The 56,157-nt window shown below is 65.4% G+C and carries 55 protein-coding genes and 3 tRNA genes (2 of these 58 cut by a window edge); 28 read left to right on the forward strand and 30 right to left on the reverse strand.

Annotated features, from left to right (window positions below):
• The 9 genes from ftsA to VO57_007790 form a co-directional block, all read left to right on the forward strand.
• Positions 1–1,211 carry the 3' portion of a cell division protein FtsA gene (gene ftsA / locus VO57_007750; protein XBL71218.1) on the forward strand. Its footprint begins 37 nt before the window's first position, so 1,211 of the gene's 1,248 nt are visible here — the last part of the coding sequence; the start codon falls outside the window, past its left edge; the stop codon is at positions 1,209–1,211.
• A gap of 140 nt (positions 1,212–1,351) precedes the next feature.
• The gene (gene ftsZ / locus VO57_007755) at positions 1,352–3,049 is read left to right on the forward strand and encodes a cell division protein FtsZ (GenBank protein XBL71219.1); all 1,698 of its coding nucleotides are present in this window, start codon (positions 1,352–1,354) and stop codon (positions 3,047–3,049) included.
• A gap of 98 nt (positions 3,050–3,147) precedes the next feature.
• Positions 3,148–4,755 carry a tetratricopeptide repeat protein gene (locus tag VO57_007760; protein ID XBL71220.1) on the forward strand — a complete coding sequence of 536 codons (1,608 nt, stop codon included), beginning with the start codon at positions 3,148–3,150 and terminating at the stop codon, positions 4,753–4,755.
• Between the two features lie 156 nt (positions 4,756–4,911).
• Complete coding sequence (locus VO57_007765) at positions 4,912–5,418, forward strand: YbjN domain-containing protein (protein XBL71221.1); 507 nt, start codon at positions 4,912–4,914, stop codon at positions 5,416–5,418.
• Between the two features lie 144 nt (positions 5,419–5,562).
• Entirely contained in the window at positions 5,563–6,303 is a 741-nt protein-coding gene (locus VO57_007770; protein ID XBL71222.1) for a Bax inhibitor-1/YccA family protein, read from the forward strand.
• Between the two features lie 172 nt (positions 6,304–6,475).
• Entirely contained in the window at positions 6,476–7,417 is a 942-nt protein-coding gene (locus VO57_007775) for a hypothetical protein (GenBank protein XBL71223.1), read from the forward strand.
• Between the two features lie 105 nt (positions 7,418–7,522).
• Positions 7,523–7,598, forward strand: a tRNA-Ala gene (locus VO57_007780).
• A gap of 159 nt (positions 7,599–7,757) precedes the next feature.
• A complete protein-coding gene (gene obgE / locus VO57_007785) occupies positions 7,758–8,852 on the forward strand; it encodes a GTPase ObgE (GenBank protein ID XBL71224.1) in 1,095 nt (364 codons plus the stop codon).
• A gap of 25 nt (positions 8,853–8,877) precedes the next feature.
• Positions 8,878–9,786, forward strand: a complete 909-nt coding sequence (locus VO57_007790) for an NAD(P)-dependent oxidoreductase (protein XBL71225.1) — start codon at positions 8,878–8,880, stop codon at positions 9,784–9,786.
• Here VO57_007790 and VO57_007795 read toward each other — a convergent pair.
• From VO57_007795 to VO57_007840, 10 genes are all read right to left on the reverse strand, one after another.
• Complete coding sequence (locus tag VO57_007795) at positions 9,783–10,388, reverse strand: hypothetical protein (protein ID XBL71226.1); 606 nt, start codon at positions 10,386–10,388, stop codon at positions 9,783–9,785. The two genes, VO57_007790 and VO57_007795, sit on opposite strands and share 4 nt — an antisense overlap.
• Positions 10,389–10,426: 38 nt before the next feature.
• A complete protein-coding gene (locus VO57_007800) occupies positions 10,427–11,197 on the reverse strand; it encodes a phosphoadenylyl-sulfate reductase (GenBank protein ID XBL71227.1) in 771 nt (256 codons plus the stop codon).
• Positions 11,194–11,640, reverse strand: coding sequence for a DUF934 domain-containing protein (locus VO57_007805; protein XBL71228.1), 447 nt, complete (start codon positions 11,638–11,640; stop codon positions 11,194–11,196). The genes VO57_007800 and VO57_007805 overlap by 4 nt, the downstream gene beginning before the upstream one ends.
• Positions 11,633–13,261, reverse strand: coding sequence for a nitrite/sulfite reductase (locus tag VO57_007810; GenBank protein XBL71229.1), 1,629 nt, complete (start codon positions 13,259–13,261; stop codon positions 11,633–11,635). The genes VO57_007805 and VO57_007810 overlap by 8 nt, the downstream gene beginning before the upstream one ends.
• The gene (locus tag VO57_007815) at positions 13,261–13,560 is read right to left on the reverse strand and encodes a DUF2849 domain-containing protein (protein XBL71230.1); all 300 of its coding nucleotides are present in this window, start codon (positions 13,558–13,560) and stop codon (positions 13,261–13,263) included. The genes VO57_007810 and VO57_007815 overlap by 1 nt, the downstream gene beginning before the upstream one ends.
• Positions 13,557–14,315: a uroporphyrinogen-III C-methyltransferase gene (cobA, locus tag VO57_007820; protein XBL71231.1), complete on the reverse strand. Its 759-nt coding sequence runs from the start codon at positions 14,313–14,315 to the stop codon at positions 13,557–13,559. The genes VO57_007815 and cobA overlap by 4 nt, the downstream gene beginning before the upstream one ends.
• A gap of 76 nt (positions 14,316–14,391) precedes the next feature.
• On the reverse strand, positions 14,392–15,561 hold the full coding sequence (locus tag VO57_007825) for a mechanosensitive ion channel domain-containing protein (protein ID XBL71310.1): 1,170 nt from the start codon (positions 15,559–15,561) through the stop codon (positions 14,392–14,394).
• On the reverse strand, positions 15,558–16,811 hold the full coding sequence (gene metC, locus VO57_007830) for a cystathionine beta-lyase (GenBank protein ID XBL71232.1): 1,254 nt from the start codon (positions 16,809–16,811) through the stop codon (positions 15,558–15,560). Before metC ends, VO57_007825 begins: the two co-directional genes overlap by 4 nt.
• A complete protein-coding gene (locus VO57_007835; protein XBL71233.1) occupies positions 16,763–17,611 on the reverse strand; it encodes a sulfurtransferase in 849 nt (282 codons plus the stop codon). The genes metC and VO57_007835 overlap by 49 nt, the downstream gene beginning before the upstream one ends.
• Before the next feature lie 42 nt (positions 17,612–17,653).
• The gene (locus tag VO57_007840; protein XBL71234.1) at positions 17,654–18,865 is read right to left on the reverse strand and encodes a hypothetical protein; all 1,212 of its coding nucleotides are present in this window, start codon (positions 18,863–18,865) and stop codon (positions 17,654–17,656) included.
• A 126-nt stretch (positions 18,866–18,991) separates the two neighbouring features.
• Here VO57_007840 and queF point away from each other — a divergent pair, with 126 nt between their 5' ends.
• From queF to VO57_007855, 3 genes are all read left to right on the forward strand, one after another.
• Positions 18,992–19,471: a preQ(1) synthase gene (gene queF / locus VO57_007845; GenBank protein ID XBL71235.1), complete on the forward strand. Its 480-nt coding sequence runs from the start codon at positions 18,992–18,994 to the stop codon at positions 19,469–19,471.
• A gap of 144 nt (positions 19,472–19,615) precedes the next feature.
• The gene (locus tag VO57_007850; protein XBL71236.1) at positions 19,616–22,498 is read left to right on the forward strand and encodes a TonB-dependent receptor; all 2,883 of its coding nucleotides are present in this window, start codon (positions 19,616–19,618) and stop codon (positions 22,496–22,498) included.
• A 5-nt stretch (positions 22,499–22,503) separates the two neighbouring features.
• Positions 22,504–23,550 carry a phytase gene (locus tag VO57_007855; GenBank protein XBL71237.1) on the forward strand — a complete coding sequence of 349 codons (1,047 nt, stop codon included), beginning with the start codon at positions 22,504–22,506 and terminating at the stop codon, positions 23,548–23,550.
• Between the two features lie 82 nt (positions 23,551–23,632).
• On the opposite strand, the gene VO57_007860 is transcribed toward VO57_007855, so the two are convergent.
• A tRNA-Thr gene (locus VO57_007860) sits at positions 23,633–23,705 on the reverse strand.
• A 168-nt stretch (positions 23,706–23,873) separates the two neighbouring features.
• Here VO57_007860 and VO57_007865 point away from each other — a divergent pair.
• Positions 23,874–24,182, forward strand: a complete 309-nt coding sequence (locus tag VO57_007865) for a TM2 domain-containing protein (protein XBL71238.1) — start codon at positions 23,874–23,876, stop codon at positions 24,180–24,182.
• A 3-nt stretch (positions 24,183–24,185) separates the two neighbouring features.
• Here VO57_007865 and VO57_007870 read toward each other — a convergent pair whose 3' ends face one another.
• On the reverse strand, positions 24,186–25,067 hold the full coding sequence (locus tag VO57_007870; GenBank protein XBL71239.1) for a hypothetical protein: 882 nt from the start codon (positions 25,065–25,067) through the stop codon (positions 24,186–24,188).
• Positions 25,064–26,386, reverse strand: a complete 1,323-nt coding sequence (locus VO57_007875; GenBank protein XBL71240.1) for a replication-associated recombination protein A — start codon at positions 26,384–26,386, stop codon at positions 25,064–25,066. The genes VO57_007870 and VO57_007875 overlap by 4 nt, the downstream gene beginning before the upstream one ends.
• 102 nt (positions 26,387–26,488) lie before the next feature.
• On the opposite strand from VO57_007875, the gene VO57_007880 reads away from it, so the two are divergent.
• Together VO57_007880 and VO57_007885 are read left to right on the forward strand one after the other, a co-directional pair.
• The gene (locus tag VO57_007880; protein ID XBL71241.1) at positions 26,489–27,319 is read left to right on the forward strand and encodes a PadR family transcriptional regulator; all 831 of its coding nucleotides are present in this window, start codon (positions 26,489–26,491) and stop codon (positions 27,317–27,319) included.
• 78 nt (positions 27,320–27,397) lie between these two features.
• Positions 27,398–27,856 (forward strand): hypothetical protein, encoded by a 459-nt coding sequence (locus VO57_007885; GenBank protein XBL71242.1) that lies wholly within the window; start codon positions 27,398–27,400, stop codon positions 27,854–27,856.
• On the opposite strand, the gene VO57_007890 is transcribed toward VO57_007885, so the two are convergent.
• The gene (locus tag VO57_007890) at positions 27,848–29,011 is read right to left on the reverse strand and encodes a glycosyltransferase family 1 protein (protein ID XBL71243.1); all 1,164 of its coding nucleotides are present in this window, start codon (positions 29,009–29,011) and stop codon (positions 27,848–27,850) included. The genes VO57_007885 and VO57_007890 overlap by 9 nt on opposite strands.
• A gap of 212 nt (positions 29,012–29,223) precedes the next feature.
• Here VO57_007890 and VO57_007895 point away from each other — a divergent pair, with 212 nt between their 5' ends.
• From VO57_007895 to VO57_007905, 3 genes are all read left to right on the forward strand, one after another.
• Positions 29,224–30,378, forward strand: a complete 1,155-nt coding sequence (locus tag VO57_007895) for a phosphoserine transaminase (GenBank protein ID XBL71244.1) — start codon at positions 29,224–29,226, stop codon at positions 30,376–30,378.
• Positions 30,379–30,511: 133 nt separating this feature from the next.
• The gene (gene serA, locus VO57_007900) at positions 30,512–32,098 is read left to right on the forward strand and encodes a phosphoglycerate dehydrogenase (protein XBL71245.1); all 1,587 of its coding nucleotides are present in this window, start codon (positions 30,512–30,514) and stop codon (positions 32,096–32,098) included.
• 58 nt (positions 32,099–32,156) lie between these two features.
• Entirely contained in the window at positions 32,157–33,263 is a 1,107-nt protein-coding gene (locus VO57_007905) for an ATP phosphoribosyltransferase regulatory subunit (protein XBL71246.1), read from the forward strand.
• Here VO57_007905 and VO57_007910 read toward each other — a convergent pair.
• Together VO57_007910 and VO57_007915 are read right to left on the reverse strand one after the other, a co-directional pair.
• Positions 33,260–34,315: a DUF5694 domain-containing protein gene (locus VO57_007910; protein XBL71247.1), complete on the reverse strand. Its 1,056-nt coding sequence runs from the start codon at positions 34,313–34,315 to the stop codon at positions 33,260–33,262. The two genes, VO57_007905 and VO57_007910, sit on opposite strands and share 4 nt — an antisense overlap.
• 59 nt (positions 34,316–34,374) lie before the next feature.
• Positions 34,375–35,196 (reverse strand): aldo/keto reductase, encoded by an 822-nt coding sequence (locus VO57_007915; protein XBL71248.1) that lies wholly within the window; start codon positions 35,194–35,196, stop codon positions 34,375–34,377.
• Positions 35,197–35,425: 229 nt separating this feature from the next.
• Between VO57_007915 and VO57_007920 the strand changes: the two genes are divergently transcribed.
• Both VO57_007920 and VO57_007925 read left to right on the forward strand, forming a co-directional pair.
• The gene (locus VO57_007920) at positions 35,426–36,715 is read left to right on the forward strand and encodes an adenylosuccinate synthase (protein XBL71249.1); all 1,290 of its coding nucleotides are present in this window, start codon (positions 35,426–35,428) and stop codon (positions 36,713–36,715) included.
• 102 nt (positions 36,716–36,817) lie between these two features.
• Positions 36,818–37,873, forward strand: coding sequence for a winged helix DNA-binding protein (locus VO57_007925; GenBank protein ID XBL71250.1), 1,056 nt, complete (start codon positions 36,818–36,820; stop codon positions 37,871–37,873).
• Here VO57_007925 and VO57_007930 read toward each other — a convergent pair.
• Genes VO57_007930 through argH form a run of 4 tightly spaced genes read right to left on the reverse strand, consistent with a single transcriptional unit; the run spans position 37,870 to position 41,618 of the window.
• Positions 37,870–38,655, reverse strand: coding sequence for an NAD(P)-dependent oxidoreductase (locus VO57_007930; protein ID XBL71251.1), 786 nt, complete (start codon positions 38,653–38,655; stop codon positions 37,870–37,872). The two genes, VO57_007925 and VO57_007930, sit on opposite strands and share 4 nt — an antisense overlap.
• The gene (gene lysA / locus VO57_007935; protein XBL71252.1) at positions 38,643–39,902 is read right to left on the reverse strand and encodes a diaminopimelate decarboxylase; all 1,260 of its coding nucleotides are present in this window, start codon (positions 39,900–39,902) and stop codon (positions 38,643–38,645) included. Before lysA ends, VO57_007930 begins: the two co-directional genes overlap by 13 nt.
• Before the next feature lie 31 nt (positions 39,903–39,933).
• A complete protein-coding gene (locus VO57_007940) occupies positions 39,934–40,182 on the reverse strand; it encodes a hypothetical protein (protein XBL71253.1) in 249 nt (82 codons plus the stop codon).
• A gap of 11 nt (positions 40,183–40,193) precedes the next feature.
• Positions 40,194–41,618 (reverse strand): argininosuccinate lyase, encoded by a 1,425-nt coding sequence (argH, locus tag VO57_007945; protein ID XBL71254.1) that lies wholly within the window; start codon positions 41,616–41,618, stop codon positions 40,194–40,196.
• Between argH and VO57_007950 the strand changes: the two genes are divergently transcribed.
• Positions 41,602–42,177, forward strand: a complete 576-nt coding sequence (locus VO57_007950; GenBank protein ID XBL71255.1) for a TlpA disulfide reductase family protein — start codon at positions 41,602–41,604, stop codon at positions 42,175–42,177. The two genes, argH and VO57_007950, sit on opposite strands and share 17 nt — an antisense overlap.
• Here VO57_007950 and VO57_007955 read toward each other — a convergent pair whose 3' ends face one another.
• Positions 42,178–43,401: an NAD(P)/FAD-dependent oxidoreductase gene (locus VO57_007955; GenBank protein XBL71256.1), complete on the reverse strand. Its 1,224-nt coding sequence runs from the start codon at positions 43,399–43,401 to the stop codon at positions 42,178–42,180.
• A 55-nt stretch (positions 43,402–43,456) separates the two neighbouring features.
• Positions 43,457–43,532: transfer RNA gene (locus VO57_007960), tRNA-Val, on the reverse strand.
• Positions 43,533–43,631: 99 nt separating this feature from the next.
• On the opposite strand from VO57_007960, the gene VO57_007965 reads away from it, so the two are divergent.
• Positions 43,632–44,609 carry an asparaginase gene (locus VO57_007965; protein ID XBL71257.1) on the forward strand — a complete coding sequence of 326 codons (978 nt, stop codon included), beginning with the start codon at positions 43,632–43,634 and terminating at the stop codon, positions 44,607–44,609.
• Between the two features lie 84 nt (positions 44,610–44,693).
• Here VO57_007965 and VO57_007970 read toward each other — a convergent pair whose 3' ends face one another.
• From VO57_007970 to fmt, 4 genes are all read right to left on the reverse strand, one after another.
• Positions 44,694–45,806: a zinc-binding dehydrogenase gene (locus VO57_007970; protein ID XBL71258.1), complete on the reverse strand. Its 1,113-nt coding sequence runs from the start codon at positions 45,804–45,806 to the stop codon at positions 44,694–44,696.
• Positions 45,807–45,869: 63 nt separating this feature from the next.
• Positions 45,870–46,646 carry a tRNA pseudouridine(38-40) synthase TruA gene (gene truA, locus VO57_007975; protein ID XBL71259.1) on the reverse strand — a complete coding sequence of 259 codons (777 nt, stop codon included), beginning with the start codon at positions 46,644–46,646 and terminating at the stop codon, positions 45,870–45,872.
• A gap of 39 nt (positions 46,647–46,685) precedes the next feature.
• A complete protein-coding gene (locus tag VO57_007980; GenBank protein ID XBL71260.1) occupies positions 46,686–47,183 on the reverse strand; it encodes a hypothetical protein in 498 nt (165 codons plus the stop codon).
• A gap of 84 nt (positions 47,184–47,267) precedes the next feature.
• Complete coding sequence (gene fmt / locus VO57_007985; GenBank protein ID XBL71261.1) at positions 47,268–48,188, reverse strand: methionyl-tRNA formyltransferase; 921 nt, start codon at positions 48,186–48,188, stop codon at positions 47,268–47,270.
• Positions 48,189–48,241: 53 nt separating this feature from the next.
• Between fmt and recR the strand changes: the two genes are divergently transcribed.
• Together recR and def are read left to right on the forward strand one after the other, a co-directional pair.
• Positions 48,242–48,835, forward strand: a complete 594-nt coding sequence (gene recR / locus VO57_007990) for a recombination mediator RecR (GenBank protein XBL71262.1) — start codon at positions 48,242–48,244, stop codon at positions 48,833–48,835.
• A gap of 39 nt (positions 48,836–48,874) precedes the next feature.
• Entirely contained in the window at positions 48,875–49,447 is a 573-nt protein-coding gene (gene def, locus VO57_007995; GenBank protein XBL71263.1) for a peptide deformylase, read from the forward strand.
• A 108-nt stretch (positions 49,448–49,555) separates the two neighbouring features.
• Here the strand turns inward: def and VO57_008000 are convergent, their stop codons facing one another.
• The gene (locus VO57_008000) at positions 49,556–49,954 is read right to left on the reverse strand and encodes a four-helix bundle copper-binding protein (GenBank protein ID XBL71264.1); all 399 of its coding nucleotides are present in this window, start codon (positions 49,952–49,954) and stop codon (positions 49,556–49,558) included.
• A 95-nt stretch (positions 49,955–50,049) separates the two neighbouring features.
• Here VO57_008000 and rmuC point away from each other — a divergent pair, with 95 nt between their 5' ends.
• Positions 50,050–51,516 (forward strand): DNA recombination protein RmuC, encoded by a 1,467-nt coding sequence (rmuC, locus tag VO57_008005; GenBank protein ID XBL71265.1) that lies wholly within the window; start codon positions 50,050–50,052, stop codon positions 51,514–51,516.
• A 148-nt stretch (positions 51,517–51,664) separates the two neighbouring features.
• Entirely contained in the window at positions 51,665–51,898 is a 234-nt protein-coding gene (locus VO57_008010; protein XBL71266.1) for a hypothetical protein, read from the forward strand.
• A 26-nt stretch (positions 51,899–51,924) separates the two neighbouring features.
• Here VO57_008010 and VO57_008015 read toward each other — a convergent pair whose 3' ends face one another.
• A complete protein-coding gene (locus VO57_008015) occupies positions 51,925–52,347 on the reverse strand; it encodes a hypothetical protein (protein XBL71267.1) in 423 nt (140 codons plus the stop codon).
• Positions 52,348–52,457: 110 nt separating this feature from the next.
• On the opposite strand from VO57_008015, the gene VO57_008020 reads away from it, so the two are divergent.
• A complete protein-coding gene (locus VO57_008020) occupies positions 52,458–52,718 on the forward strand; it encodes a helix-turn-helix transcriptional regulator (GenBank protein XBL71268.1) in 261 nt (86 codons plus the stop codon).
• A gap of 17 nt (positions 52,719–52,735) precedes the next feature.
• Here VO57_008020 and VO57_008025 read toward each other — a convergent pair whose 3' ends face one another.
• Positions 52,736–53,569 (reverse strand): IS5 family transposase, encoded by an 834-nt coding sequence (locus tag VO57_008025; protein XBL71269.1) that lies wholly within the window; start codon positions 53,567–53,569, stop codon positions 52,736–52,738.
• A gap of 266 nt (positions 53,570–53,835) precedes the next feature.
• Between VO57_008025 and VO57_008030 the strand changes: the two genes are divergently transcribed.
• Positions 53,836–54,672 carry a hypothetical protein gene (locus VO57_008030; protein XBL71270.1) on the forward strand — a complete coding sequence of 279 codons (837 nt, stop codon included), beginning with the start codon at positions 53,836–53,838 and terminating at the stop codon, positions 54,670–54,672.
• Here the strand turns inward: VO57_008030 and VO57_008035 are convergent.
• On the reverse strand, positions 54,629–56,157 hold the final stretch of the coding sequence (locus tag VO57_008035) for a DNA polymerase domain-containing protein (protein ID XBL71271.1). The gene runs 1,609 nt beyond the window's last position; 1,529 of the gene's 3,138 nt are visible here — the last part of the coding sequence; its start codon lies beyond the right edge, outside the window; its stop codon occupies positions 54,629–54,631. The two genes, VO57_008030 and VO57_008035, sit on opposite strands and share 44 nt — an antisense overlap.

A 56,157-nucleotide genomic window follows, 5' to 3' on the forward strand; every position in this document is an offset into this window, starting at 1 on the left:
TGAACCTTGGGTCGTTTCGCGTCTCCGCCATGATCATGGGCCTGACCGAGGGTGGCGAGATGATCGTGCTCGGCTCCTCCCACCGGGCCAGTGCGGGCGTGCGGCGCGGCTACGTCACCGACAGCCAGGCCGCGACCCACGCGATCCGCGAGGCGGTGGAGCGGGCGGAGAAAGACGCCGGCACCGCGATCGAGAGCGTGTGGGTCGGCTGCGCCGGCGCGGGGCTGGGCAGCCGCGTTTCGCGGGTCGAAATCCCGATCAACGGCCGCCGGATCGAGGAAGAGGACGTCGACCACCTGCTGGTCACCGCGCGCGACACGCTGGAGCCAGACGGGCGGATGGTGCTGCACGCGCAGCCCGCGCATTACTCGGTCGATGGCCCGCACGGCGTTGCCAACCCGGTTGGCCTCTATGCCGAACAGCTGGGGGTGGACGTGCACATCCTGCTCGCCGACGGGGCCCCGATCCGCAACATCATTACCGCGGTGCAGAGCGCGCATCTGACGGTCGAAGGCGTGGTCGCCGCACCGATCGCCTCGGCGCACGCTGCGCTGACGCCCGAGGAACGCGAGCTTGGCACCGCCTTGATCGAGATCGGCAGCGACGTGACCAATGTCGCAGTGCTGCGCAACGGCATGGTCCAGGCGATGCGGGCGATCCCGCTCGGCTCGGGCGACATTACCGACGCGATCGCGAGCCGGTTCGGCATTCGCCGCCAGCATGCGCAGCGGCTCAAGTGCGTGTCGGGCTCGGCGCTTGCCAGCCCCAGCGATCATCGCGAGCAGGTGCCGGTCGATCCCGACGATCCGCGCGCCGGTTCGATCAACCGCGCCGATCTGGTAGCGGTGGTCACCGAACAGCTCGGCCGGATCACCGACGAGGCGGGCAAAGCTTTGAAGGCGATGGATTTCGCGGGGGCTCGCGGCGGGCCCGCCGTGCTTACCGGGGGCGGGGCGGAACTGCCGGGCAGTGCGGAGTTCGTCCAGAACGCGCTGGGCCGCCCGGTGCGCATCGGCAAGCCGCAGACGCTGCGCGGCCTGCCGCCGGCCCATTCCTCGCCCGGGTTTTCCACGCTAGTGGGGCTGTGCATTTACGCTGCGCGGGACCCGGTGGACATCCGCACCGTTAAGGCCAAGTACCAGTCGCAGACGCGTGCGCGCGGGCTGGGCCTGGTCAATCGGGTCTGGCGCGCCGGGCGCGACTATTTCTGATCGCCCGGCCATGCAGGCCCAAATGCGCGAGTAATGTGGAAAAGACCGTGGATAACCATTAAGGTTCGCGGCGCTTTCTGCCACACGAATATATTGAGAAATCGGCAAGAGAGCCGCCGGTTTCACGGAGTGAAGACCTTATGAGCATCAATATCGGCCCCGACCCTTCCGACGATCTGCGCCCCCGGATCACGGTTATCGGCGTCGGCGGTGCCGGCGGTAACGCCATCGCCAACATGATGGAGGCCGACATCGAGGGTGTCGACTTCATCGTTGCCAACACCGATGCGCAGTCGCTCAGCACCTCCCCCGCAGAGCACCGCATCCAGCTCGGCCCGGAAAGCACCGGCGGCCTGGGCGCGGGCGCGCGGCCCGAACTGGGCAAGGCGGCTGCGGAAGAGACGGTGGACCAGATCGAGGAAGCGCTCGAAGGCGTGAACATGTGCTTCATCGCCGCCGGGATGGGCGGCGGCACGGGCACCGGCGCTGCGCCGGTGATCGCGGAGGCCGCGCGGCGCAAGAACGTGCTGACCGTCGGCGTGGTGACCAAGCCGTTCCTGTTCGAAGGCACGCGCCGGATGCGCGCCGCCGAGGCGGGGATCGAAGAGCTTCAGCGCCATGTCGACACGCTGATCGTCATTCCCAACCAGAACCTGTTCCTGATCGCCAAGCCGGAGACGACCTTCAAGGAAGCGTTCCGCATGGCGGACGAGGTGCTGCAGCAGGGCGTGCGCTCGATCACCGACCTGATGGTGATGCCGGGTCTGATCAACCTCGACTTCGCCGACGTCAAATCGGTGATGGAAGAGATGGGTAAGGCGATGATGGGCACCGGCGAGGCCGAGGGCGACAACCGCGCCCGCGAGGCTGCCGAACAGGCGATCGCCAACCCGCTGCTCGACGGCGTGTCGATGGCGGGCGCCAAGGGTGTGATCATCTCGATCATCGGCGGCGAAGACATGAAGCTGCTCGAAGTGGACGAGGCAGCGAACCACATCCGCGATCTGGTGGACGAAGACGCGAACATCATCTGGGGTTCGGCGTTCAATCCCAATCTCGAAGGCAAGATCCGCGTCTCGGTCGTCGCGACCGGGATAGACGACGGCGTGAGCAGCCACTCTGCATCGCCGCGCAGCGCGATGGCCTCCGCCCCCGAACCGCGCCCGGCCAAGCGTCCGGCGCTCGATTTTGCCGAGCGTGGCGAATCGGACGAGCGCGGTGGCGAGCCGCAGGGCACCAGCCCGGCAATGCCGCAGTCGTTCGGTGAACCGTCCTCCGGCGGTGCGCGTATGAGCAGCGATTACAGCGAAGACTATCACGAAGACGGGGCCGAGGATGTCGATGGCATCGTCGATCCGCTCGCCGGTCTGCGCAACGAAGATGAAGACGACGCGCCCGCAGCCGCGCCCGAACCTTCCGCCGACGCACCCTTCGCCCGCCCCTCCGGCGAGCGGAAGCCGTTCGACGGTAACCCGGCGGACGATTGGGGCAGCGCGTCGGACCACGACGATACGCTCGACCTGGGCGAAGCGCAGGAGGCACCCCCGCGCTCCGGCGATGACTCCGACGAGCTGGTGCTGGGCGAAGACGCTGGCGAGGAAGCGCCCGAGCCGGAGCCCGCGCCATCGCGCGGTCGCCGTCGCGGGCTCGTTTCAGGCGAGGGCGATGCGCAGCGCAAGCCTGCGCCCCCGCTGCCGCAGGGCGGTGGCGGCGGCACGCTGTTCGAACGGATGGCCAAGCTGTCCCGTGGCGGAGCACCCGAAGAGGACGATGACGAGGACGATGATGGCTCCTCGCTCAACATCCCGCGGTTTCTCGGGCGACAGAACAACCAGTAACGGCGACGAACCGCGCCGTTCCCGGCGCAAGGGGCTGTTCAGCGCGTAGCGGCATGACTAGAACCCGCAGGATGACGGGTTGCAAGCTTCTGCGCGCCATGCCGACGGCGCTTTCTCTCGTGCTGGTGGCCGGCGGTGCGCCGGCGCTGGCGCAATCTGGCGATACGGTGTCGCGCGCGGTGGTCCAGCCGCTGCCGCCTGCCGCGTCCGACGATCTCAACGCCGCGCTGCTGCGGCTTGCGGCGGATCGGCGCGATGTCGATGCGCTGATCTCCGCCGGGCTCGCCTCGCTCTCGCTAGACGATATCGATGCGGCGATTGGCTTCTTCGGACGCGCCAAGGAATTGTCGCCCGAGAATCCCCGGATCGCCGAGGGGATGGGTGCTGCCTACGTGCGATCAGGCCGCCCGGTCGAAGCGCTGAGCCTGTTCGAGCAGGCCGATCAGGCGGGGATCGGCACCGGCACGCTATGGGCGGACCGGGGGCTCGCCTATGATCTGGTTGGCCAGAACGACGCCGCGCAGACCGCTTATCAGCGGGCGCTGCAAGGCAAGAACGACCCTGCGGTGCGGCAGCGTCTGGCGCTCAGCTACGCGATCGCGGGCAACCGCGAGGCGTTCGAGGAAGAGCTGCGACCCTTGCTGGAAGAGCGCGACTACAACGCGTACCGTACCCGTGCATTTGGCCTCGCCGTGCTCGGTCAGGCGGACGAGGCGCTGGAGATCGCCCGTGCCGTTATGCCACGCGATCTGGCGGGGCGGATGGAGCCCTACCTGCGGTTCATGCCGCGCCTGACGAAGTCGCAGCAGGCAGCGGCCGCCAATCTGGGCCTTTATCCGTCGGCCACCCGGATCGGGCGCGACGATCCGCGCATTGCGAGCGCGGCGGGTGCGGCCACGCCCGGCGCAGCCGTTCCCACGCCGAACGATGCCGGGCAGGGCGCAAGCGTAGCCAGCAGCACGCCGACCGTGCGCGACCTGCGCGATCCGCTCTCGCGCACCTTCATGCGTCCTTCGCGTACGCGCGTGGCAATCCAGATCCCGCCGCCGCCTGCTCGCCAGCCCGAACCAGAGGTACAGCCCACGCCGGAACCGCAGGTCGCTTCGCAACAGGCGGGCGAACTGGCTCCCGCAGTGCAGCAACAGGCACCGGGCGCCGCAGTTCGCGTGGCCGAAACCGCCGCTCCGTCGGGGCAGGCTGCCCCTGGCCTGATCGGCCCCGAAATGGGCCAGCCCGAATCGCGGCAGGCAGCGCCTGTCTTCGCCGCAGCCCAGACCCGCCAGCCCACCAGCCCCCCGGCGACGGGGCCGGTCGATCTGGCAGACGCTTTTGCCGACTTCGCGGAGCCGACCGGCGTCGATGTGGTCGGCGGCGATGTGGTCGATATCAGCGCGATCACGCCCAAGCGGGAGAAGAAGGAGCCGCCGCCACCGCCGCCCGCGCCGCGCCGGATCTGGCTCCAGCTGGGAATCGGCCAGGATCTCGCCCTGCTGCGCAGCGACTGGCGGCTCAAATATCGCAAGATCGATGCGCTTAAGGGGGCGGAACCCTTCACCATCGCGTGGGGTCAGACCAATCGGCTGCTGGCCGGGCCGTTCGATAGCCAGGCCGATGCGCGCAAGGCGCTCAACGCGCTGTCCGGCGACAATATCGATTCCTTCATCTGGACCAGCCCGGAAGGCGCTGCGGTCGAGCCGTTGGGCTGATCCGCCCCGGCAGTTCATCCCCTGAAAAGTGCTTTTCCCACAAGGCGTGAACAGGGTTAATGCTTTTGCACCGCTGGCTTGCCCGGCGGGTTTGCGTGCGCCCCCGTGCTTCGCCCAAGAGGTGGTGAGAAAGACAGACGGGTATAGGGATCGCCAATGGAAACCGCTTTGAACGACAATATCGGCAGCGAATACGGCGCGCCGATGGATGTGCTCGCCGCGCTGTTCGACGCGCGCGGCTGGGCGCTGGACACCCATGCCGACGAAGAGCTGGGCGGCGAAATCCAGGGGGCCTGGGTCAAGTACCAGCTGCGCGCGGTGCTCCGCCCGCAGGACGGCGTGCTGCAGCTGATCTGCCTGCCCGATATCCGGGTCAGCAAGGAACAGCTGATGCCCGCCTACGAACTGCTCAGTCTGGTCAACGAGCAGGTCTGGCTCGGGCATTTCGATATCTGGAGCCAGGGCCGCGTGCTGGTCTATCGCCACGGCGCGCTGCTGGCGGATGACGGCATGCTGTCGATCAGTCAGGCGCAGGCGCTGATCGAAAACGCGGTCGATGAATGCGACCGCTTCTATCCGGCGTTCCAGTTCGTGCTGTGGGGCAACAAATCACCCGAGGACGCGCTTGAAGCGGCGATGATCGACGCGGCGGGCGAAGCGTGAGCGAAAACCGCAGAAATGCGTCATCGAATCTGAACAGGTGTTAAGCCTAAAAAGCGCAGCTCAGCCTTGAATTTCGGGCGGTTTGTCGCGATATTGAGCGATGAACCGGCGCATATCGCAGCCGGCAAATGGAGTGGCTTGAAAATGGCTAACTGGGACGACCGCACACGGCAGGGTTTCGGCTCTGTGCCGCGCGCCGGGGGCGATGTCGCCTCGCGCACGACCTTCGATGCAGGGCTGCGCAAGTACATGCTCTCGATCTACAACTACATGTGCTCGGGCGTGCTGCTGACCGGCATCGTCGCGCTGCTTACCTATCAGTCGGGCCTCGCGGTGACTTTCGCGAGCGGGCCGCTGATGTGGATCGTCGCGCTGTCGCCGCTGGCAATCGTGTTCGCGATGAGCTTTGGCGCGCAGAAATTCAGCCAAGGCACCCTGCAGCTAATGTTCTGGGGCTTTGCGACCCTGATGGGCCTTTCGCTTTCTACGGTGTTCTTCGAGTATACGCAGGGCTCGATCGCTGCGACCTTCTTCGCGACGGCCGGCGCCTTCGCCGGGCTCAGCCTGTTCGGCTACACGACCAAGAAGGACCTGTCCGGTTGGGGCAGCTTCCTGATCATGGGTGTGATCGGCATCCTGATCGCGATGGTGATCAACATCTTCCTGCAGTCGGCTGCGCTTGAACTGGCCGTCAGCATCCTCGGCGTGCTGATCTTCGCAGGGCTCACCGCGTACGACACGCAGCGGCTCAAGAGCGACTACCAGCGCCTGCGTGGCACCAGCTGGGAAGGCAAGTCGATCATCCTGGGGGCGCTGAGCCTCTACCTCGACTTCATCAACATGTTCCTGTTCCTGCTGCGCTTCATGGGTGCGGCGCGCGATTAAACGCCGGATCCGGCAGGACGAACCCGAAACGAGACGCCCGGGGCGGATTTTCCGCTTCGGGCGTTTTCACATGCCTCGTAATGGGTTATTGGTGCCGTAACGCGAATAATGGTCGCCGCAACGCTTCCACCCCGGAGCGTCCGAGCAGATCCGCGATGGGAGCTTTTCGATTATGTCCGACGACCTGAAGTCGCCGCTGCGCATCACCTTTGTCGCTGGTGCCCTGAGCCTGCTGGCCGCCTGCGCCACGCCCGCGCCGCCGCCGCCTCCTCCGCCTCCTCCGCCACCGCCGCCAATCCCCGCGCGACCGATCCCGCCGATGGGTGCGGCTGCGACCATGCTGATTCCGCAGGTGGCGCCCGATGGCGTCCGTCAGACCGTAAACGCCTATGTGACGCCTGCGCAGACGACTTGGAACGTGCGCTCCGCCTTCAACGTGGCCGCGCTCAACTGCCTTGCGCCCCAGCACGCGAACATCCTTGAGAACTACAAGGTGTTCCTGACCAACTTCGACAAGCCGCTCGACAAGGCGAACGACAAGGTCGAGGCGGAGTTTCGCGACAAGTACGGCGATCGCAAGACGGGCCGGGCGGAACTCGATAACTACATGACCAAGGTCTACAACTATTTCACCATGCCGCCCGCCAAGCAGGCATTCTGCGATGCGGCGCTGGAATTGAGCAACGAATCCGTGCTGGTCGCACCGGCCGATCTGGAGAGCTTCTCGGCCCGCGCGCTGGCTCGGTTCGAAGGCGTGTTCGAGGATTTCTTCCGCTCCTTCGAACGCTACGAAACCAATCTCGCGACGTGGGACCGTCTCTACGGTACTCCCGCCGGGCTCTACCCCAGCTACGGGCCGACCACGCAGGTGGCCGATAATGACACCGTGCCGGGCACCGAAACCAGGGTTCTGCTCAACGCGCCGATCGACAATCCAGGCGGCCAGTCGGTGACCATCCCGCAGGAGACGCAGAGCATCGACGTGATGCCCAGCACTGCGGCCACCGAAGGCACCCAGCAGCCCACCACGGGCCAAGTCGTCCTTCCCGAGACCGCCACCGCCAGCACGGCGGGCGACCTTCAGGGCCCGCCGGCCCCGGATCCGTCGCGCTGACGAACAGAAACCCGTCGAAAGGCCTTGCGTCTCTCGGCGGGTTCGTTATTGGGCGCGCTCTCGTGCAGAAACGCATCGCGTGCTCTGCGCTTACCACACCTGAACGGGGCCGTAGCTCAGTTGGGAGAGCGCGTCGTTCGCAATGACGAGGTCAGCGGTTCGATCCCGCTCGGCTCCACCAGGTGACGGTTTTTCAGGGGCTCGCACAACCCGGTGCGGGCCTTTTTCGTTGCCATGTTCGGCGCACGCTTTCCCGCAACCGGCCAGTGGCCGCGCGCATGGCCGAGCGGAGCGGGCGAAAAACTGGCAATCCCCGTCAATTCGGCTTACCTGCGACGCAATGCATTTTCTCGATCAAGCCAAAGTCTATCTGAAGTCCGGCGCGGGCGGCCCCGGGGCCGTCAGCTTTCGGCGTGAGAAGTATATCCAGTATGGCGGCCCCGACGGCGGTAACGGCGGCAAGGGCGGCGATGTGGTGTTCGTGGCGGTCGCCGGGCTGAACACGCTGATCGATTTTCGTTACGCACAGCATTTCAAAGCCAGCCGTGGCGGACACGGCATGGGCCGCGACCGCACAGGCGCGGGTGCGGACGATCTCGTGGTCGAGGTTCCCGTGGGCACGCAGGTCCTGTCCGAGGACAAGGAAGAGATTCTTGCCGACTTCACCGAGGTCGGCCAGCGTATCACCCTGCTTCATGGCGGGATGGGCGGGCGCGGCAACGCCAGCTACAAGACCAGCACCAACCGCGCGCCGCGCCAGCACCAGCCTGGCGAGCCCGGCGAGGAGATGTGGGTGTGGCTGCGGCTCAAGCTGCTTGCCGATGTGGGGCTGGTCGGGCTGCCCAACGCGGGCAAATCGACCTTCATCAACCAGGTCACCAATACCCGCGCCAAGGTCGGCGACTATGCCTTCACCACGCTGGTGCCCAAGCTGGGCGTGGTGCGCCACAAGGGTCGTGACTTCGTGCTCGCGGATATTCCCGGCCTGATCGAAGGCGCGGCGGAAGGCGCGGGCATCGGCGACCGGTTCTTGGGCCATATCGAACGCTGCCGGGTGCTGATCCACCTGATCGACATTGCGGGTGACGACCCGGCCGAAGCGATGCGCACGGTCGAGGCCGAGCTTGAAGCCTATGGTGCCGGGCTCGAGGACAAGCCGCGCATCGTCGCGCTCAACAAGCTGGACCTTGCCGATGGCGAACTGGCCGAGGCGTTCGGCGACGAGCTGAAGGCGGCGGGTGCCGATGCGGTCTATCCCGTTTCGGGCGCGACCGGTGCGGGCGTTGAGGCGCTGCTCGATGCGGTGCTCGGCTATCTGCCCGATCGCACCGCTCTCGAGCGCGAAAGCGAGGGCGGGGTGAGCCATCCGGCCGAAGAGTCCGGGTTCGACGGGGAAGAGCCCGGCGAGGGGGAAGAGACATGGTCGCCGATCTGATTTTGGGATCGGACGAGCGCGCCGGATGACTCTGGCGCTGACCGGCGGCACCGGTTTCGTTGGGCAGGCGGTACTTGACCTGCTCGAGGATTCCGGGGAGCGGGTGCGCGTGCTCGCGCGCAAGGTGCCGGAAAACCGGCGCGGATTCCGCTGGGTCGACGGCAGCCTCAACGAACCTTTCAAGCTCGCGCATTTGGTCGCCGATGCCGAATGCGTGATCCATATTGCCGGGCTGACCCGCGCGACCAACCCCGACCATTTCGAGATCGTCAACGTTACCGGCACGCTCAACGTGGTCGAGGCGGCGGTGCGTGCGGGGGCGAAGCGGCTGGTGTTCGTCTCCTCGCTCGCCGCGCGCGAGCCTGAGCTGTCGGCCTATGGCGCGTCGAAACGCCGTGCGGAGACGATCGTTGCCGCCAGCGGGCTCGACTGGACGATCGTGCGCCCGCCGGGCGTCTATGGCCCGCGCGACACTGATTATCTGGAGATGTTCCGCGCCGCGACCAAGGGCGTGCTGCCGGTGCCTGCCGGGGGCCGCAGCTCGATGATCCATGTGCAAGACCTCGCGCGCCTGCTGCTCGCGCTGCGCGAAGGTGGGGAGGGGATTACGCACGAGATCTTCGAGCCTGACGATGGGCGCGATGGTGGCTGGACCCATGCGGATATGGCGCGCGCGATCGGCGATGCGGTGGGCAAGACGGTGTTCCCGATCCCGCTGCCCGCCTTCGCGCTCCACGCCGCGGCGATGATCGACGAGCGGGTGCGCGGCCGCAATGCGCGGCTGACCCGCGACCGCGCGGGCTACCTCGCGCACAAGGACTGGACGGTCCGCCGCGATCGCGCCGTGCCGCCTGCTGTCTGGCGACCCGAGATCCTCACCCAGAACGGCCTGCGCGACACCGCGCAATGGTATCGCGAAGCGGGGATGCTCTAGCTTACTCCATCCGGTGCTCTGCACGCTGCGGCGCTATAGGCCTCCCGATAGGGCCGGTCCCAGCACCGCTCCATTGCTTCCAGTACGTTGAGGTTGGGCGGCCAGCTTATCTCGAAAACGGTCCCGTCTGCTGCGGAGACATGTCTCTGGTCGCTATCGGGAACCTGTTTGAGGCCTTCGATCGAGCGGCGCAGGCCGTCGCGATCGCGGGCCAGGAATGCGATTGTGCCCGATACGTAGTGGTTCCAGCCGAAATCGGCATCTTCCTCGGGAGGATGGTAGGTTATCCGGAACAGGGCGATTGCCTGATCGGTCTGTCCGGCATAGGCGCGCATCTGCCCTTCGTGCCAGTAGAGGATGCTTTCATGCGCGCGCTTGGCGTAGCGCCATTCGCGGATCAGCTCGGCTGCGGCGAGCTCGCATCCTTCTTTTTTCGCGAGAGCACGCCAGCCGCCATCCATATCCTGATCGAAGGCGTCGCGGTCGAGCGCGAGCATCGCATCGAGATCGTAGGAGCAGTCGGAAGCGGCGCTTGCGGTTGAGGGGCCCGTAGCTGCTCCGGGTACGGGCTGGGTAAGGGCGAGGATCAGGGACAGCAACACCGCGCGAGGCTAGCACACGTCCGGCGGCGAGCAAGCCTCTACAGGAACGGTTCCTCGCCCGGCTTGTGGATGCCGCATTCGACCTTGTCCCACCCTTTCCACCGGCCCGAGCGCGGGTCTTCGCCCGGCGCGACCTTGTGGGTGCACGGCTCGCACCCGATCGAGGGGAAGCCACGCGCGACCAGCGGGTGGCGGGGCAGGTCGTGTTCTTCGAAATAGGCCGCGATCCGCGCGGCGTCCCAATCGATCAGCGGATTGATCTTGAGCCGACCGGCGGCATCGGAATGGTCGATCTCGAACCGGGGCAGGTCCGCACGGGTCGCCGCCTGAAACGCCTTGCGGCCGGTCAGCGTTGCGTCGAACCCGGCCAGCGCGCGAGCCAGCGGGCGGACCTTGCGCAGATCGCAGCAGCCGTCGGGGTCGTAGGACCAGCGCAGGCCGGTTTCGTCACGTTCGGCCAGCTCCGCCTCGTCCGGCGTCAGGATGCGCAAATCGGTCAGGCCGAGTTCGCCGATCAACGTGTCGCGATAGGCCAGCGTCTCGGGGAAGTGCTTCAGCGTGTCGAGAAACAGCACCGGGGTCGCCTGGTCCACCTGCGCCACCTGATGCAGCAGCACCGCGCTTTCCGCGCCGAAGCTGGAGACGATCGCGACCCGCCCCGCCAGCCCGCCGGTGAGCACGGCATCGAGGAGCGACGATGTGTCCGCATCGGCGAATCGCGTGTTGAGCAGGTCCGCCTGCTCCTGCGTGAAACGGGCGGAAGAATCGATCCGGTCGACATCGCGCGCGAGGCGTTGCGGCGCGTTCACCGCGCGTCCCCGCCACCATGCCGCAGCGCCCAGATCGGGGTGCGCGGGTCTGCCGCGCTCTGATACACTTCGGGGAAACGCGCGAAGGCGGCCTCGGCATCGGCCATATCGATGGGCGCGTCGGGCGCGAAGGCATCGAACCCGCAGCGGCGCATATAGGCCAGCTGGTCGACCAGCACGTCGCCCACCGCGCGCAGCTCGCCCGCAAAGCCCGCTTCGCGCAGAATGCGCGCGGCGGAATAGCCGCGCCCGTCGGTGAAGGCGGGGAAGGCGATGTCGACGCGGGCCAGCCGGTCGAGATGGGCGAGTAGCTCGCGCGCGTCGCCGCCCGGTTCGATCCGCACCGCGACCGCGTTGGTCTGCTCGGCAAAGGCCTCCAGCGTCACCGCAGGCTCCATGCAGGGCGTATCGTCGCGCAGGCGGATGGTGGCTGCCTCAGGCATAGAGCGCCTCCTTGAACGGGGCCATGCCGATCCGGCGGTAGGTGTCGAGGAAGCGTTCGCCATCCTCGCGTTCGCGCAGGTAGACATCGGCCGCGGTCTCGACCGCGTCGACGATGCCATGCTCGTCGAAGCCGGGGCCGGTGATCTTGGCGAGGCTGGTATCCTCCGCCTCCGATCCGCCGAGCAGCAGCTGGTAGTTCTCGGTGCCTTTGCGGTCGACGCCGAGGATGCCGATGTGCCCTGCGTGGTGGTGCCCGCAGGCGTTGATGCAGCCCGAAATCTTCAGCTTCAGCTCGCCCAGCGCGGCTTCCTTGCCATTGGCGGCGAAGCGTTCGGAGATGCGCTGCGCGATCGGGATCGAGCGGGCATTGGCGAGGCTGCAGTAGTCGAGACCGGGGCAGGCGATGATGTCGCCCAGCAGGTCCGCATTGGGGGTGCCCATGCCCGCCTCGTTGAGCGCCTGCCACAATGCGTAGAGATCGGCCTTGCTGACATGCGGCAGGACGACGTTCTGCGTGTGCATGACGCGCAGCTCGTCGAAGGAGTACTTCTGCGCGAGGTCGGCCAGCACGCGCATCTGCGCATCGGTCGCGTCGCCGGGGATGCCGCCGACCGGCTTCAGGCTGACGATGGCCGAGACGTAGCCCGGCATCTTGTGCGCATGCGTGTTGTGATCGAGCCAGACCGCGAAATCGGGGTCCGAGCGGTCCACGTCTTGGCCAGCGTCGGGCATGTCGGGGTCGCGGAAATACTTCTTGATCCGCTCCAGCTCGGCCAGCGGAGGCTCGACACCCTGCTCCAGCAGGTGGGCGAATTCCTCCTCCACCTGGCGGGTATATTCCTCCGCGCCGAGTTCATGGACCAGAATCTTGATCCGCGCCTTGTATTTGTTGTCGCGCCGTCCGTAGCGGTTGTAGACGCGCAGGCACGCCTCCGAATAGGTGACCAGCTGGTCGAGCGGTACGAAATCACGGATCAGCGGCGCGATCATCGGAGTGCGGCCCATCCCGCCGCCGACATAGAACTGCGCGCCCAGCTCTCCGTCACGCTCCACGATCCGGATGCCGATATCGTGCAGCCGCATCGCTGCGCGATCCTGTTCGCTCGCGATCACACAGATCTTGAACTTCCGGGGGAGGTAGGAAAATTCCGGGTGGAAGCTCGACCACTGGCGCAGCAGCTCGGCATAGGGGCGGGGGTCCGCCACCTCGTCCGCCGCAGCGCCCGCAAAATGGTCGGAGCTGATGTTGCGGATGCAGTTCCCGCTGGTCTGGATCGCGTGCATCTCCACGCTCGCCAGATCGGCGAGGATGTCGGCCGCGTCCTCCAGCTTGATCCAGTTGTACTGGATGTTCTGGCGGGTGGTGAAATGGCCGTAGCCGCGATCGTACTTCTCGGCGATCGTCGCCAGCATCCGCATCTGACCGCCGTTGAGCGTGCCATAGGGGATTGCCACGCGCAGCATGTAGGCGTGCAATTGCAGATACAGGCCGTTCATCAGCCGCAGCGGCTTGAACTGGTCTTCGCTCAGCTTGCCTGCCAGCCGGCGTTCGCACTGGTCGCGAAACTCGGCCACGCGGGCATCGACCATGGCCTGGTCGTATTGGTCGTAGGCGTACATCAGATTACCTGCTCGATCGCTTGCGGATCATCGGGTTTGAGAGTGAGGTCGGGGCGGACCGTGGGGCCGAGCGCGCGGACGCGCTCCTTGATATGCGAAGGGCGCGGGGTGCCGTCGGGTCCGGGTGCGGCCTCGACCACGTAGGGCACGTTTACGCGGCGTGCGGCTTCCTCGCGCGAGGCGATGGCCTCTGCGTCATCGCCCGCGTCGACCGCGTTCTCGATCAAGGTGGACCAGCCATCGCCGGTCCACCAGGTGACCGCGCCGGTCTTCAGGTCGTTGCCGGTGATGAGGTTCACTGCGCTGCCTCCATGGCCCGGGCGGCGATCTGCGCGTCGGTGCGAGCGGTGACCTCGCCGATCACGATCAGCGCCGGGGAAGTGACGCATTCGTGCTCGACGAGGTCGGGCAGGCCCGCGAGGAGCCCGCGCAGGACGCGCATGTTGGGGCGCGCGCCATTCTCGATCACCGCGACTGGCATGTCGGGCGACAGGCCGTCCGCCATCAGCTTGTCTGCGATGTCGCCTGCGGTCTTCACACCCATGTAGATCACCAGCGTGCGGCCCTTGCCGGCAAGGCCGGACCAATTCTGGTCGCTCAGCCCCTTGCACTGGCCGGCAACGAAGCTGACGATGCTGGAGGCGTCGCGGTGCGTCAGTGCGATCTGTGCCGCCGCCGCCGCGCCGTTCGCGGCGCTGATGCCGGGCACGATCTCTACGGGCAGGCCAGCGGCGCGAGCCGCCTCGGCTTCTTCACCGCCGCGCCCGAAGATCAGCGGATCGCCGCCCTTGAGCCGCACCGGAGAGCGTCCGTCCTTCGCCTCGCGCACCAGCAGGGCGTTGATGTCTTCCTGCGGGAGGGTGTGCTTCGAGCGTCGCTTGGCGACCGAGATCAACGCTGCGCCTTCGCGCGCCATCGCCAGAATTGCGGGGTCGACCAGCCCGTCGTGCACGATCAGGTCCGCCCCCTCGATCAGGCGCGCTGCGCGCAGGGTGAGGAGGTCGGGGTCGCCGGGGCCTGCGCCCACGAGGTAAATTGTGCCGGTATCTGCCATGCGAGGGTACATGGCGGGAGCGGCGGATGCGCGCCAACCAGAATGGGTTCGCGTGCGGCTAGCTATTCTTTAGCGCCTATTCCTTGGCCTCAGGCTTGTCGGATTTCGCGCGAGTCTGCTGGAGCGCCGCGATCAGCTGGTCCAGCCCTTCCGCATTGCGCAGGTTGATATCGCGCTGGGGGAAGGGGATCTCGACCTCGTGTTCCTGAAACAGGTGCCACAGCTTCTTGAGCACCGCGCTCTTCACGTTGCCCGTCCCCGCTTCAGGGTCGGTGATCCATACGTGGATGATGAAATTGACGCTGCTGTCGCCATACCCGTCCAGCCAGACGGTCGGCGGGGGGGATTTCAGCACCCGGTCGCACGACAGCGCGGCCTCCAGCATCAGCTCTTCCGCCTTGTCGATATCCGCGTGGTAGCTGATCCCGACCGGCACCTGCATCCGCACGTTGCGGCTGGAATAGGACCAGTTTTCGACCTGATTGATCATCAGGTTCTCGTTCGGGATCAGGTATTCCTTCTGGTCGCGGGTGGTGATCGAGACCGCGCGAATGCCGATCTTGCGGATCTGGCCGAAGGTGGAGACGCCCGCCTGATCCGCGATCGCGATCACGTCGCCCGGCTTGATCGACTTGTCCATCAGCAGGATGATCCCGGCGATCAGGTTGCCGAAGGTCTTCTGCAGACCGAAACCGATGGCAAGGCCGAATGCGCCGGAGAACACGGTCAGCGCGGTCAGGTCTATCCCGAGCAGGTCGATCCCTATCAGGATCGCCATGCCCCACACACCGATGGTGACGATCTTCTCCGCCAGCAGGCGGCGGGTCTGGTCGAGCCGGGTGACGCGCGCCAGCCCGAGATGCGCGAGCTTGCTGCCGAAGAACGCGAACGCGAAGACGCCGATGGTCACGGCGATGAAGACGATGCCTGACCACACCGAAATCGTCATCGAGCCCACGTCGATCGACATGCCTTGAAGCGACTGGATGACGTCGCCCACGGTCTGGCTCTGTTGGCCGACCGCTTGGGCAAGTTCGTCCGCAGCCTTCACCGAATCGGTAGGCGATGCGGAGGGCGTGGGGATGGGTGTGGCGGCAGGGGTTGACCCGTCGGTGGGCACTGCTTGCAGGATCACCTGTTCGCCCGACTGCAGCGGATCGGCGCTGGCCGTAGGCGTGGGGCTGGGGCTCGCTCCGGGATTGAGAACCGCTTCGGTTGCGGAAGTGGGGCCGACGCCAGACATCAGCTATGCTTGATCGTGGCGAAGGCGCGGTCAAGGTCCGCGATCAGGTCATCCGCATCTTCCAGCCCGATGGCGAGGCGAATGCCGAGGTGATCTTCCTCGCGCCAGCCGGGCTTGGGCCAGGCGCTTGCGCTGCGGATGCGCGCGGCATCGAAGGGCAGGGCAAGGCTTTCGAACCCGCCCCAGCTATAACCGATGCCGAACAGCTCCAGCGTGTCGACGAACGCGGCGCGCTGTTCGCTGGTGTGACCGGCCAGCACGAAGCTGAACAATCCGCATCCGCCGCTGAAATCGCGCGCCCACAGATCGTGGCCGGGCGACCCTTCCACCATCGGGCAAAGCACATGCGCGACCTCGGCGCGGGCTTTGAGCCAGTGTGCGATTTTCAGCGCGCTGGCGGTGCTCTGCCTGAGGCGTAGCGGCATGGTGCGCAGGCCCCGGGCGACCAGCGCGGCATCGTCGGGCGAGACCACCTGGCCGAGGCTTTGCGCGGTATGGCGTAGCTTGGCGTAATACTTGGCCCCAGCGCTCGCCGCGCCCATCATCACGTCAGAATGGCCGCCCGCATGCTTGGTCAGCGCGGTAATGGTGATGTCGCAGCCATGCTCCAGCGCGGGAAAGCCCAGCCCGGTGGCCCAGGTATTGTCGATCAGGACGGCCGCGCCCTTATCCTTTGCGATTGCCGCAAGGCGCGGGACGTCGGGCACTTCCATCGTCAGGCTGCCGGGCGTCTCCAGCATCACCGCGGTGGTCCGGTCGTCGAAGGCGGCTGCGTAGGCGTCGTGATCGGCGGGATCGAAGAAGCGCGCTTCCACGCCCCACCGCTTGAGCAGGCCGGATGCGATCGAGCGCGTCGGTTCGTAGACATTGTCCTGCACCAGCAGGACGTCGCCAGGCTCCAGCACGCTCATCATCGCGCCTGCCAGCGCGGCGGTGCCGCTGGGATAGAGCATGGTGCCCTCGGCCCCCGGCTCCAGCTGCGTCAGCGCTTCGGCCAGCGACCACTGGGTCGGCGCGCCGCGGCGGCCATAGTGGAAATGACCGTCCTCGTTATGCGCCAGCGCGGCGATCCGGTCGGCTTCGCTTTCGTAAAGATGCGTGCTGCCGCGCCAGATCGGCGGATTGACCACCGGGCCGGTCCACTCCTCGCGCCGCCCGGCGAGGACGGCCGCAGTGCTGGCTCCGGTCGGTTTGTCGATCTTGCTCAGCGGGCTTCTCCGGTTTCCTTGGGTGTGTCGGGGTCTGCGCCCCATTCGCTCCAGCTGCCGTCATAGAGAGCGGTCTGCGGAGCGCCGAGCAGCCGCAACGCGAACAGCAGGACCGACGCGGTCACGCCGCTGCCGCAGGTGGCGACGATCGGGCGATCGAGATCGAGCCCTGCCTTGTCGAACAGCGCGCGCAGCGTCTCGGGATCGCGAAACGTGCCGTCCTCCGCCAGCACATCGCGGAAGAACAGGTGCCGTGCGCCGGGAATGTGCCCGCCGGGCAGGCCGTGCACGGCGTCTTCGACGCTGCCGGTGAAGCGGCCAGCATCGCGCGCGTCGACCACCTGCTCGCGGTGATCGTCAAGATTGGCGAGCATCGCGGCCTTGTCGCGAAGGTCCGTGATCCGCACCGTGGTCGCCGGGCGATCCATCGCGGCTATCTCGGGCGTCCCGCTTTCCAGCGGCCGACCCTCGGCCTTCCACTTGGCCAGCCCGCCGTCGAGCACCGCGATATTGCCGAGGCCTGCGAGGTCGAGCAGCACCCACGCCCGGCACGCGCTGCGTAGATCGGAATCGTCGTACAGCACGATCCGCGTCTGCGGGCCGATACCGCGTTCGCCCAGCCAGCGCGCGACCCGTTCACCGTCGGGCACCTTGCCGGGCAGGGCGGAGGCGGGATCGTGCAGCCCGGCGAGGTCGAGGAAGCGGGCGCCGGGGATATGCGCGGTTTCGAATTCGGCGCGCGCATCGCGCTCGGCCATCGGCAGGTGCAGCGAGGCATCGAGCACCGCGAGGTCGGGCGCGGCCAGCTCTTCGGCCAGCCGCTCGGTCGAAACGAGCATGTCCATTGCCAGCGCGGATAGCCGGTCGGCCCCCGGCTTGTCGAGCGCTCAGGCGAGTGCGCGGGTGGTCAGCTGCGAATAGGTGCGCGGGCCTTCGTCGAGCCGGAACGGGGCAGGGCGCGCGGCGGTGCCTGCCGGTTTGGTGCCGATGACGAAGGTATGCGCGGAGGGCTTCTGCTCCGCAATGTGCACGGTCAGCCGCATCAGCGGGACGAACACGGGCACCTGGCCCTGCTGCAGCGCGCGCACCTCGCTCAAGGGAAGCCGCAATTCCCCGCGAATGACCGCCCGCTCGCCCGGATCGAGATGGTCGATCGTGTGCAGTTCGGGGTAGGAGTGGTGGGGATCGGCGACCTGCTGCGAGGTCGGCACGCGCCCGTGGGCGGTGGTCAGATCGCCCGCGACGCGGACCTGCGAGATCGGCGCGCGCCCGCGATTGACGATCGTCAGGCGGTACGCGACCGTCGCGTTGACCACGCTGCGGCTGAGCGTGGTGGCATGCGCTTCAATGCCCAGCGAAGCCGCTTCGAGGCGCGGGAGCGCGCTATGCTTGTGGATTTCGCGCAGCGGCGGGCCGGAAAGGTCGGCCGGAGCGGCTTGCACCTCGGCCCGGGCACGCCTGCGCCGACGGGCCGCGAACAGGATGATCGCGCCGAGCAGCAGCGCGAGCCCCGCCATCAGCGCACCCCACAGCCAGCCCGGCGTTCCTTCGTTGTCGGACGATGCGCCAAACGCGTCGACAGGCTGCGCCGTGTCATCGGGCACGGTCTCGGGCAGAACATTGGCAGGCAGAGCGGCGTCGGGTTCGGGAGCGGTTTCCTGCGCACCGGTATCGACTACGCCAGTATCGCCCGGCGCAGAGCCGGCCCCGGAATCCTGGCTGTCAGCGCTCGCGCGGGAAGGCGCGCTGGCTCTCGGCGCGGGTTCGGCCAGAACTTCGCGGGTGGAAACGGGCGCATCGCTGGTCGGCAGGTTCGGGCGGGCCGAACGGGTGGCGCTCGGCTGGGGGCGCGGAGTCTCGGACGCGCGCGGAGATGCGCTGGGGCGCGGCGTGACGGCTGGCGTCGGCGTGGCCGTCGGCGGCAGGATCACGCGCGGCGCGCTGCGGTTTTCTCCCTCCAGATCGATCGGCCCCTGCGCCTGCGGGCGCGCGGTGGGCGTCGCGTCGGGATCGGGCGGCAGCTGAAAGTCGCTGGCGGACTGCGCATGGGCAGCCGTGGCGGCGAAGAACAGCAGGCAGGGGAAAAGGGCGCGTCTCATCAATTCGGACTTCGGAGCAGGAGAAAGATGCCGGTACACCGGGCAGGGCGGCGCTGAATAGGCGGTGAATCGCCGCTACGCAAAGGCTTGCTTGTGCCGCGCGCACGATGAAGGCAAGGACGCGGCATGAGCGACACATCCAACGACCCGCAGACCGGCACCACTCCGCGCTTTCTCGGCCAATCGACCGGCCTGCCTGCAAGCCCCGAAGAAGCCGAGCTGGATTACGTGCCCAATCCGCGCGAGGGTTCGCTGTACATGGTGCGCTTCTCCGCGCCCGAATTCACCTCGCTATGCCCGGTCACCGGCCAGCCCGACTTTGCGCATCTGGTGATCGACTATGCCCCGCAGGCGACCATCGTCGAATCCAAGAGCCTCAAGCTGTTCCTCGGTTCTTTCCGCAACCATTGCGGCTTTCACGAGGATGTGACCGTGGGCATCGGCCAGCGGCTGTTCGACGAGATGGCCCCGCGCTGGCTGCGGATCGGCGGCTACTGGTATCCGCGCGGGGGCATCCCGATCGACGTGTTCTGGCAGAGCGGGCCAGTGCCCGAAGGCCTGTGGGTGCCCGAACAGGGCGTCCAGAACTATCGCGGTCGCGGCTGACGGCTCCGGCCCGGCTACGTGACGATTATGACACAGCCGACCGGCTGGTTCGCGGATTCTCCGAACTGACGCAAATGCGTCAAGCAGGCGTAAAACTCCCCTCCTAACGGCGCCCCACAGGGATCAAGCCTAGGGGTTTTACTGATGAAGAAGATGCGTTTCGCCACGCGGGTTGGCATAATTTCGCTCGCCACCGCTCTTGCCGCACCGGCAATCGCGGGTGAGGTCGGCGGCTATGTCGTCGACGGGAGCGATACGGTCGCACTGCGTTCCGCCCAGGTGCGGATCGTCGAACTCAACCGTTCCGCCACGACCGATCGCGACGGCTCGTTCCTCTTCACCGACGTTCCCGAAGGCGAATACACGATCGAGGCGAGCTATGTCGGCGCGCAGACCGTCAGCGAGACGGTCAGCGTGCCCGCGACCGGAGAGATCGACGTCACGCTGCAGCTGTCGCCGGTCGATGGCGGCCACGAGATGATCCTGGTGGTCGGGCAGCGCGCCAACCAGGCAAGCGCGCTCAACATGAAGCGCGAGGCCGACGGTGTCAGCGACGTGATCACCCGCGATGCGATCGGTCAGTTTCCCGACCAGAACGTGGCCGAATCGCTGCGCCGCGTCCCCGGCGTCAACGTGCTCGACGATCAGGGCGAAGGCCGCTTCGTGAGCGTGCGCGGGCTCGACCCCGATCTCGTCTCGACCTCGCTCAATGGCGTGCGCGTGCCGTCGCCCGAAAGCGACGTGCGCTCGGTCGCGCTCGACGTGATTTCCAGCGACATCATCGAATCGATCGAAGTGAAGAAGTCGCTGACCCCCGACATGGACGGCGACACGATCGGCGCCTCGGTCGAGATCGAGACGACCAGCGCGTTCGACCGCCGCAAGAGCCTGCTGACAGCCAAGATCGAGGGCAGCTACAACGACTACGCCGACCATATCAGCCCCAAGGGCAGCGTCGATTTCGCCACCCGGCTGGGCGACAATGTCGGCGTTTCGGGCGGCCTTTCCTATTACAAGCGCAAGTTCGAAACCGACAATATCGAGGCGGACGACTATTCGGACGCGGGGATGATCTTTCCCACCGAAGTTCAGTATCGCGACTATGACGTGGAGCGCGAGCGGATCAGCGCCTCGCTCAACTTCGATTTCCGCGCCGGCGACAGCACGAAGCTGTACGTACGCGGCATCTACAGCCAGTTCGACGACCAGGAATATCGCCGCCGCACGACCTTCGATCTCGGCGACTTCGAGGATTTCGGTCCCACCACCATCACGGCCAACGGCGCGACCTTCAGCGACGCAACCATCGACGATCCGTCCGAACCGGGCGAGGATCTGCGCCAGCGGATCGGGGTCGAGCGTGACATCAAGGATCGCCTCGAATCGCAGAAGATCCGCTCGATCGTGGTTGGCGGTGAAAGCGACTGGGGCGACTGGTTCGCGGAATATTCGGGCAGCTGGGCCAAGTCGTCCGAAACCGAGGAAGGCAACGTCGACCCGGCCGAATTCCGTCAGCGGTTCTCCGACGACGGGCTGACCCTGGGCTTCGACTATTCGGACCAGCGCCGCCCGATCTATTCGGTCATCGCCGATCCGGGCAGCTTCTACGATCCGTCCGAATATGAGCTCAACGATATCGAGCTGACCGCGCTGTCCGACGCGCAAGACGAGGAATACGCCGCCAAGTTCGACCTAGGCCGCCGCTTCGCGATGGATCGCGGGGAGTTCACGGTGCAGGCGGGCTTCAAAGGCCGCTGGCGCGACAAGACCTATAACAAGGAGGTCGAGTTCTACGAATACGACGGCCCGGGCACGTTCTCGCTGGCCGACGTTCTCGGCACCCAGACCTACCGCATCACCGACATCTCGCCGGTCGCCAGCTACACCGGGGCGAGCGACTATTTCCGCGCCAATTTCGACGATTTCGAGCTCCAGCCGGTTGATAGCGATTTCGACAGCGCGGTGGAGGATTATTCGGTCTCCGAAGACATCCTCGCCGGGTATCTGCTCGGCCGATACGACAGTTCCACCCTGCGCGTGATCGGCGGGGTGCGGTTCGAGAACACGCGCAACTCCATCCTCGGCAACACGGTGACGCTGATCGAGGAAGACGGCACGCTGCCCGGCGGCGGCACGGCGAGCGAAGACACCGTCATCGTCAGCCCGGTCGCGTTCGAGAAGGACTACGACAGCTGGCTGCCCAGCCTCAACATCCGCTGGGAAGCGCAGCCCAACCTGATCCTGCGTCTGGCCGGGTACAAGAGCTTGGTCCGCCCCAAGCTCAGCAAGCTCGCCCCGCGCTTCGCGGTCGAGCAGAACGACGATGACGAGCGTGAAGGCGAATTCGGGAACCCCGCGCTCGATCCCTATCGTGCGTGGAACTTCGACGCCTCGCTGGAATACTACATGAACAGCAATGGCGCGCTGACGGGTGCGGTATTCTACAAGGATATCAAGGACTACATCGTCGACACCGTGCAGCGGGACGGGGTCTTCAACGGCATCGCCTACGACGAGGCGGTGATCCCGATCAACGGCGACGAAGCCAAGGTCTTCGGGTTCGAAGCCAGCTTCGCCCAGTCGCTCAGCTTCCTGCCGAGCCCGCTGGATGGGCTGCTGGTCCAGGCCAACTACACCTATACCGATGCGACGGGCACGGTGTTCACCGATGGCGACCAGACCGACCCGCGCGAAATCCCGCTGCCTGCGACCGCGCGCCACACGTTCAACGTGGTGCTCGGCTACGACAAGGGGCCGCTCGATATCCGCCTGGCGGGCACCTATCGCGACCGCTATCTCGACGAGATCGCCGACGAGGCCGCGCTCGACCGGTATGTCGACAACCGCTTCCAGCTCGATCTGAGCGCGAAGTACAAGCTGACCAAGAACATCAAGCTGTTCTACGAATGGGTCAACATCAACAACGCCAAGTACTACGCCTACAACAATTTCGGCGGCCAGCGGAATCCCTACCAGTTCGAGGAATATAGCTGGACGATGAAGGGCGGCGTAAGGGTGACCTTCTGATGCGGATGCGTTCTAAATTTCTCTCCACCGCTGGCCTTGCGCTGGCGGTGGCAGGTTGCGCCACCCTGCCCGTGACGGGCGATCCTGCGGTGTCGGTCTACGCCACGGCGGAGACCGCGCCGGTGGGCACCGGAAACGAGGATGCGGCGGACGATCCGGCGATCTGGCGCAACCAGGCCGACCCGTCGAAAAGCCTGATTATCGGCACCGACAAGAAAGCCGGGCTGCACGTCTACAATCTCAAGGGCGAAGACCTGTTCTTCCTCGATGCGGGCCTGCTCAACAATGTCGATCTGGTCACGCTGGCGGACGGCACGGTGCTGGTCGCGGCGAGCGACCGCACCGATCCCGACAATTCCGCGATCGCGCTGTTCCGGCTCGACACCCAGAGCGCGCGGCTCGAACCGCTGGGTTCGGTGGCAAGCGGCGCTGGGGAGGCTTACGGCCTGTGCCTGTGGACCCCGCCATTTACGAGCGCGGGCGACGCCGTGGTCGCCTTTGCCGTGCTGAAGGACGGGACGATCAATCAGGTCCGGATTCGCGACGACTGGACCGGCAGGATCGAACACACGATGAGCGTGCCCAGTCAGGCCGAAGGCTGCGTGGTCGATGCGCGTAATTTCGGACTTTATGTGGGCGAAGAAAACGGCGGCATCTGGCGCTTCCGCGTGGGCGGATCCGACCCGGTGGGCGAACTGGTCGCCCCGATCGACAACCGAATGCTGGTCGCCGATGTCGAAGGCCTCGCGCTGCTGCCCGAGGGGCACAGAGGCGGATACCTGATCGCATCCTCGCAGGGCGACAATGCTTACGCGGTGTTCCGCCTGCCCGGAATGGAGCCGGTCGGCCGTTTCCGGATCGCGCAGGGCGCAGTCGGCGCGACCGAGGAGACCGACGGGATCGATCTGCATGCCGGAAGCTTCGGCCCGGACTATCCAGCAGGCCTGTTCGTGGCGCAGGACGGCATCAATCCGCCGTACGCGCAGAACTTCAAGCTGGTTTCGTGGGCGGCCATTCTGGAAGCGCTGGAGACGTCGCCGAAGGCCGACTGACCCGGCACCGGGAGTGGGGTAGGGGGAGCTGCCGGCCAGCTTCCCCGGCCATCCGACATCGCGGCGACAGCCGGGCCTACGGTGCCGGTTGCAGGAATCGAACCCGCGACCTTCGGTTTACAAAACCGCTGCTCTACCAGCTGAGCTAAACCGGCCCTTGGTGCCGCAGCGCCTTGGGGCAAAATGCGGCTCTCGTAAAGCCTGTCGATGCCCGTCGATCAGAGCTCGATCTTGGGGCGCCGTTGGGCGAGCGCGACCCGCTTTGCTTTGGCAAAACTGCCCCGATCTGGTACACAAGGGCAGGTAACGCCAAGGAAACAGACGTGGATCAGAACCTTCGTACGCAACTGCAATACGACGCCCGGAAGAAGTCCGTCGCGGCGGCCTATATTCTGTGGCTGTTCCTCGGTTCATTCGGCGCGCACAGGTTCTATCTCGGCCGTACGGGCAGCGGAGCTGCGCAGCTGGCGCTGTTGCTGCTGGGCTGGATTCCGTTTTTCCTTGGCTGGTTCGTGCTGAGCGTGTGGTGGCTGGTCGATGCTTTCCTGATCCCGGGCCAAGCCGAACAGAGCAACCTGCAGACGCTCGACCGATTGAGCAGCGAAGCATCGCTGCCTGCGATCCCCGCCTGAGGGTCAGCGCGCGCCGAAGGTCCAGCCTTCGGTTTGTGCCAGTCGCCTGTCGAGTGCGGGTGGAGCCCATAGCCTCACATCGTCCCCATTCCGGCGTAGCCACGCGGCGGTGAGCAGCGCGTCGGCGCTGTGATCGTCGATCGGGCCCGAGCCCGCGACCGGGCCGAAGCCGAGCGCGGCCAGCGCCTCGTTCAACACCGAATGATCTCTCACCTTGCGTCCACGACGCGCGGGCAGCGCGGCGAGTGAGGCAAGCGCGGTGTAGATCTCCACCAGCACGGAACCTGCCTGCGGCAACGGGTCGACCGGCCACACCGGCAGCGCGCCGTCCAGCCGGTGGAGCAGCCGCATTCCCGTCAGGCTCGACTTGCCGACCTGCGCCGCGCCGACGAGGTTGAAGTTGGAGACCGGGCGGCATCCCATTGCCCGTTGCGCCTGCTCCGCGACGCGAAAGCGCCCTTCGCGGCTTGCGGCATCGGGCGCGTGAAAGCGATCGCCTTCGTGTGCGCCGCCATGGCGGAAATAGCGCGCCAGCTCGCGATGGCTCAACACGCCGCCTGCCTCCAGATGCGGGTCGTCGGCGCACAGATCGTCGATCAGCGCCCACAGCGCCTTGGCGTGCGGCGGAGAATGCTCCCAGCCGGGGAAGAACGCGCCGCAATCGGCGAAGGGCAGTGCGATACCCAGATCCATGCCGACCAGCGTATCGGACGGCAGATCGTCGCGCAGCAGGACGAGTACATCCTCGCGGCTCCACGGCTGGTCACGGCGGAGCAGGCGGGGCGGGCCACCGCCCAGGTCCGCCAAGGCCAGCGCAATGCCCTTGTGCCGTTCGCCTTTCGCGCCGGACCAGTCGATCGCGAGGAAGTGGGAGAAGCGGTTCAATCGCGCCCCTTGCGCCGCGCCGCCCAGAACTCCATCCGCTCCGCCACGCGCTTCTCGAAGCCGCGCCCGGTCGGCTGGTAGAACCCCTGCGGCTCCATCTCGTCGGGCCAGTAATTGTCGCCCGAGAACGCATCCTCAGCCGAATGGTCGTAGGAATAGCCCTCGCCGTAGCCGATGTTCTTCATCAGCTTGGTCGGCGCGTTGAGGATGTTCTTCGGCGGTGTGAGGCTGCCCGTCTCCTTCGCGCTGCGCCACGCGGCCTTCTGCGCCATGTAGGCCGCGTTCGATTTGGGCGCGGTGGCGAGGTAGAGGCACGCCTGCACCAGCGCGAGCTCGCCCTCCGGGCTGCCGAGAAACTCGTAGGCGTCGCGCGCGGCGATGCACTGGGTCAGCGCGGCGGGGTCGGCCATGCCGATATCCTCCACCGCCATGCGCACCAGCCGCCGCGCGAGATAACGCGGCTCTTCGCCCGCGGTCAGCATCCGCGCGAGGTAATAGAGCGCGGCGTCCGGATCGCTCCCGCGCACCGCCTTATGCAGCGCGGAGATGAGGTTGTAGTGCCCGTCGCGATCCTTGTCGTACACCGCCACCCGGCGTTGCAGGAAACTGCCGAGGCCCGCCGGGTCGAGCGGCTTGTCCAGCCCGGCATTATACAGCGTCTCCGCCTGGTTGAGCAGGAAGCGGCCATCGCCGTCGGCTGAAGCGATCAGCGCGGCGCGTGCGTCGTCTGTCAGGGGGAGGGGCCGTTCCAGCTCCTCGGCGCGGGTGAGAAGTTCGCCCAGCGCTTCGTGCCCCAGCCTCTCGAGGATCAGCACCTGCGCGCGGCTGAGCAGCGCGGCGTTGAGGGCGAAGCTGGGGTTCTCCGTGGTCGCGCCGACCAGCGTGACCGTGCCGCGCTCGACGAAGGGCAGGAAGCCGTCCTGCTGCGCGCGGTTGAAGCGGTGGATCTCGTCCACGAACAGCAGCGTCTTCTGCCCGGCCTTGGCCGCAGTCTCCGCCTCGGCAAACGCCTTCTTCAGGTCCGCCACTCCGCTGAACACCGCGCTGACCGCGGCGTAGCGCATGCCCACGCTATCGGCGAGCAGGCGCGCGATCGTGGTCTTGCCGGTGCCCGGCGGGCCCCACAGGATCATGCTCGACAGGCGGCCCGCCGCGACCATGCGCCCGATGCTGCCCTCCGGCCCGGTCAGGTGTTCCTGGCCAACAACCTCGGAGAGGGTGCGCGGGCGCAGCCGGTCGGCCAGCGGCGCGTCCTCGCGCGGCTCGGCAGGGGCGGTGGGGGAGGGCGCGGGCGCCTCGTTTTCGAACAGATCGGCCATTGGTCGGCTGACATAGGGGTTCGGTCGGAAAAATGCAGCGGCTACTTGTAGCGATATATCCAAGATATATCTTAGCTATATCGTACACACAGGAGAATGCAGATGTCCGATGACCACAAGCGCGAGGATGACGAGCCGATCGGAGGCCGCATTCCCGATCACCACCAAGATGGAGATTTCGACGACGGGTTCGAGGGTGGCCCCGACGAGCGCGATACGCGCGGCGGCAAACGGCGCGGCGATGGCTTTTCCGCCGATGCCCTGTTCGGCAGCGACGGCGTGTTCGGGCCCGGCGGCCCCTTCGGTCGCAATGGCCCGTTCGGCCCGCGCGGTCCCTTCGGCGACTCAGGCCCATTCGGCGCTGGCTGGGGCGGCGGCTGGGGTAGCGGTGCTGGCGGCGGACCGCGTGGCAACCGTGCGCGCTGGAAGATGGCGGGCGGCCATGACGCGGGCCATCGCGGCCAACATCGGCGCAAGCGGATGTTCGGCCCCGGCGAACTGCGGCTCGTCCTGCTCGCACTGATCGCGGGCGAGCGTAAGCACGGCTACGAGCTGATCAAGGAGATCGAGGATTTGACCGGCGGCGAATACGCGCCCAGTCCTGGCGTGATCTACCCTACGCTCTCTTTGCTCGAAGACGAAGGGCTGATCGCCCCGGTCGAGGCCGAGGATACCCGCAAGGCCTTCCGCGTCACCGACGCCGGGATGGCGGAACTGGAAGAGCGCAGCGATGAAGTCGCGCGGCTGATGCAGCGGCTTGGCAAGCAGGGAGAGAAGGCCAAGCCCAGCGGCTCGCCCGATCTGCTCCGCGCGCTGGGCAATCTCGCCACGGTCATCACCAACCGCGCCGCCAACGGCCAGTTCAGCGGCGCGAACAAGGACAAGGTCGTCGACCTGATCGACGAACTGGCGCGCAAGATCGAACGTCTCTGAATACTCGCACACTTGTCGCCCGGGCGCGGGGGTGTATCCTCCGTGTCCGGGTCGCACCTCCACGGGGGGAGAGGCGAAATGGACAAGCATCTGAAGGCGCGTACGCCGTGGCACCTGTGGGTGGTCGGCATCGTGTCGCTCGCATGGAATGCGTTCGGCGCGAATGATTACCTGCAAACGCAGCTGGGCAATCTCGCCTATTTCGAAAGCATGATGGACGGGATCGAGGCGACGCCGCAGCAGGCGCTCGCCTATTTCCAGAGCTATCCGGCGTGGGTTCACGGGGCCTGGGCGGTGGGCGTATGGGGTGCAGTGCTCGGTTCGCTGCTGCTGTTGCTGCGCACCCGCTTCGCGGTGCATGCCTTTGCGCTGTCGCTGCTGGGATTGGCGACCACCACCGTCTACCAGATGGTGGTCGGGCAGCCCGACTGGGTGCAGAACACCACCACCACGATCATTACCATCGTGATCTGGTCGATCGCGACCTTCCTGCTGATCTACGCCGCCAGCATGCGCTCGAAAGGCGTGCTACGTTGAACCGTCGCAGGGCGGCTTGGCTTCGACCAGTCGCAGATAGGTATCGACCATCGAGGCGTTGATCGCCTCCCACGTATAGGGTCGGCTGCGTTCGAGCCCTGCGGCGCCATGGCGCGCGCGCAGATCGGCGTCGAGGCAATAGGGGGCGAGGGCGAGGGCAAAGCCCTTCACATCGCCCGGCTCCACCAGCAGCCCCGTTTCGCCATCGGCGACCAGGCCCGAACTGCCGGTTGCATCGGCCGCCACCACCGGCAGCCCGCAGGCCATCGATTCGAGCGTGACGTTGCCGAAGGTCTCGGTGATCGAGGGGTTGAAGAAGATATCGCCGCTGGCGACCGCGCGGCCCAGGCACTTGCCGCCCTGATGGCCCACGAAGATCCCGCCGGGCAGCGCCTTTTCGAACCACCCGCGCGCCGGCCCGTCGCCGATCACCATCACCTTGTGCGGGATCTGCTTCTTGCGCAGCTCGATGATCGTGTCGACGAACACGTCGAGCCCTTTTTCCATCACCAGCCTGCCGAGGAAGGTGATCACCACCTCGTCATCGGCAATGCCCATCTCGCGCCGCCATTCCATGTCGCGCGCGCCGGGGTGGAACACCTCGCGGTCGATCCCGCGGGTCCAGATTCCGATATCCCGGTTCATCCGCTGACTGCACAGCACGTCGACCATCCCCGGCGACGGCGCGACCAGCGCATCGCACTTGCGATAGAACCGTCGCAGCAACGATTCGATCACCGGTTCGAGGAAGCCCATCTTGTAGTAACGCGGATAGGTTTCGAACCGGGTGTGGACCGATGCCAGCACCGGCACGTCGTGCTCGCGCGCCCACTCGACCGCCTGCTGGCAGGTGCGATCCGGGCTGGCGACATGCACGATGTTGGGGCGAAATTCCTCGAATGCGCGCCGGGTGTCCCCCTTCAGCCCGAAGGTGAAGTGGTATTCCGGACGGAACGGGATAGGCAGGGAGGGGACCGATACCAGGTCGCCAACCGCCTCTACCTGCGGGTTTTCGACCGTCGGCGCAAAGATTCGCACCGCACCGCCCTGGTCGAGCAAATGGCGGACCAGGCGGTTGAGCGCCTGCGTCGGCCCGTCGCGGACCATGTTGTAATTGCCGCTGACCAAGGCAACGCGAAGATCGGTAACGTCCATCGCTGCCCGCCTTAAGGCTCGCGATTGCACTTGGCGAGGGGGTGGAGGCACTGTCTCGCCATCTTCGGACCAAGCTGCCTTCGTGATGCGAATGCGATCATACCCGGCGACAGTTTTTCAGTTTCACGTTGACTTGTTGCTGCGCAACTTTATTGCCGCCGACGGGCCACGCGGTCCCAACGCCGCGCGAGCTCTCTGCAAGGAGAGAATACATGACTGCTACCAAGCCGACGCTCCGTCCGGAGCGTCCTTTCTTTTCGTCCGGTCCGACCGCCAAGTTTCCTGGCTGGTCGCTCGACAAACTCAAAACCGAATCGCTGGGCCGCTCGCACCGTTCTTCGGTCGGCAAAGCGCGCCTGAAATACGCGATCGACCTCAGCCGCGAGCTGCTGGGCGTGCCCGACGACTATCTCGTCGGCATCATGCCCGGTTCGGATACCGGCGCGCTCGAATGCGCGATGTGGACGATGCTGGGCGCAGGCCCCGCGACGGTCGCTGCTTGGGAGAGCTTCGGCAATGTCTGGATTCAGGACGCGGTCAAGCAGCTCAAGCTGCCCGACCTGCAGGTGCTCGACGCGCCCTACGGCGAAATCCCCGACCTGAATTCGATCCCGCAGGACAACGACGTCGTGTTTACCTGGAACGGGACCACGTCCGGCGCGCGCATTCCGAACACTGACTGGCTCGCAGCCGATCGCAAGGGCATCACGATCAACGATGCGACCAGCGCCGTCTTCGCGCAGGAGATGGACTGGGCCAAGCTCGATGCCACCACCTACAGCTGGCAGAAGGTGATGGGCTCCGAAGCGCAGCACGGGATGCTGATCCTCAGCCCCAAGGCGGTCGAGCGGATCGAAAGCTACGATCCCGACTGGCCGCTGCCCAAGCTGTTCCGCCTGAAGAAGGGCGGCAAGCTGAACACCGCGATCTTCGAAGGCGCGACGATCAACACGCCCTCGATGCTGGCGACCGAAGATTACATCGCCGCGCTCGAATGGGCGAAGTCGATCGGCGGGCTGCCCGCGATGATCGAACGCGCCAACGCCAACGCCAAGGTGCTGACCGACTGGATCGAGGCGACGCCCTACGTGCGCAACATGGTCGACGATCCGGCCAAGCGCACCAATACCGGCGTATGTTTCGTCTTCCAGGGCGAATGGTTCGACAGTCTCTCGGAAGACGCGCAGGCCGCGGTGCCCGACAAGATCTACAAGATGCTGGAGGCCGAAGGCGTCGGCTACGACTTCAACGGCTATCGCGACGCTCCGCCGTCCCTGCGCATCTGGTGCGGCGGCACGGTCGAGAGCGAAGACATCGCGCGCCTGATCCCGTGGATCGAGTGGGCCTTCGCCGAGCTCCAGAAGTAGCTCCGCGCCACCCCCTGGCTATCCCGTCACCCTGAACTCGGTTCAGGGTCCAGTTCTCCATCATCGAGCCTTCGTTCGAGAAGGCTCGGTGGATGCTGAAACAAGTTCAGCATGACGATTTGAGGGAAATGAAATGTCCCAGAAACCCAAAGTCCTGATTTCCGACAAGATGAGCCCCGATGCCGCCAAGATTTTTGCGGAGCGCGGGTGCGAAGTGCACGAGAAGACCGGCCTGTCGCCCGATGAGCTGAAGGCGATCATCGGCGAATATGAAGGCCTGGCGATCCGTTCCTCGACCAAAGTCACGCCCGAGATTCTGGAGGCGGCGACCAACCTGAAGGTTATCGGCCGCGCCGGGATCGGGGTCGACAATGTCGATATCCCGGCGGCGTCCGAGCGCGGCGTGGTGGTGATGAACACGCCCTTTGGCAACTCGATCACCACCGCCGAACACGCCATCGCCATGCTGCTCGCGCTGGCGCGGCAAATCCCGCAGGCCAATGCACGCACACAGGCGGGCGAGTGGCCCAAGAGCGATTTCATGGGTATCGAGCTGACCGGCAAGACGCTCGGCCTGATCGGCGCGGGCAATATCGGCAGCATCGTCGCATCGCGCGCGCAGGGCCTGCGGATGAAGGTAATCGCCTATGATCCCTTCCTGACCGAAGAGCGCGCGGTCGACATCGGCGTCGAGAAGGTCGAATTGGACGACCTGCTGCGCCGCGCCGACTGCATCACGCTGCATACGCCGCTGACCGACGAGACGCGCAACATCCTCTCGGGCGAAAACCTCGCCAAGACGAAGAAGGGCGTGCGGATCGTCAACTGCGCGCGCGGCGGGCTGATCGACGAGGCGGCGCTGGCGGAGGCGCTCGACAGCGGCCATGTCGCGGGCGCGGCGCTCGACGTGTTCCAGACCGAACCGGCGAAGGAGAGCCCGCTGTTCGGCAAGCCCGGCTTCATCTGCACGCCCCATCTGGGCGCTTCGACGCGCGAGGCGCAGGAAAATGTCGCGCTTCAGGTGGCCGAGCAGCTGAGCGATTTCCTGCTGACCGGCGCGGTCACCAACGCGCTCAACATGCCGAGCCTCAGTGCGGAGGAAGCGCCGCGGCTGAAGCCCTACATGCAGCTGGCCGAAAGCCTCGGCTCGCTGGTCGGGCAGCTGGCCCATGGCAGCCTGCCGAAGATCGCGATCGAGCTGGAAGGCGATGCGGCGGAGCTCAACCCCAAGCCGATCACCGCTGCGGTGCTGGCGGGCCTGATGCGCCGCTTCTCGCAGAGCGTGAACATGGTCAACGCGCCGTTCCTCGCCAAGGATCGCGGGATCGAGGTGCGCGAAATCCGCTCCACCCGCGAAGGCACGTACCAGACGCTGATTCGGGTGACGGTGGAAACCGACGCGGGCAAGCGATCGGTCGCGGGGACTTTGTTCGGCCGCGAGGCGCCGCGTCTGGTCGAGATCTTCGGGATCGGGATCGAGGCGGAGCTGGATGGCCACATGATCTACGTGGTCAACGACGATGCGCCCGGCTTCATCGGGCGGATCGGCTCGCTGCTGGGCAATCGCGGGATCAACATCGGCACCTTCAACCTCGGCCGCAAGCAGGCCGGGGGCGAGGCGGTGCTGCTGCTGAGCCTCGACCAGCCGGTCGACGACGCGCTCATCGCCGAGGCCGAGGCGCTGGAAGGCGTGCGTACGGTCACCGCGCTGAGTTTCTAGAACCGCTTTTCGTCATCCCAGCTTCCGCTGGGATGACGAGGGCGTTAGGGGCAGGCGCATGACCACGACCGACGACCTGCTGCCCGAAGGGCTGGCCGACAACCTGCCCGCCGATTCCGCCATGCTCGGCCGCGCGATGCGCGCCGCGCTCGATGCGATGGACGCGCATGGATATGACCGGGTCAGCCCGCCGCTGGTCGAGTTCGAGAAGTCGCTCGGCCACCGGATGGATGGGTTGCAGACGCGCGCGATGTTCCGCTTTGTCGATCCAGCGAGCCTGCGCACGCTCGCGCTGCGGAGCGACATCACCCCGCAGATTGGGCGCATCGCGGCGACCGCGCTGAGCGCGCGCGCACGGCCCCTGCGGCTGTGTTACGCGGGCGAGGTCACGCGGATCGCGGCGGACCAGCTCGATCCGGTGCGCCAGCGCCTGCAGGTCGGCGCGGAGCTGATCGGATCGGACAGCGTCGCCGCCGCGAGCGAGGTGGTGCTGACCGCGCTTGCCGCGCTGGAGGCGGTCGGCGTCGAAAACCTGTCGGTCGATTTCACGCTGCCCGACCTCGTCACCACGCTGGCCGCAGGGCCGTTCCCGCTGGACGAGGAACAGGCCGATGCCGTCAGGCGCGAACTCGATGCCAAGGATGCGGGCGGGCTGAAGGCGGTCGGCGGCGATGCCTACCTGCCGCTGATCCACGCCGCAGGGCCTTTCCCCGATGCGCTCGACAGGCTGCGCGCGATCGACGCGGGCGGCGCGCTGGAAAGCCGTATCGCCGGGCTGGAGCAGATCGCCGCAGCAGTGGGCGACCGCGCGCGGATCACGCTCGACCCGACCGAGCGGCACGGGTTCGAATATCAGAGCTGGTTCGGCTTCACGCTGTACGCAGGCGATGCGCGCGGCGCGCTGGGCCGGGGCGGCACCTACCTGATCCGCGGGACGGACGAGCCCGCGACCGGCTTCTCGATCTATCTCGGCCAGGCGCTCCCGCTGCTGTCCGCAGCCGAGCCGCGCGCGATGCTCTACCTGCCGCTGGGCCACGACGGCGAGGCGGCGGCGCGTCTGCGCAGCGAAGGCTGGCGCACGCTCGCCGCGCTGTCCGATGATGAAGACCCGCGCGCGCTCGGCTGCACGCACCGGCTGGAGAGCGGCGAGGCGATCCTGCTCTAGTCGCCTCCGAGCACCGCCTGCGTATCGGCCAGCTCGAGATTGCTCATCATGCCCAGATAGCGGTCGTAATAGGGCTTGTGCGACACGCCCACGATGGCGAGCGTTCGGGTGTCCGTGCCGATCACCTGGCGGATATTGGCGACCATCCGCAGGTTGCGCGTCTCCCAATAGGCGAGATAGGTCTGGCCCGCATCGCTCGGGGTCCGTGCCCCTGCCGCCGCACCGAAATCGCCCTCCATCGCCAGCGCAAGTGAGGCAGGTGCATTGTACCGCCGATACCATTCAAGGATCGGCATGGAGCCATCCTGCATCGCCGTGTCCCATTCCTCGTATTCCGCGATGCGCTTCTTGGTCGGTGCATTGTCCCAGATCGCGCTGATTTCCGGACCATAAGCTTCTGCGTCCTTGGGATCGCTGCCGCTCATCTGGTCGTCCACCCGGTCGACCCTGTCGAGGCCGAGGCGTACCGCCAGCCGGGCGGCGATGACGACGTTCTCGTTGTGCCGGGTGTCGAACTTCTCGAGATAAGCGACCAGTTCGGCGGGTAGATCGTCGCCCGCCGCACGCTCGGCTTCGGGCAGGCGGAGCCATTGGACCAGCGCCGATTCCGGCTCCCCGATGGCGAGGAACAGGCCGACCAGTCGCCGGCGTTCGGCAATGGTCCGCTGGTCCCCAGGCTTGGCGAGCAGTTCCATCACCCCGAATTGCGCATCGCGCGCGTTCACGCCCAGTGCGGCGCGCGCCGGGCCGGGATCGGGGCAATAGGTATCCGCATTGCCGGGGTCGAATAGCCGCAGATTGTCGCACTGAACCCCATCGATCCCCTCGACCGCGATCGCTTCGGGCGCCCATTCCTCCAGCTCGTCGAGCAGCGGATCGAACCGCTCCAGCGGGAAATTCTTGGGCAGGGACGACAGGTGAGATGTGCCCAGCACCAGCACCGGGGTGAGATCGCCGCGTTCCTGCGCCGCCTCATCGACAATATCGACCAGATCCGCCGGAAGCGGTGCTGCTGCCTGTGCGAGGAACGATACGGCGAACAGAAACGACATGGGCGACCTCCGGTGCGAAGATCGCCCATGTGCTATAGGGTGTTAATACGGTCAAGCGCTCAGTCGTTGAACTTGCCCGGTTCGGGGCCCATCCGGCCGTCCTCGCTGTCCAGCGCATCGATCTTCGCCATCTGGCCTTCGCTCAGTTCGAACGACAGCGCGCTGTAATTGTCGCGGATGTGATCGGGATTGGTCGAACGCGGCAGCACGGAAAAGCCATGCTGGATGTGCCAGCGGATGATCACGGCACTGGCGGACTTGCCAGTCTCGTCCGCGATCGCCTTGATCGTGTCGTTGTCCATCCCGTTGCCCTGGCCGAGCGGCGACCAGCTCTGCGTGACGATGCCCATATCCTGGTGCACCTTGCGCATTTCGCGCTGCTGGAAGCTGGGGTGCAGCTCGATCTGGTTGAGCGCGGGCACCACGCCGGTTTCGTCGACGATCCGCTTCAGGTCTTCCTCGCGGAAGTTGGATACGCCGATGGACTTGGCCTTGCCCTGGTCGCGCAGTTCGATGAATGCCTTCCAGGTCTCCACGAACAGGCCCTTGTCGGGGCAGGGCCAGTGGATCAGCAGCATGTCGACATGATCGCGGCCCAGCCGTTCCAGACATTTGTCCGCGGCTTTCAGCGTGCGGTCGTAACCCTGGCTCTCATTCCAGATCTTGGTCTGGAGGAAGATGTCTGCCCAGTCGCCGATGCCTTCGCCGACGCCCTTTTCATTCTTGTAGATCGCGGCGGTGTCGATCAGCCAGTAACCGGTATCGAGCGCGGTAGAGACCGCATCCGCCGCCTTGTCTTCCTCGATCTGCCAGGTGCCGAAGCCCAGCTGGGGAATCTGGCGATCATCGTTAAGGGTGAGGGTGGGGTAGTCTTTGCTCATGAAATCTCCTTTTGCCTGTCCAACACACGCGCCCGCCGAAATGTCCCGATCAATTCCGATAAGGCGTTTCCTACCCGCATCGCCCATGCCATAGGCGCGCGGCTGTGCGCGGCGCTTTTCCCGGCCGGGGCGTTTTGGTCCCCTGGACAGTGTGTCAGGTGTGTCAGGCAAAGCCGCCGCACGCCGGGCCGATGTCGGCAGGCGCAATGAGTTTTGAAGGAGTGCAGGTGTGGCCAACGTAACCGTGATCGGGGCCCAGTGGGGTGACGAGGGCAAGGGCAAGATCGTCGACTGGCTGGCGAGCCGCGCCGATGCCGTCGTCCGCTTCCAGGGTGGCCACAATGCCGGCCATACGCTGGTGGTCGACGGCACGACCTACAAGATCAGTCTGGTGCCCTCTGGCATCGTGACCGGCACGCTCTCGCTGATCGGCAATGGCGTGGTGCTCGACCCGTGGGCATTGAAGTCGGAGATCGAGAAGCTCGAAGGGCAGGGGGTGAAGATCACCGCCGACAACTTCGCCGTCGCCGACAACTGCCCGCTGATCCTGCCGCTCCATCGCGACCTCGACGGCCTGCGCGAAACCGCAGCGGGGCAGGGCAAGATCGGTACCACCGGGCGCGGCATCGGCCCGGCTTACGAAGACAAGGTCGGCCGCCGCGCGATCCGCGTGTGCGACCTCGCGCATCTCGACGAGATCGAGCCGCAGCTCGACCGTCTCTGCGCGCACCATGACGCGCTGCGCGCGGGCTTCGACGAGCCGCCGATCGACCGCGAACAACTGATTTCAGAGCTGCGCGAGATTGCACCCTTCGTGCTGCAATTCGCGCAGCCGGTGTGGAAGCGGCTGAAGAAGGTCCGCAAAGCGGGCGCGCGGATCCTGTTCGAAGGCGCGCAGGGCGTGCTGCTCGATGTCGATCACGGTACCTATCCCTTCGTTACCAGCTCCAACACGGTCAGCGGGACGGCGGCGAGCGGTTCGGGCCTCGGCCCCAATGCGACCGGTTTCGTCCTCGGGATCACCAAGGCCTACACCACCCGCGTGGGCAGCGGGCCTTTCCCGACCGAGCTGGAAGACGAGATCGGCCAGGGGCTGGGCGAGCGCGGGCACGAGTTCGGCGTGGTCACGGGGCGCAAGCGGCGCGTCGGCTGGTTCGACGCGGTGCTGGTGCGCCAGACCTGCGCGATCAGCGGGGTGACGGGCATCGCGCTGACCAAGATCGACGTGCTCGACGGGATGGACAAGGTGAAGATCTGCACCGGCTATCGTATCGACGGCAAGATCTACGACTACCTGCCGAGCCACGCGGCGAGCCAGGCGCGGTGCGAGCCGATCTACGAAGAGATGGAAGGCTGGCAGGAAAGCACCGCCGGGGCGCGTAGCTGGGCCGATTTGCCCGCCAACGCGATCAAGTATATCAGCCGCATCCAGGAACTGATCGAGTGCCCCGTGGCGCTGGTTTCGACCAGCCCGGAGCGTGAGGACACGATCTTGGTCCGCGATCCGTTCGAAGACTAGGCGCGATGCCGGGTGGGGCGGGCAACCCGCTCCACTATGGATGCGATTGACTTATTCCCCCTTTGTTCTCATGAATGCATGTGGAACAAAGAGGGAATAGTGATGCTCCACACCGAGTCGCGCGCCGCCGGAAGCAATACCGATCTCAGCTACGCGCTGGCGGGCGATGCGCCCGCGGACGGGCCTGCGTACGCGCCAAGGGATGGTGGCGGACTCCCGGTCGCGATCTCGCTGTTCGCCGACCGGCCGCATGTGCGCGAGGCGATGCGCGCCGATGCGCAGCTTGCCGGATTCCGCGTGGCGCAGGCCGAAGGGCTGATCGCGCTGGATGATGAAAAGACGCGCGCGCTGGGCGATTTGGTCGCGGTCGATGCCTCCGGCGCGGATGCGGCGACGCTCGCCATGCTTGCGCGCCTGGATGCGCGGATTGCGCGCTCGGGCGGGCAGCTGATCGTCGCCACCACGATCGGCGCGCTCGAACCGGTGATGGTGGCGATGGGCGAAAGCGATCCGGTGCTGCTGGTCGAGCCGGGGCGGGGGGAGCGGCTGGTCGCCTTCGGCGAGGCGCTGGTGCGGTTGGCCGGGGCGCGGGTGCGCGACCTTTCTGCCGAAGACCGGGTGGCGGTGATGCGGCTGGTCGAGCGGGTGAGCCTGCTGGCGGAGAAGCTCGACGGGCTGATGGCAAGCGACGACGTACCGCGCGACGGCAGCGCCGCCTTCGCCTTCGGCACGGGGCAGGAGGCAACCGGGAACCTGCGCGAGCATCGCCAGCGCGGGCGGGAGGCCGATGCGCTCTCGCCGGTGCCCGGCCTGCCCGATCCGCGCCGAATCCGCGCACTGATCCGCAAGCGGCAGGCGCGCACGCGGTTCTTCGAGGCGGAGCTGTTCGCGGACCCGGCGTGGGACATCCTGCTCGATCTGACGGCCGCACGGGCGGAGGGGCGGCGCGTCTCGGTCACCTCGCTGTGCATCGCCAGCGGTGTTCCGCCGACCACCGCGCTGCGCTGGATCGCCCAGATGACGCGCCAGGGCCTGCTTCGCCGCGAGGAAGATCTGGTCGACCGGCGGCGCGCGTTCATCGCGCTCAGCGACAGCGCGGTGGAGGCGATGGCCCGCTATTTCGACGCCACCGGTGCGTGCGACTGCGCCGGAATCTAGTCTCGGGTGAGAATCACCGCAAAGCCCTCCACAGGACTATCGGGGGCGGTATCCAGCGGATGGCGCGCGGCGTCGGCGCGGGCGCGGGCGAGGATCGCGGGCGGCACATCCGCGTCGTGGTAGATCGCATCCGCCTCGCCCAGCCAGCGCGCCTGCCGCAGGGTGAGGTCTTCGGGATCATCGCTGGCAAGCGCGATCCTCTCCAACCGCGCAGGCGCATCGGCGGCGGGATCGGCCAGCCAGTGTCCGACCCTGTCGGCAGACCCTTCGTCCAGCGGGTCGAGCGTGCCACCGGGGCGCAGAGCTGCATCCACCGCGCGGCGGCGCGCGTCGCCATCGGGCAGCTTCGCGCGCAGAGTATCGCGCCCGCTTGCCAGCGCCCGCGCGAGTTCGCCAAGCCGCTGTGGCAGGATCGCTTCGAGCCGCAGGCGGATATGCTTGGCGAGACCGGCGGAGGCCCCGCCCGTGCCGATCGCGATCAGCAGCGGATCGCGGTCGAGAATGCTCGGGGTGGTGAAATCGCACAGGTCCGGCTTGTCCGCGACATTGACCAGCAGGCCCTTCGCCTTGAGCCGCTGGCGCACCGCTGCAGCCTCTCCCGCATCCTCCAGCGCGACGAACGCCAGCGAGGCATGATGCGCCTCCGCCTCGCCCACGGCGACCGCGCCCGCGCGTTCGACCAGTCGGCGCTTCGCCTCGGCCATCGGTCCGCTGCCGACCACCACGATGCGGCTGCCCGCAACCTGGTGGAACAGCGGCAGCGAAGCGATCAGTCCAGCCATTCCGGCACGCGCTCCGCATCCATGATCGCGCCCGCGTCGATCCGGTCGGCGACCACCGCATAGTCGCTGCCGCTGACCAGCACTTCGGGCACGAAGCCGCGCGAGTTGTAGGACGATGCCATGGTCGCGCCATAGGCCCCGGCGGTGCGGAACACCGCCAGATCGCCGGCGACCAGCGCGGGGCAGTCGCGGTTGGTGGCGAAGGTGTCGCCGGTCTCGCAGATCGGGCCGACGATGTTGGCGGTCATCCGCTCCTCGGTCTGGGCGACCGGCTCGAAATCGTGCCACGCGCCATATAGCGCAGGGCGCGCAAGATCGTTCATCGCCGCATCGACGATCACGAAGGGATTGTTGAGCCCGCGCTTCACCCGCACCACGCGGGTCAGCAGCACGCCGGCATTGCCCGCGATCACGCGCCCCGGCTCGAACACCAGCTGCACGCCCCAGTCGCGGGTCACGCGCGCGACCATTGCGCCGTAATCGGCAGGGCTGGGGAAGCTCTCGCCCGTGCGGTAGGGCACGCCCAGTCCGCCGCCCAGATCGACCCGGGTGATCGTGTGGCCCGCCTCGCGCAGCTGGCCGAGCAGCGTGCCGATCTTCCCGAAGGCGGTTTCCAGCGGCGCGAGATCGGCCAGCTGGCTGCCGATATGAATCGCCAGACCTTCCAGCGCGAGGCCGGGCAGCGCGCCCAGCTCGGCAAAGGCCTCGGCCGCATGATGCAGCGGTACGCCGAACTTGTTGTCCGCCTTGCCGGTGCTGATCTTCTCGTGCGTGCCCGCGTCGACATCGGGGTTGATCCGCAGCGCGCAGCGCGCCTTCTCGCCCCGCGCGGCGGCCAGCTCGGCCAGCTCGCGGCCTTCCTCGCGCGATTCAATGTTGAACTGCGCGATACCGGTGTCGAGGCCAAGCTCCAGCTCGGCGCGGGTCTTGCCGACGCCCGAAAACACGATCTTGTCCGGCGTCATCCCGGCGGCGAGCGCGCGGCGCAGTTCGCCGCCCGAAACCACGTCCGCGCCGAAGCCTTCACGCTGCAACACGCGCAGCACCGCAAGGTTGGGGTTGGCTTTGACCGCGAACAGGATCAGCGGGTTGTCGAGTTCGCCCAACCCTTCGCGAAACACGCGCGCATGGCGTTCCAGCGTGGCGCGCGAATAGACGTAGACGGGGGTCCCAACCTCCTGCGCGATCGTGGGCAGGGGCACATCCTCGGCGTGGAGGATGCCGTCGGTCAGCTTGAAATGGTCCATCGTACTTGGTTCGGCCTAACTCGGGTTCGCACTATTCGGGGGGCAGGTCGAAAGGATCGTCCTCGCGCTCTTCGGAGCGGGTGCGCAGCTCGGTATCGCGGATCGGCTGCGCGATCACATCGGGTTCGAGCAGCTCTTCCGCAGTCAGTCGCTGGTCGCTGCCATAGGGCGCAGGCGGCAGGGTTTCGCCCGGCGGCGGCTGCAAGGCGGCCCGCTGGCCGCAGGCGGACAGCGCGAGCGGGAGAACGGCGGTGAGCACGAGGGCGAGGCGGATGCGCATGGTGGTTCGCTTCAACTGTCGAGGCCGAGCGCGCGGCGCGCCTCGGTCACCTGCTGGCGTACCCGATCGGGCGCGGTTCCGCCATAGCTGCGGCGCGAGGCGACCGATCCTTCGAGCGTGAGGTTGGCGAGCGCTTCCGGCGTCACCCGCGGATCGATCACGGCAAGATCGTCCTGCGTCAGCTGGCCCAGCGCGCAGCCCTTTGCATCGGCCCGCGCCACCGCAGCGCCGGTGATGTGGTGCGCCTCGCGGAAGGGGACGCCCGCCTCGCGCACCAGCCAGTCGGCCAGGTCGGTCGCGGTCGCATGGCCGCTGCCTGCCAGCGCGAGCATCCGCTCGGTGTTGAACTCAGCACCCGCGATCATCCCTTCCATGCTCGCCAGTGAGAGCACCAGCAGGCCGTGCGTCTCGAACACCGGCGGCTTGTCGTCCTGCATGTCCTTCGCATAGGCCAGCGGCAAGCCCTTCATCGTGATCGAAAGCGCGGTCGCCGCGCCGATGATCCGGCCTGCGTGCCCGCGCACCAGTTCGGCAGCGTCGGGGTTCTTCTTCTGCGGCATGATCGAGCTGCCGGTCGAGAGCGAATCGGGCAGGCGGATGAAGCCGAAGGGCTGGCTCGCCCAGATGATGATCTCTTCGGCGAGCCGTGACAGGTGAATGCTGGCGATGCTGGCCGCGTGCAGATAGTCCATCGCGAAATCGCGGTCGGACACGGTGTCGAGGCTGTTGGCGGTTGGCCGCGCGAAGCCCAGAGCCTTCGCCGTCGCCTCGCGGTCGAGATCGAACCCGGTGCCCGCCAGCGCGGCGGCACCCAGCGGACATTCGTCGAGCCGTTCCTTCGCGGCCGCAAAGCGCATCCGGTCGCGCCGGAGCATCTCGTAATAGGCCATCAGGTGGTGGCCGAGCGTGACCGGTTGTGCGGCCTGCAGATGGGTGAAGCCGGGCATGATGTCGGCTGCGTGCTGCTCCGCGCGCATGACCAGCGCGGCCTGCACCGCGGCAAGCCCGGCGTCGGTCTCCTCGATCGCCTCGCGGGTCCACAGCTTGAAATCGGTCGCGACCTGATCGTTGCGGCTGCGCGCGGTGTGCAGGCGGCCCGCGACTGGGCCGACCAGTTCGGTAAGTCGCGATTCCACGGTCATGTGGATGTCTTCCAGGTCCCAGTTCTCGGGCACGCCCTCCCGCTCGTACTCGGCGGCGATGGTCTGGAGGCCGTTGTCGATGGTGGTCGCATCTTCCTGCGACAGGATGCCCTGCGCGGCCAGCATGCTCACATGCGCGCGGCTGCCCGCGATATCCTGCCGCCAGAGCGCCTTGTCGAAGGGAATCGAGGCATTGATTTCGCGCATGATGGCACTAGGCCCGTCGGCGAAGCGGCCGCCCCACATCGCGTTGCCGCGCCCTGCGCTGGAGGTATCCGTGTCCCGTTCTGCCATTTTGCCTGCGCTCGCCATCGTCCTGATCCTGAGCGGGTGCGATAGGGAGGCCGACCCGGCCCCGCAAGAGAGTGCGGCGCAGACCGAGGCTGGCAAAGAGGCGAAGCCCGGCGAGATCGACCGGAGCCATGCGGGCGACCTGATGCCCGCCGCCAACATGGTCGACCCCGAAGGCGCGGTGCTCAATCTGGGCGCGCTGCAGGGGCACCCGGTGCTGATGAACCTGTGGGCCACCTGGTGCGCGCCGTGCGTCAAGGAAATGCCGATGCTCGACCAGCTGGCGGCGGATTACGAGGACGAGCTCAACGTGGTCACGATCAGCCAGGACATGGGCGATCCGGCGAAGATCACCGAATTCTTCGAGAAAAACGACATCGACAGCCTGCCGCCGTGGATCGACCCGCAGCTCGCGCTGGGCGAGGCGATCGGTGCGGCGACGCTGCCGACCACCGTAATGTACGATCGCACCGGGCAGGAGGTGTGGCGGGTGACGGGCGAGCTCGACTGGTCGAGCGAGGCGGCGCGCATGGCGGTCCAGGAGGTGGTCGACGCGCTTTAGCTAGCGTGCGATCGCTTCGTAATCGGGCGCGGAAAGGCCCAGCGGGGCGAGTGGATTGCCGACCAGTCCCGCGACCAGCCGTGCCTGAATTCGCGGCCCCGGCGGCACGCGGCCCAACGGGGTGAGTAGAAAGTCGCGCAACAGCGCGTGCCACGCCTTGTCCGACTGGTAGAGCGGCGTCGCCGCCCAGGTGAGCGCCTGATAGAGCTTCACATGCCGGCTGCGCAGCTGCGCTGCATGGGCAAGGCGTTCCTGCAGATCGCCGTGCGAGGCAATGCCCCGGGCGAGCGCAAAGGCGTCGAGCAGCGCCATGTTCGCACCTTGCCCCAGCTGCGGGCTGGCCGAGTGCCAGGCATCGCCAATGTGGATCAGCCGCTCGCCGACAGGTTCGGGCACGCGGCGATGGGCGTAGCGGGCGAAGGTCAGCTGTTCGGGCTCGGTAATGTGTGCCAGCAGCCCCTCGCAATCCGGCCACAGCGTGCAGACCTGCGCCTTCCACGCATCGAGCCCGGCCTCGCACCATGCTTCGTATGCGCTCGCCTTGAGCGACCAGAAGAAGGAGAGTTCGCGCCGCTCGCCCTCCACCCGCACGCCGGTGGGCAGCACGCCCGCCATTTGCTGCGCGTGGGTGTATCGCTGTTCGAGCAGGCCTGCGTCGAACGGAGCATCTGCGGGCCAGTCCAGCGTGGTCCACAGCGCCCCGAAGGCGAGCCATTCGCCGCACGGCGGGGCGAGGGGGGAGGAGGTGCCCAGCGCATCGACCACCAGATCGAACGCGCGGGTGGTGCGCCCGTCGTCGCAGGTCAGCGTCCGGCCGCCTGCCTCGATTCGAGTGGTGGCAACGGGGAAGCCGGTCTCGATGGCGATCCCCTCGGCCTGCGCGGCGCGAAAGAGCAGGGCGAACAGGCTGCCCCGGTGGATCCCGATCCCGCACGCTCCCGCCACGCCGAGATCGGCATAGCGCGCATCCAGCGCGACATCTCCCTGATGGTTGAGCCCGTGGAGCGCGCGGATCGGCGCGCCGTGGGCGAGGATGTCGGGCGCGAGGCCCAGCGCATCCAGCACCGCCAGCCCGCTCGGCTGGATCATCAGGCCCGATCCGATCGGACGCGGCTGATCGAAACGCTCGAACAGCGTCACCCGGTGCCCCTGCCGATGCAGCAGCAGCGCGGCGGCGAGGCCCGCCGGTCCGCACCCGGCAATCGCGATGTCGAAATGGCTCATCGCCGCCCGATTGCCGCGTCGGCGCGGTATGGGCAAGGGATGGCCGGAAAAGGAATGGTGGGCGATGACAGGCTCGAACTGCCGACATCTTCGGTGTAAACGAAGCGCTCTACCAACTGAGCTAATCGCCCGATCACATTCGGGAGGGCCGCTATCTAGCGGCCCAAACTTGAAAATCAATTGCCAGAAATTCGATTGAAAGCATGTGCAGGCAGGTTAGGGCGGCGTCCATGACGCTTCCCCGCATCCTCGTCCTCGCCACAGGTGGCACCATCGCAGGCCAGGCAGGCGACGCCATGCGCGCCGATTATCGCCCGGGCCAGATCGGGATCGAGGACTATCTGAAACAGGCCAGCGGCCTGGGTGTCGCGGCCGATTTCACCGGGCGGCAGATCGCCAATATCGGATCGGAAGACATCGACGCATCGATCTGGTCGCGCCTCCATGCGGAGATCGATCTGGCGATGCGCGACGACGGCGTCGACGGGATCATCGTAACTCACGGGACCGATACGGCAGAGGAAACCGCCTTCCTGCTCGACCTGACACTGCCCAGCACCAAGCCGGTCGTGCTGGTCGGCGCGATGCGGCCCGCCGATGCGGTTGGATATGACGGGATGCGCAATTTCGCCAATGCGGTGCGGGTTGCGGGCGATCCGGATGCGGCCGGGCGCGGCGTGCTGGTGGTGATGGGCGACCGGGTCCACTCCGCGCGCGACGTGCGCAAGGCGCAGACCCGCGCGACCGAGGCGTTTCGCGGCTTCCCGCGCGAATCGGTCGCGATCGTTACGCCTTCGCGGCTCGACTGGTTCGGGGCGCCGTGGCGAGTGGGGGATAGCGCCTCGCTGCGCTTCCTGTCGCTGCCCGACGTGCCGATCCTGGCGGTCTATGCGGGGATGACCGCAACCGCCGCCGCGCGCCAGCTGTCGGACGATCCGCCGGGAATCGTCGTGTCCGGGCTGGGCGAGGGTAACATGCCCGATCCCGTGCGGCAGATTCTGGTGGAGCATTCCCGGCGCGGATGCCTGGTCGTGCGCGCGAGCCGGACCGACGAAGGGCTGGTCGATCGCGAGCCGCAGGACGATGCCAACGGCTTCGTCGCCTCGCGCGCGCTCGCCCCGCCCAAGGCGCGGCTGCTGACCGCGCTGCTGATCGCCAACGGGATTACCAACCGACAGGAAGCGCAACGGCACTTCGACGGGCGCTAGGCTCAGTTCCCTCCCTTGGGGGAGGGGATTGGGGGTGGGGGACTGCACCATCGGCGTGGCACACCCCCACCCAGCAGTTGCGGATTACCCGTGCGGGGTAACGAGATACTTCTCGCCGGTGCGCATCTGGCGGTATTGCAGCACGGCGTCCTTCTCCAGCATGCCTTCAAGCGTCACTTCCTTCGTGTACTCGCTCTTGAAGGTGGTGGTCAGGTTGTCGAGCACGCGCTTGCGCATGCGGGCGACGGTTTCCTTGCCTGCGCCCTGCATGAATGGGAACAGCAGCCAGCCCGACAGCGTCCAGCCGAAGCCGTAGGACGGGGTCAGCACGGTCGGGCTGAGGTCGAGCCGGCCGTAGATGTACATCTTCTTCTGCTGGTTCGACCCGTAGCGGCTGTATTCGGTCATCTTGCCGACTGCGACCTGCTCCATCGCCTTGAAGGCATTGTCGACCGCCTTGCCCCCGCCGATCGGATCGAAGCCGATGAAGGCGTCGGTCTCGTCGATCGCATTGCGCAGCTGTTTCATGAAATCGTCGTCGGACGAATTGACGATATGCTTGGCACCCAGGCCCTTCAGCACATCGACCTGTTCCTGCCGGCGCACGATGTTCACCAGCTCCATTTCGTCTTCCTGGCAGATGCGCACGAGCATCTGGCCCAGGTTGGACGCGGCGGCGGTGTGCACGATCGCCTTGAAGCCTTCCATCTTGGCGGTCTCGACGAAGCCGAGCGCGGTCATCGGGTTGACGAAGGCGGAGGCGCCATCCTTCGACGAAATGTCGCCCAGCGGCAGGCACATATTGGCATCGGCGATGGCGTATTCGGCGTAGGCGGTACCGGGCACGCAGGAAACGCGCTTGCCCATCAGGGCCTTTGCCGCATCGGAGTCGCCGGTTGCGATCACTTCGCCCGCGCCTTCATTGCCGACCGGCATGCGCTGGCCGTGGCGGCCCTTGGAGCCCGAGTTGAACGGTTCGGGCATCTTGGCGACGATCTTGCCCTCGGAATAATCCGCATTCTCGAGGTCTGCCTGGCCAACCAGCAGGGCAAGATCGCTCGGGTTGATGGGCGCGGCTTCCATTTTCACCAGCACCTGATTGCCCTTGGGCTCGGGGAATTCGCTGGTCGCGACTTCGACGGTCAGCGTGCCGTCGCTTTCCAGCGTGGTGAAGATCTGTTTGCCGGTGGTGGTCATGGGATCGCTCTCCTTGTGCGTGTTCTTCGCCGCCGACCTAGCACTGAAGTTGCAGTGTGCAACCTAATCGCTGTGTTCGTCGGCAGCACGTTCGTCTGGATAGACGGCTTCGACGAAATAGAGCCCGTGCGATGGCGCGTTGAGGCCCAGTTCCTGCCGGTCCTTCGCTTCCAGAACCTGCGCGATGCGGCCTTCGTTCCAGCGCCCCATGCCGACCAGCGCGAGGCAGCCGACCATCGAGCGGACCTGATGATGGAGGAAGCTGCGCGCGGCGACGTGGACGCGGATCTCGTCGCCCGCACGTTCCACATCCAGCCGGTCGAGCGTCTTGACCGGGCTCGCCGCCTGGCAATGGACCGAGCGGAAGGTGGTGAAGTCGTGATGACCGACAAGGCTCTGCGCCGCGCGGTGCATCGCCTCCGCGTCGCACTCGGGCGAGACCAGCCACGCGCGGTTCTTCTCCAGCGTCAGCGGGGCGCGGCGGTTGATGATGCGATAGAGGTAGCGGCGACCGATGCAGCTGAAGCGTGCGTGCCAGTCTTCCGGCACCGCCTCGCAATGCGTCACGGCAATCGGGGCAGGGCGCAGATGCGCGTTGATCGCCTCGCCCATGCGGAACGGCGTCAGCTTGCTCTCGACATCGAAGTGGCTGCGCATGGCGATGGCGTGGACGCCGGTATCGGTGCGCCCTGCGCTGTGCAGAGTGACCTGCTGCCCGGTGACCGCCTGCGCGGCCTCCTCCACCGCCTGCTGCACGCTGGGCCCGTCCTTCTGGCGCTGGAGGCCGAAGAAGGGCGTGCCGTCGAATTCGAGAGTCAGGGCATAGCGGGTCGGGGCCATGGCGCCCCTGCTAGGGACAGATCGCCGCGAGGCAACCCGTCACATAACCTGAAGACCCTCGGGCAGCGGTTCACGCACGCATTTCGCGCCTTCCCGAAAGGCGACCGCGCGCTCCGCCTCGCCGGCCTTCGTGGTGTAGGCGGCAATGTCGAGCGTGCCCAGATCGACGTCATAGCGTGACCGCGTGCCGTTCGCGCTGGTCCAGTCCATCCGGATAACGCCGTTCTCGATTTTGAGCGCGCAATTATCCTGCCCCGCCTGGCAAAGATCGAAGGCCTGGTTGTTGAAATCGGAATAGCGCTTCGGCTGGCCGTCGATCAGGATGAAGCGCTCTGTCACGGTCAAGCCGGTCTTGCCGTCGAAATCGGGCATGGCGCAGGTGATCAGCCCGTCGGAAAGATCGGCAGGGGCTGCTGAGGAGACGCTTGGCAAGCTGTCGCCGGCCGCCTCGCCGGGCTCTGCCGCGCCGCACGCCGCCAGCGCCGTGCCCGCTGCGATCATCCCCGCACCGATCGTGATTGCCAGCGACCGTCTCATATCCGTCTCCCCAGTGAATGGTGGGGCGACGTTTCCCGATCGCGGGGCGAAGTCAATCGCGCGCCAAGGGCCTAACGTGCATTGTCATGAACCCAGCTTCGCGCCTTTGCCGATCGCGCGCCCGCGCTGGAAATCCGCCGTATCCATCGCCGGCTTGCCCGCCCGCTGGACGCGGGTGAGCCGCAATGCGCCACTGCCGCAAGCCACGGTCAGCGCGTCGTCCAGCACGGTGCCCGGCGCGCCCGAACCCTCCGCGATCTCTGCCGCGAGAGTCTTCACGCGTTCCATCCCCTCGGCGCCTTCATATTCGAAGAACGCCCCCGGCCATGGGGCGAAGGCGCGCACCTGCCGCTCGACCTGAACCGCGTCCTGCGTCCAGTCGAGCCGCGCCTCGGCCTTGTCGATCTTGGGCGCGTGAGTGGCCTCGGCGTCGTCCTGCATGACTGGGATATGCTTGGATAGTTCGCGCAGGGTCCCGATCATCAGCTGCGCGCCCTTCTCGGCCAGTTCGTCGGTCAGGTCGCCTGCGGTCTTGCGGTCGATCGGGGTGCGGATGGTCGCCAGCATCGGCCCGGTGTCGAGCCCGGCCTCCATCTGCATGATCGTGACCCCGGTGCCGGTGTCGCCCGCCAGAATCGCGCGCTGGATCGGTGCGGCACCGCGCCAGCGGGGAAGGATGCTGGCGTGGACATTGAGGCAGCCGTGCGTCGGCGCATCGAGCACCGCCTGCGGCAGGATCAGGCCATAGGCCGCGACCACTCCGACATCGGCATCCAGCGCGGCGAAGGCGTCCTTCTCCTCCTGCGATTTGAGCGAGGCAGGATGGCGCACCTCGATCCCGAGGCGCTCGGCCGCCTGATGCACGGGCGTCGGCTGGAGCTTCTTGCCGCGTCCCGCCTTGCGCGGTGGCTGGGTGTAGACGCACACCACCTCGTGCGCGGCGTGCACCAGCGCTTCCAGCGTCGGCACCGCGAAATCGGGCGTTCCCATGAAGACGATGCGCATAAGCTGTGCGGCGACCTTTGCTGTGGAGGGATGCTCGCCCTATCTGTCACCCCATGGCATCGCAAGAGATCGAGACACTGGCATCCGCGCTCGCCCGGCTCCCCGGGCTGGGCCCGCGCTCGGCGCGGCGTGCGGTGCTACATCTGGTCAAGAAGCGCGAAACCGCGCTGCCCGCGCTGCTCGATGCGCTGCTCAGCGTTCAGGACACGCTGGAGGAATGTCGCATCTGCGGCAATGTCGACACACAAGACCCCTGCGGCATCTGCTCCGATCCGCGGCGCGATGCGAAGTCGATCTGCGTGGTCGAGGATGTGGCCGACCTGTGGGCGCTCGACCGGGCCAAGCTGTTCTCGGGCACCTTCCACGTGCTCGGCGGGCGGCTCTCCGCGCTCGACGGCGTGCGGCCCGAAGATCTCGCGATCCCCGGCCTGCTCGCGCGGGTCGAAGCGGGGGTGGACGAGGTCGTGCTGGCGATGAACGCTACGCTCGAAGGGCAGACCACCGCCCATTACCTCGCCGAGCGGCTGGAGGATTTTCCCGTGCGCATCACGCAACTCGCGCACGGCCTGCCGGTGGGCGGAGAGCTGGACTATCTGGACGAGGGAACGTTGGCGCAGGCGCTCAGAGCGCGCAGGCCGCTCGGCTAACCGCTTGATAGCGGGGCGAAGCGCGCTTATCTGGCCCTCATGGCTATCCGCGAAATCCTTGAAGTGCCGGACCCCCGGCTGAAAACCGTCTCCCAGCCCGTTGAAGCGGGCGAGTTCGACGACGATCTGCGCACCCTCGTCGACGACATGTTCGAGACGATGTACGCCGCCAACGGCATCGGCCTTGCTGCGATCCAAGTCGGCGTGCCCAAGCGCATCCTCGTGATCGACCTGCAGCCCGAAGACCCGGACGCAGAGCCGATCGAGTGCGACCATGACGGGCACAAGCACACGCATCCGGCGACCAAGAAAGAGCCGCGGGTGTTCATCAACCCGGAAATCCTCGACCCGAACGAGGAACTGGCCACCTATCAGGAAGGCTGCCTCTCGGTCCCCGACATCTACGCCGACGTCGATCGCCCCGCGACCTGCACGGTCCGGTGGAAGGATCTCGACGGCAAGGAACATACCGAGGCGATGGAGGGGCTGCTCGCCACCTGCATCCAGCACGAGATGGACCACCTCGAAGGCATCCTGTTCATCGACCACCTCAGCCGCCTCAAGCGCCAGATGGCGCTCAAGAAGCTGAAAAAGCTGCGGGTCGCGGCTTAACCAGCGAGATATTCGTCATTGCGAGCCGCCGAAGGCGGCGCGGCAATCCATGGTGCCGGTCCATGGATTGCTTCGCTACGCTCGCAATGACGAGTCTTTGGTTTCGAATTACGCCGCTTCGACCATACCCTGCAGCGCCTTGACGCAGTCTTCCATGCACTCGCGGCACATCTTCTCGCACCGCTTGCAGTGCGGATTGTCGTGCTTCGCGCATTCCTCGGCGCAGACCTTGCAGGCGAGGATGCATGCTTCGAGCAGCGACTTGATCACCGCCGTGTTGCCGTGCGTGCGCCGCGCCGCGACCGTGCTGACCGCCTGACAGATATCCGAACAGTCCGAGCATTTGCGGATGCATTCGGACATGTCGCCTTCTTCCGCGTTGCACGCATCGACGCACGAGTTGCAGATCGCCGCGCAATACATCGCGTGCTTCACGGCCTCGGCCAGCTGTTCGTTGTAATCGGCCCCGACGGACGGGTGCTCGCTGATCATTTCCTTGATCGACATCGGTTTTTCTCCTTCTCATGAGAGGTAGCGGAACGGGCGGGGGATAGTTCCCGCGGCGGCTTGGCGCGCGGCGTCGTTCCAGCTATGTTCCGGCCATGGAATATGCGATTCTGGGTGTCGTGGCGCTGCTCATCGGGCTAGGCGTCGGGTGGTATCTCGGTGGCCGGCCGGCAGCCGAGCTGAAGACGCGGCTGGCCGAGAGCGAGCGGGAGGCGAAGGAGACCGACGCCAAATACCTGCGCGCCTATGCCGAGCTTGAGGCGGCGCGCGAAAAGGGCGCGCGCGTCGATGCGCTGGAGGCCGAGCTGAAGGAAACCCGCGCGCGGCACGAAACCGTGCTGGAAGAGGCGCGGCGCGCCAATGGGGCGCTGTCCTCCGAACTGGCGACCCTGAAAGAGAAGACTGCCAATTTCGACGAGCAGAAACGCCTGCTGGTGGAAGCACGCGAGGAACTGCTCAAGGAATTCCAGAACACCGGTTCGGCTGTGCTGAGCAAGGCGCAGGAAGCCTTTCTTGAGCGTGCGAGCGAGCGGTTCGGCCACTCCGAGAAATCCTCCGAGGAAAAGATCCGCGCGCTGCTCGCGCCCGTGGGCGACCGCCTCAAGAAGTACGAGGATCAGGTCGCCGCGCTGGAGGAAAAGCGCACCAACGCCTTCTCCTCGCTCGCCGCGCAGATCGAGCAGATGCGGCTGGGCCAGGAAGAGGTGCGGCGCGAGGCGCAGCGGTTGGGCAATTCGCTCACCAACGCGCCCAAGGCACGCGGTCGTTGGGGTGAGCGGGCGTTGCAGAACGTGCTCGAGCAGTGCGGGCTGTCCGAACATACCGACTTCAATCTCGAACAGTCGCTGGAGACGGCCGAGGGCCGGTTGCGGCCCGATGCCATCGTCAACGTGCCCGGCTCGAAGAAGCTGGTGATCGACGCCAAGGTCTCGCTCAACGCCTACCAGGCCGCGTTCGAGGCGGAGGACGAGGGGGAGCGCAAGCGGCATCTCGACCTGCACGCCAAGTCAATGCGCGGCCATGTCCAGACGCTCGGATCGAAAAGCTACCAGAGCCAGTTCGACGACGCGCCCGACTATGTCGTGATGTTCGTGCCGGGCGAGCATTTCGTCGCCGCTGCGCTCGATGCCGATCCCGAATTGTGGGATTTTGCCTTCCGAAACAAGGTCTTGCTGGCCACTCCTACCAATCTGGTGGCGATTGCGCGGACCGTGGCGCAGGTCTGGCGGCAGGACACCATAGCCAAGGAAGCGATGGAGATCGGCAAGGCGGGCGGCGAACTCTACGACCGTCTCGCCATCGCGGCCGAGCATATGAAGCGCGTCGGCGGCGGGCTCGAAAGCGCGGTCAAGAACTACAACAAGTTCGTCGGTTCGTTCGAACGCAACGTGCTCTCCGCAGGTCGCCGCCTGTCCGAAAAGGGCATCGAGATCGGCAAGCGCGAGATCGAGGAAATCCCGCAGATCGCTGAAACACCGACCTATACGTCGGAAGATGTCGCCGCGCTGGAGGATGAAGGCGAGGGCAAGCAACTGGAAGATGCGCGCGACGCGGCGGAATAGGCTCGGCATGCCACCCCGTCACCCCGGACTTGATCCGGGGGGTATAGTGATAGCTCCAGATTGGCCAACATTTGACCACACTTTGCTTCGTCCGTCGGTAGAGTTAGCATCCCGGCGCGACACGCCACTCTGTAGATGGATAGATCAGATGAGTTTCGATTATCATCGCGCGATGACCGATGCTGTAGTTGAAGCGCCGAAAGTGCCTCATGAACATCTCGTTTGGATCATGACCCCTGACCATCGCGCCAGATATCGACAGTTTCTCGAATTTGAGATGGGTGTCGAGCCTGACGATGGTGAGTCATTCGGTATTCCGATTATGGATGGCGAACCTAGGGACGGTCAGCCATTCGAACTGGTCATCAGATCGCCGGATTAATCGAACGTCGGCGTCCCTACCTATCCTCAAAATTGCTGTTGAGGGAAACCCGAAAACTTATGACGCTCACATTGACCAAACGCCTGCGGTTCTTTGCCGTAGCCTCGTCGAACGATCCAGAACTGTGAGGTATATCGATCAATCGATATCGACCAGCGATCTGAGTCATCCCTTGTGCGAAGCGAAAGCTTGATCTCTGCGTCAGTCTGCTCGTCGATTGTCCACGCAGCGGCGCAGTCTTCAAGGCACCACTTCGATTGGCTGAGATCAAATCGGAAGCGGATCGTCTCTTCCGCTTGAGAGGTACAGACCAGATCAAACGCTGTTTGAGGCTGAAGGGAAATATCGTCGGCACCGCACCCCATCAATAATCCAGCCAAAAGTAGCACTCTGCATCCCTTGAGAGGTGATTGTTCTGGAAGCTGGTCGGGCTCGTGATTGGCAGACATGATATCTCGGCTCTCGCAATTTACCTGAGGAAGCCATGCTCTCATGCAAGCGTTAATATGATGGATATATCCAGTGGTTTTAATGCAGGGATTTCCCGCTTTAAGCCGCTATGCGAGGCCGCGAACTTGTGGGGAAAAACATCAAACGTCTTCGGGTGGCGCAAGGCATTTCGCAGGAGCAACTGGCGTTCGATGCATCGATAGATCGGTCTTTCCTCGGCGGCATCGAGCGCTGCGACGAGAACCCGAGTGTGGATACGCTAGACAAGATCGCATCCGTCCTATCGGTCAATATCGCTGAGCTTTTTGTACCGACCGCTGTGCACGAGAATATCTCGGGCTTGCGTCCCGGCAGGAAAAAGCAGTCCTAAGAGCCTGACTCAGAAGTTTATGCGATCTGGCAGTGGCTTGCGATGAGGCGGGTGAGGCGGCGGATGTGGGCGATGGTAGTCCATGCGGTGGAACTTTCGATAGTTCTTTCCCAGTCCTTTGCGAGCCGTCGACATCTGCCGAGCCAGGCGAAGGTGCGCTCGACCACCCAGCGGCGCGGGAGCAGAACAAAGCCCCTGGCGGTGTCGCAGCGGCGCACGATCTCGAGCGTCCATTGCCCATGCCCTTGAAGCGCGCCGATGAGCTTGTCGCCTGCGTAGCCCCCATCGGCGAAGAGGTGGCGCAGCCACGGGAAGCGGTAGCGGATTGCCTTGATGAGATCGACCGCCCCGTCGCGATCCTGAATGCTGGCAGCGTGGATGGTGACGAACAACATCAGTCCGAGCGTATCGGTGATGATGTGACGCTTGCGTCCCATGATCTTCTTGCCCGCATCGTAGCCCCGTGGGCCGCCACTCTCGGTGGTCTTGACGCTCTGGCTATCGATCACCCCGGCGCTGGGGCTGGCCTCGCGCCCTTCGATCTGGCGCGCAGCCATCACCAGCAGGTGATTGATCGTCTGCCATAGGCCGCTGTCGCGCCAGGCATAGAAATAGCGTTGAACCGTCGAGAGCGGAGGGAAATCCTTGGGCAGCATCCGCCATTGGCAACCGCTTGTTGCCAGATAGAGGATCGCGTTCATCACCTCGCGCAGGTCGGCGCAGCGCGGCCTGCCGCCAGGTTTCGCGGGCGGCAACAGAGGCTCGATCAAGGCCCACTCGGCATCGCGCAAATCGCTTGGATAACGTAGACCCGGGCGGCTATGCTGCTGCCGGGAGGTATCGGTCCACATCGCTTATTCCTCGGTCGTTTCTGGCGAAACCCCGGAATCAGCGATGCACCAGCGCGTCAAGCGCAACCAGCTGATATCTCCCAACTACTTTTGAAGACAGGCTCTTAAAGAGTGCTACATCTCTTGAAGATCTTAAGGATGGCAGCTATGAAAATACATGCTATAGGGCGTCAGATTTAAAGAGAGGTGATCTTGTAGAATTTAAGGTGCAGTTGTCTGCTTCTTGGATATTTCAAATAAGCACCATGGTAGCAGAATTCTCTGAGATGTTCGACCAGAGTCCGACCATGTTTATGGAGTCCGTGAATTTTCTTGACCTTTATCAGGCAAAAAATGCGAACAAGATCATTAGCAAGCTACTCGCAGGCCTTATTCCGGTTGATGGTGTTGTATCAGATTATGTTGTCATAGCTGACGGGGAGCAAAATTTAATTGTCCACCGCAATGCTATATCCGGATTCCCAATAGAATGCAGCGAGCTTCGAATTGTCGGTGTAACCGAGCATCTAGCTTATTGGAAGGATATCCGAAGAGTTCTTTTTGCGGATAACGAGTTTACAATGCTTTGTAGGCTTTCGAAGTCGGGCATTCAAAACGATTGGAATCCTATTAAGGTAGCCGATATATTTCGTGACTTCGCGCCTGATCTTGCGAGACAAATAGAGACATCAAGTAGGGCCGCAATGACGCAATCTGCGTCTAGTAAACGTGCAGACATGGTTGAACCAATAGCTGCCCAGCTCGCCCTTGCGCTCGCACGATATAAGGACCGTCTGCTTTCAGAAATCGCGCATGACGTGTCGGAAGAAGAGCTTGTTGCACTGGATCGGTCGATAGCAGCACTCTTACTCGAAAATACGTCCGCTGAAGGTCAGAGAGCCGCATTCGCAAAGGTGAAAGCCCTGATTGAAGTGTCGACTCGGCAGGAGATTGATCCTTCTGTCGATTTCGATGCGCGGGAAGCTGTCCGGAAGAGTCTCGACTTACCGCTTTTTCCTCGGAGCCAGAACTTTGCCAATGAACCAAAAATTAATGAAAGTTCTGCATTTGATGAAGAGCCTAAGAATCTTCTCGATGTAGAGGTAATTGCAATCTACTGGTAGCAGGGTTATCAGCCTTGGTTATGCAAGAGCGACGCTTCAGAATATTGCGGCGAAGGTTCGACGGATCAACGCATAATTTTCTGGCTGCTTTCCGTAAGCCGGAATCCGCGATAAGCTTTTCGAGCTTTTCGAGCTGTTCACATTCTCGTCGTTCCTTTCGGCGAAAATAGCGCGTTATTTTTTCCAGCTCCGATGCTTCGTGCCTCGCCTGCTGACTGGTGCAATCGGCATTCAGAAAATCTGAGAGTTTCTTAGCTGTGATCCCGGCATAAGTGGAAATTTGGTATGTGCTGAACACTTCGCACAGGCGCTTCAGTTCGCCTTGCAATTCGGCTGTCTGGTCGGGGTGCAACCCATAAAGAGGTTGCGCCGATGGATCGAAGCCAATGCTTGCCTGTCGCTCCAAATCGTTGGCTTCTTTCCCAATATGGACGGCACTGACTGCACAAATGTGCCTTCTTTCAGTCTCGCCACTATCGCGAAAATTCCCGTTCAGAAACTTGTTTTCTGGCTGCAAATGATATTGCGCCATTGCTTGCGCGAAGGTTTTGAGCTTCTCAATAGGGACGAAATCGCCAGTTTCCCGGTCAAAGGCCTGATTAGCTGCTTTGGCGGGATCGGTTTCAAAGGGCGAAATGGGAGCGCAAGAAACCTTTTTCGCTTTCCGCTTTTGGCCCTCGATTCCCGATGTCGCTCCTACTTCAATCGAAGTTGCAAACAGCGCAGTCAGAAATCCAAATGGCTTCACCTGATCGCTGTAGTTTTTATCCTCATTAAAATGGTTGAACCACCGCAGCACGGTAGGAGAGGTCGCCGCGTATCTGCTGATTGCTGGCAATTGCAATGAAGGGTGAAAACCAAAATCGACTAATTCTGGCCGCTCGCTTCTAATCGCCCCGATAATGTTGAACCAAAGATCGTGCTGCCACAGCGAAATGCCCATCTCGGCAAATTTCGCCTTCGGTTTGGGTATCGAACGCGACGGATTTCGCTCGTCATAGGGCGCGCGCAAATGTCCCAAGCCATGCGCGGAGGCTTTGCGAATGATCGGCATTTCATCATCGCCGCGATTGTAGAGAGCATATCGCTTCGCGGAGATCGCTAGGCAGTATAGCTGCTCGTGTCTGCCGCTACTATCCGTAGCAAAATTGACGCCTTCGCTCTTCAGGATCGACCCTTCAAAATCGTACGGATTGAGTGCGCCAAACCAATCGATGATTTCTTGCACCGCGCTTTGAAATCGCTCTTCGCCCATGCGCCTAGGCTTTGCCAAAGCCATGCTGTCGGTATCGCAAAACGCCCATTCCAATCCACGCTCGATTGCTAGCTTCTCTGTGATCGCAAGCATTAGCCGCGCAGCTCCGGTGATGAGTGTCGCTAGGAGCGGGTGGAAGAAGGTGCCAGGTTCCTCGATCTTGGAAGGGAAGCTGGCGAAAGCATGCTCATCCCCGGCAAACACATCGACCCTTTCGTCGGCCTTTGCAT

Origin of the sequence: Citromicrobium bathyomarinum, assembly GCA_001306305.2 — a bacterium.
Lineage (GTDB): Bacteria > Pseudomonadota > Alphaproteobacteria > Sphingomonadales > Sphingomonadaceae > Alteriqipengyuania > Alteriqipengyuania bathyomarina.

Bases quoted from the DNA above. Each gene is read 5' to 3' on its own strand.
- argH (XBL71254.1), bottom strand. From the start codon at position 41,618: ATGGCAGAACGGGACACGGATACCTCCAGCGCAGGGCGCGGCAACGCG.
- VO57_007840 (XBL71234.1), bottom strand. From the start codon at position 18,865: ATGAGACGCGCCCTTTTCCCCTGCCTGCTGTTCTTCGCCGCCACGGCT.
- ftsZ (XBL71219.1), top strand. From the start codon at position 1,352: ATGAGCATCAATATCGGCCCCGACCCTTCCGACGATCTGCGCCCCCGG.
- VO57_007835 (XBL71233.1), bottom strand. From the start codon at position 17,611: ATGGACATGCTCGTTTCGACCGAGCGGCTGGCCGAAGAGCTGGCCGCG.
- VO57_007970 (XBL71258.1), bottom strand. From the start codon at position 45,806: ATGACCACCACCGGCAAACAGATCTTCACCACGCTGGAAAGCGACGGC.
- queF (XBL71235.1), top strand. From the start codon at position 18,992: ATGAGCGACACATCCAACGACCCGCAGACCGGCACCACTCCGCGCTTT.
- def (XBL71263.1), top strand. From the start codon at position 48,875: ATGGCTATCCGCGAAATCCTTGAAGTGCCGGACCCCCGGCTGAAAACC.
- VO57_008020 (XBL71268.1), top strand. From the start codon at position 52,458: ATGCGAGGCCGCGAACTTGTGGGGAAAAACATCAAACGTCTTCGGGTG.
- VO57_007875 (XBL71240.1), bottom strand. From the start codon at position 26,386: ATGGCCGATCTGTTCGAAAACGAGGCGCCCGCGCCCTCCCCCACCGCC.
- VO57_007980 (XBL71260.1), bottom strand. From the start codon at position 47,183: ATGAGACGGTCGCTGGCAATCACGATCGGTGCGGGGATGATCGCAGCG.
- VO57_007925 (XBL71250.1), top strand. From the start codon at position 36,818: ATGCTCCACACCGAGTCGCGCGCCGCCGGAAGCAATACCGATCTCAGC.
- VO57_007855 (XBL71237.1), top strand. From the start codon at position 22,504: ATGCGTTCTAAATTTCTCTCCACCGCTGGCCTTGCGCTGGCGGTGGCA.
- VO57_008015 (XBL71267.1), bottom strand. From the start codon at position 52,347: ATGTCTGCCAATCACGAGCCCGACCAGCTTCCAGAACAATCACCTCTC.
- VO57_007880 (XBL71241.1), top strand. From the start codon at position 26,489: ATGTCCGATGACCACAAGCGCGAGGATGACGAGCCGATCGGAGGCCGC.
- VO57_008010 (XBL71266.1), top strand. From the start codon at position 51,665: ATGAGTTTCGATTATCATCGCGCGATGACCGATGCTGTAGTTGAAGCG.
- VO57_007890 (XBL71243.1), bottom strand. From the start codon at position 29,011: ATGGACGTTACCGATCTTCGCGTTGCCTTGGTCAGCGGCAATTACAAC.
- VO57_007850 (XBL71236.1), top strand. From the start codon at position 19,616: ATGAAGAAGATGCGTTTCGCCACGCGGGTTGGCATAATTTCGCTCGCC.
- VO57_007805 (XBL71228.1), bottom strand. From the start codon at position 11,640: ATGCCTGAGGCAGCCACCATCCGCCTGCGCGACGATACGCCCTGCATG.
- VO57_007965 (XBL71257.1), top strand. From the start codon at position 43,632: ATGACGCTTCCCCGCATCCTCGTCCTCGCCACAGGTGGCACCATCGCA.
- VO57_007905 (XBL71246.1), top strand. From the start codon at position 32,157: ATGACCACGACCGACGACCTGCTGCCCGAAGGGCTGGCCGACAACCTG.
- VO57_008000 (XBL71264.1), bottom strand. From the start codon at position 49,954: ATGTCGATCAAGGAAATGATCAGCGAGCACCCGTCCGTCGGGGCCGAT.
- VO57_007775 (XBL71223.1), top strand. From the start codon at position 6,476: ATGTCCGACGACCTGAAGTCGCCGCTGCGCATCACCTTTGTCGCTGGT.
- VO57_007915 (XBL71248.1), bottom strand. From the start codon at position 35,196: ATGAGCAAAGACTACCCCACCCTCACCCTTAACGATGATCGCCAGATT.
- cobA (XBL71231.1), bottom strand. From the start codon at position 14,315: ATGGCAGATACCGGCACAATTTACCTCGTGGGCGCAGGCCCCGGCGAC.
- VO57_007885 (XBL71242.1), top strand. From the start codon at position 27,398: ATGGACAAGCATCTGAAGGCGCGTACGCCGTGGCACCTGTGGGTGGTC.
- VO57_007765 (XBL71221.1), top strand. From the start codon at position 4,912: ATGGAAACCGCTTTGAACGACAATATCGGCAGCGAATACGGCGCGCCG.
- VO57_007770 (XBL71222.1), top strand. From the start codon at position 5,563: ATGGCTAACTGGGACGACCGCACACGGCAGGGTTTCGGCTCTGTGCCG.
- metC (XBL71232.1), bottom strand. From the start codon at position 16,811: ATGGGGCGCAGACCCCGACACACCCAAGGAAACCGGAGAAGCCCGCTG.
- VO57_008030 (XBL71270.1), top strand. From the start codon at position 53,836: ATGTTCGACCAGAGTCCGACCATGTTTATGGAGTCCGTGAATTTTCTT.
- recR (XBL71262.1), top strand. From the start codon at position 48,242: ATGGCATCGCAAGAGATCGAGACACTGGCATCCGCGCTCGCCCGGCTC.
- VO57_007760 (XBL71220.1), top strand. From the start codon at position 3,148: ATGCCGACGGCGCTTTCTCTCGTGCTGGTGGCCGGCGGTGCGCCGGCG.
- VO57_007955 (XBL71256.1), bottom strand. From the start codon at position 43,401: ATGAGCCATTTCGACATCGCGATTGCCGGGTGCGGACCGGCGGGCCTC.
- obgE (XBL71224.1), top strand. From the start codon at position 7,758: ATGCATTTTCTCGATCAAGCCAAAGTCTATCTGAAGTCCGGCGCGGGC.
- VO57_008025 (XBL71269.1), bottom strand. From the start codon at position 53,569: ATGTGGACCGATACCTCCCGGCAGCAGCATAGCCGCCCGGGTCTACGT.
- fmt (XBL71261.1), bottom strand. From the start codon at position 48,188: ATGCGCATCGTCTTCATGGGAACGCCCGATTTCGCGGTGCCGACGCTG.
- truA (XBL71259.1), bottom strand. From the start codon at position 46,646: ATGGCCCCGACCCGCTATGCCCTGACTCTCGAATTCGACGGCACGCCC.
- VO57_007810 (XBL71229.1), bottom strand. From the start codon at position 13,261: ATGTACGCCTACGACCAATACGACCAGGCCATGGTCGATGCCCGCGTG.
- VO57_007790 (XBL71225.1), top strand. From the start codon at position 8,878: ATGACTCTGGCGCTGACCGGCGGCACCGGTTTCGTTGGGCAGGCGGTA.
- lysA (XBL71252.1), bottom strand. From the start codon at position 39,902: ATGGACCATTTCAAGCTGACCGACGGCATCCTCCACGCCGAGGATGTG.
- VO57_007910 (XBL71247.1), bottom strand. From the start codon at position 34,315: ATGTCGTTTCTGTTCGCCGTATCGTTCCTCGCACAGGCAGCAGCACCG.
- rmuC (XBL71265.1), top strand. From the start codon at position 50,050: ATGGAATATGCGATTCTGGGTGTCGTGGCGCTGCTCATCGGGCTAGGC.
- serA (XBL71245.1), top strand. From the start codon at position 30,512: ATGTCCCAGAAACCCAAAGTCCTGATTTCCGACAAGATGAGCCCCGAT.
- VO57_007895 (XBL71244.1), top strand. From the start codon at position 29,224: ATGACTGCTACCAAGCCGACGCTCCGTCCGGAGCGTCCTTTCTTTTCG.
- VO57_007930 (XBL71251.1), bottom strand. From the start codon at position 38,655: ATGGCTGGACTGATCGCTTCGCTGCCGCTGTTCCACCAGGTTGCGGGC.
- VO57_007940 (XBL71253.1), bottom strand. From the start codon at position 40,182: ATGCGCATCCGCCTCGCCCTCGTGCTCACCGCCGTTCTCCCGCTCGCG.